This window comes from Pseudomonas sp. 14P_8.1_Bac3 (assembly GCF_025466085.1).
In the GTDB taxonomy this organism is placed as follows: domain Bacteria; phylum Pseudomonadota; class Gammaproteobacteria; order Pseudomonadales; family Pseudomonadaceae; genus Aquipseudomonas.
This window is the reverse complement of sequence record NZ_JANLOD010000008.1, coordinates 108,175-156,801: the sequence shown is the minus strand read 5'-3', so window position 1 is coordinate 156,801 and position 48,627 is coordinate 108,175. Positions and strand designations below refer to the sequence as shown.

Genomic DNA, 48,627 nt, shown 5'->3' with positions numbered 1-48,627 from the left:
ACGCCGCTGAGCTTCTTTATAACTCAACTCGCCTTTTTCGACCTGATCGACAACCGACAATTTAAAAGTCAGCGTGTAATCACGTTGACTGCGTTTCGCGCCCGTATCCATTGCACCCTCCTGATAAGAAGCCAGAAGGTGTAAACCTTATTCAGGACGAAACAGTGGACACAAAAAAGCCCCCGCTGCCGGCATGGCAACGGGGGCTTTTTTGGCTCGGGAGTTACATCTCGACCTGCGTTCCCAGTTCGATCACCCGGTTCAGCGGTAGATTGAAGAACCGCAGGTTGCCGTTGGCGTTCTGCAGCATGAAGGCGAACAGAGCCTCGCGCCACCGGGCCATGCCTTCGAGCTTGGAGGCGATCACCGTCTCGCGACTGAGGAAGTAGGTGGTGCGCATTGGGCTGAAGTCGAGGTCATCGAGGTGGCAGAGCTTCAATGCCTGCGGCACGTCCGGTTCGTCGACGAAGCCAAAGTGCAGGATCACCCGGAAGAAACCCTCGCCGTAGGAATCCACCTCGAAACGCCGGGTCGGAGGCACCCGCGGGATATCTTCGTACACGACGGTCAGCAGCACCACTTGCTCATGCAGCACCTGATTGTGCAGCAGGTTGTGCAACAGCGCGTGGGGTACGGCATCTGGACGGGCAGTGAGGAACACTGCGGTACCCTGGACACGGTGCGGCGGTTGCACGGCGATGCTGCTGATAAAGATCGGTAACGGCAAACCACCCTCGTCGAGACGGTCGACCAGCAATTGCTTGCCGCGCTTCCAGGTGGTCATCAGCACGAAAAGGGCGATACCGGCGATCACCGGGAAGGCGCCGCCCTGCACGATCTTCGGCACGTTGGCGGCGAAGTACACGCCATCGACCAGGACGAACCCCAGCAGGATCGGCACCGCCAGGACCGGCGGCCACTTCCACAGCAGCAGGATCACCGCCGACACCAGAATGCTGGTCATCAACATGGTCCCTGTCACTGCGACACCGTAGGCCGAGGCCAAGGCGCCAGACGACTCGAAACCCAGCACCAGCAGCACCACGCCGACCATCAGCGACCAGTTTACCGCGCCAATGTAGATCTGGCCTTGCTCGGCGCTGGAGGTGTGCTGGATGTGCATGCGCGGAATGTAGCCTAGCTGGATCGCCTGGCGGGTCAGGGAGAATGCGCCGGAGATCACCGCTTGCGAGGCGATCACCGTGGCCAGGGTCGACAGGCCGACCAACGGGATCAGTGCCCAGCTTGGCGCCAGCAGATAGAACGGGTTGCGCGCCGCTTCCGGGTCGCCGAGCAACAAGGCGCCCTGGCCGAAATAGTTGAGCACCAGCGCCGGCAGCACGAGGATGAACCAGGCGCGGGCAATCGGCTTGCGCCCGAAGTGGCCCATGTCGGCGTACAGCGCTTCGGCGCCGGTCAGTGCCAGCACCACCGCACCCAATATCGCCACGCCCATGCCCGGATGGACGATGAAGAAGCGCACGCCCCAGATCGGATTCATTGCGTGCAACACTTCCGGGTGTTGCAGGATGCCGTAGACGCCCAGGGCGCCCAGCACCAGAAACCAGGTGACCATGATCGGCCCGAACAGGATGCCGATCCGCGCGGTACCGTGACGCTGGATCAGAAACAACGCCACCAGCACCACCAGCGACAGCGGCACCACCCAATGGTCGATGCCATCGAACGCCAGTCCCAGACCCTCGATGGCCGAGAGCACGGAGATCGCCGGGGTGATCATGCTGTCGCCATAAAACAGCGCCGCGCCGATCAGCCCGCAGACCACCAGCAACGAACGCAATTTCGGATACCCCGCCGCCGCCCGGCGCGCCAGTGCGGTCAATGCCATGATCCCGCCCTCGCCCTGGTTGTCGGCGCGCAGGACAAACATCATGTACTTGATCGAGACGACCCAGATCAGCGACCAGAAAATCAGCGCCAGGATGCCCAGCACGCCGTCGTGGTTGACCGGTACGCCATAGCCGCCGGAAAACACTTCTTTGAGGGTGTACAGCGGGCTCGTGCCAATATCGCCATAAACCACCCCGACCGCCGCGACCAGCATGCCGATCGGCTTCGCCACCGAATGACCGGTGCTCGCTGCCTGACTACTTGCCTGACCCATCCACCACTCCTACTGCCCAGACCGGACTTCTTTAAAGAAGCACTATGCTTTGTGACGCAGCATGCGCTGTTTTACTTATGGTTACAGACGTTTTGTTGACTGTAAAAATTCGGTAACGCGTAACGGCGCGAAGCATAGCGCAGCGCTGGTCGTATTTCCCTCCATAAAGCTGGTCAACCGAACGCCTCATCGTTAGAATTGCGCACTTTTTGATCAGAGGCGCGGAAATGCGCCCGATAGTCGCCTTGCCCAATTCAGGCTAAAGGCGTCATAAATACCGAGGTTAGACATGTCCACCACTCCTGCGCCGGCCAATCCAAAGGTTGGCTTCGTATCCCTGGGTTGCCCAAAAGCACTGGTCGACTCCGAGCGCATCCTTACCCAGCTGCGCATGGAAGGTTATGACGTTGTGTCCACTTATCAGGACGCCGACGTCGTGGTGGTCAACACCTGTGGCTTCATCGACTCGGCCAAGGCGGAGTCCCTGGAAGTGATCGGCGAAGCCATCAAGGAAAACGGCAAGGTCATCGTCACCGGTTGCATGGGTGTCGAAGAAGGCAACATCCGCAACGTGCACCCGAGCGTGCTGGCCGTGACCGGTCCGCAGCAATACGAGCAAGTGGTCAACGCTGTGCACGATGTCGTGCCGCCGCGCCAGGATCACAACCCGCTGATCGACCTGGTACCGCCGCAAGGCATCAAACTGACCCCGCGCCATTACGCGTACCTGAAGATCTCCGAAGGCTGCAACCACAGCTGCAGCTTCTGCATCATCCCGTCGATGCGCGGCAAACTGGTCAGCCGTCCGGTCGGTGACGTGCTCGACGAAGCGCAACGCCTGGTCAAGGCCGGCGTCAAAGAGCTGTTGGTGATCTCGCAAGACACCAGCGCCTACGGCGTCGACGTCAAATACCGCACCGGGTTCTGGAACGGCGCGCCGGTGAAAACCCGCATGACCGAACTCTGCGAAGCCCTGAGCACCCTCGGCGTCTGGGTTCGCCTGCACTATGTTTACCCGTACCCGCACGTCGACGAGCTGATTCCGCTGATGGCCGCCGGGAAAATCCTGCCGTACCTGGACATCCCGTTCCAGCACGCCAGCCCGAAAGTCCTGAAGTCGATGAAACGCCCGGCGTTCGAAGACAAGACCCTGGCGCGGATCAAGAACTGGCGGGAGATCTGCCCGGACCTGATCATCCGTTCGACCTTCATCGTCGGCTTCCCCGGCGAAACCGAAGAAGACTTCCAGTACCTGCTGAACTGGCTGACCGAAGCCCAGCTCGACCGCGTCGGCTGCTTCCAGTATTCGCCGGTCGAAGGCGCCCCGGCCAATGATCTGGACCTGGACATCGTGCCGGACGACGTCAAGCAGGACCGTTGGGACCGCTTCATGGCGCACCAGCAAGCCATCAGCTCCGCGCGCCTGCAAATGCGCGTCGGCCGTGAAATCGAAGTGCTGGTCGATGAAGTCGACGAGCAAGGCGCGGTCGGCCGCTGCTTCTTCGATGCCCCGGAAATCGACGGTAACGTGTTCATCGACAACGGCAGCAACCTGAAGCCGGGCGACAAGGTCTGGTGCAAAGTGACCGACGCCGACGAATACGACTTGTGGGCTGAGCAGATCTAAACGCAAAAAATACGAAAAGCCCTGCTCTCTTGACGAGATGCGGGGCTTTTTTACGTCTATCGTTTTGTGGGAGAAAGGACGCGAAACATCCACTGCCAAAGGGGCATCCGGCCATGCGCCACCATTCGGTCATCCACACGCCGAAACAGAGCGACTATCAAGAACTGACGCAGGTCTGGGAAGCCTCGGTGCGCGCCACCCATGATTTTTTGCCGGACAGCTACATCGAACTGTTGAAGAACCTGGTGCTGACCCGTTACCTCGATGCGGTGATGCTGATCTGCACCAAGGACTCGCGCCAGCGCATCACCGGGTTCGCGGGCGTCGCCGCGGGCAAGATCGAAATGCTCTTCATCGACCCGGCGCACCGCGGCCAGGGCCTGGGCAAGCAGCTACTGCGCTATGCCATGGAACACCTGAACGCCGATGAACTGGACGTCAACGAACAGAACCCGCAGGCGCTGGGGTTCTACCTGCAGCAGGGCTTCGAGATCATCGGCCGCACCGAGCATGACGGCATGGGGCAGCCGTATCCGCTGCTGCATATGCGGTTGCGCCAAGCTCAACAACAGACGCGCAACGGCTAACCTTTGTAGGCGCCGGCTTGCTGGCGATAGCGTCACCTCGGTATCAATGACACACAGCATCGCCTGCAGCGCCAGCAAGCCGGCGCCTACAAAAAGCCCAACGGTGAAATGGAGCCGGGATTAACCGGCGCCCAGCAGGTACAATGCTCACCCCTTTTTTGTTACGGCCCTGTCATGACTGACCCGATTCGTCTCTCCAAACGCCTCATCGAACTCGTCGGCTGTTCCCGTCGGGAGGCTGAGCTGTTCATCGAGGGCGGCTGGGTCACCGTGGACGGCGAAGTCATCGACGAGCCGCAATTCAAGGTCGACACCCAGAAAGTCGAACTCGACCCGGAGGCCAAGGCCACTGCGCCAGAGCCCGTGACCATCCTGTTCAACGTCGCGGCAGGCATGGACGCTGAAACGGCCATGGCGACCATCAGCGCCGAGACCCTGAGCGAAGAACATCGCTTCAGCAAACGTCCGCTCAAGGGCCATTTCCTGCGCCTGACCGCCAGCACCGACTTGCAGGCCAACGCCAGCGGTCTGCTGGTGTTCACCCAGGACTGGAAGATCCTGCGCAAACTCACCGCCGACGCCGCGAAAATCGAGCAGGAGTATGTGGTCGAGGTCGAAGGCGACATGGTGGCTCACGGCCTCAATCGCCTGAACCACGGCCTGACCTACAAGGGCAAGGAACTGCCGCCGGTCAAAGCCAGCTGGCAAAACGAAAACCGCCTGCGCTTTGCGATGAAGAACCCACAACCGGGCGTGATCGCCCTGTTCTGCCAGGCCGTCGGCCTGAAGGTCGTCGCCATCCGCCGCATCCGCATCGGCGGCGTGTCCATCGGCAAAGTGCCGCTGGGCCAATGGCGCTACCTGTCCGGCAAAGAGAAGTTCTAAGACTTTTCACGCCGCCACACATTCCGGCGCCGCTGCCTATGCGGCGCCCACTGCCGATTATCAGGATTGCACACCATGATTCATAACGACGTACTGCGCAGCGTGCGCTACATGCTCGACATCAGCGACAGGAAAGTCATCGAGATCATCAAGCTCGGCGGCATGGACGTGAGCCTGGAAGACCTGCTGACCTACCTCGACAAGAAGGAAGAGGACGAGGAAGGTTTCGTGCGCTGCCCGGACGAAGTCATGGCGCATTTCCTCGACGGCCTGGTGATCTTCAAGCGCGGCAAGGACGAAAGCCGTCCGCCGCAGCCGATCGAAGTACCGGTGACCAACAACATCATCCTGAAGAAACTGCGCGTCGCGTTCGAACTGAAAGAAGACGACATGCACGCGATCCTCAAGGCCGCCGAGTTCCCGGTGTCCAAGCCAGAGCTGAGCGCGCTGTTCCGCAAGTTTGGCCACACCAACTACCGCCCGTGCGGCGACCAGTTGCTGCGCAACTTCCTCAAGGGCCTGACCCTGCGCGTTCGCCCGCCGCAAGCCTGACGCGCCTCGAACTGTGTGGGAGCCGGGGTGGGGGGGGGGGGGGGGGGGGGGGGGGGCGCGGCCCGCGCCCCCCCCCCCCCCCGCCCCCGCCCCCCCCCCCCCCGCCCCCCCCCCCCCCGCTCCCACAATGGATTCAGGTTGACCACACCCTCTGTGGCCAACCAGGAATCCTGATCAATCCTCGCGTTTGACGACCAGGGTCAGGATGTCGTAACTGGCGACCAATTCACCCAACTGGTTGGTCACTTCCACATCCCAAGCCACCACGCCTTGCGGGATCCCTTGCGGGCTCTTTTTCCCCTGGTCGATCTTGCGTTTGCAGGTCAGGCGCGCCTGAATGGTGTCGCCGATGCCCACCGGGTTGATGAAGCGCAGCGTGTCGAGGCCGTAGTTGGCCAGCACCGGACCGGGCGCCGGGGAGACGAACAGCCCGGCCGCCGCCGACAGTACGAAATAACCATGGGCAATGCGCTTGCCGAACTGCGACTCCTTGGCGGCGATGTCGTCGAAGTGCATGTAGAAGTGATCGCCGGACAGGCAACCGAAGTTCACCAGATCCGCCTCGGTGACGGTGCGGCGGTGGGTCAGCAGCGATTCGCCGATCTGCAGGTCCTGGAAGAAGCGGCGGAACGGGTGCACTTCGGTCTCGATGACGTTGGCGCCACGCACGTATTCGCCGGTGACCGCGGCGAGCATGGTTGGCGAGCCCTGGACCGCCGCGCGTTGCAGGTAATGCTTCACCGCACGCAGACCGCCGAGTTCTTCACCACCACCGGCACGCCCCGGGCCACCGTGTTTGAGTTGCGGCAGCGGCGAGCCGTGGCCGGTGGATTCGGCGGCGGATTCGCGATCCAGGACCAGCAAGCGACCATGCCAGGCCGCCGCGACCGGAATGGCCTTGGCGGCAATCTGCGGATCCTTGGTGATCAGGCTCGCCACCAGACTGCCCTTGCCGCGCGCCGCCAGCACCAGGGCTTCATCCAGGTCGTCATACGCCATCAGCGTACTGACCGGACCGAACGCCTCGATGTCGTGAGCGCCGCCCTCTGCGTGCGGATCGCGGGCCTGCAACAAGGTCGGCGCAAAGAACGCACCCTGGCTGACATTGTCGCCACGCGGTGCAAAACCGTCGCGGGCGCCGAACAGCAGGTCGCTGCTTTGCAACAGGCTTTCAAGGCGCTCGGCCACGTCTTTTTGCTGATCGTGGGAGGCCAGTGCACCCATGCGCACGCCTTCCACCGACGGGTCGCCGACCACGACTTTCTGCAGCCGGTCACGCAAACGGGTCGCGACCGCATCGATGTGTTTGGCCGGCACGATGGCGCGGCGAATGGCGGTACATTTCTGCCCGGCCTTGGTGGTCATTTCCCGGGCGACTTCTTTGATGAACAGCTCGAATTCTTCATCGTCCGGGGTGACGTCCGGGGCGAGGATCGCGCAGTTCAGCGAGTCGGCTTCGGCGTTGAACGGCACCGAGTGGCGGATCAGGTTCGGGTTGACCCGCAGCTTGGCCGCGGTGTCGGCAGAACCGGTGAAGGTCACCACGTCCTGGCCTTGCAGGCGGTCGAGCAGGTCCCCGGTGCTGCCGATGATCAATTGCAGGCTGCCCGGCGGCAGCAAGCCGGATTCGTCCATCAGGCGCACCACGGCCTCGGTCAGGTAGCTGGTGGCGCTGGCCGGTTTGACGATGCACGGCATGCCCGCCAGAAAGCTCGGCGCGAACTTCTCCAGCATGCCCCAGATCGGGAAGTTGAAGGCGTTGATGTGCACCGCCAGACCGCCGCGCGGCACCAGAATGTGCGTGCCGGCGAAGCTTCCCAGTTTGCTCAGCTGCATCGCCGGGCCTTCGTGGACGATGTTGCCCGACGGCAATTCCCGCGAACCGAGGCTAGCATAGGTGAACAGCGTGCTGTTGCCGCCTTCGATGTCGATCCAGCTGTCGGCGCGGGTGGCACCGCTGTGGTGGGAAATGGCGTAGAGCTGTTCCTTGCGCTCGCTCAGGTACAAGGCCAGGGCCTTGAGCCGCTGGGCCCGTTGCTGGAAGTCCAGCGCCATCAAGCCACTGATGCCCTGGCGGCGGCCGTGCTCGATGGCTTCGGCGAAGTCCGGACGCTCTTCGTGGGTGCGTGCGATCTCGTGGCCGTCGATGGCGCTGCGCAGCACCTGGGCACCGTGTTGGCCGATCCAGCGACCGGCGATGAAACTTTGCAGGGTAGGGGCGTGAGGCATCACGATTCCTCCAGGTTAAGAAAAAAGTGTGGCGCGGCCGTGACCGCGCCTCTCAGGGGTTACCAAAGCGCCACGGTGTAACCGACGATCAGCCGGTTCTCATCGAGGGCGGTGCTCAAGCCATTGCCGGAACGAAACGTCACGTTGCGCCAGCGCAGGCTGACGTCCTTGAACGGTCCGCTCTGGATGACATAGGCAATGTCGGTGTCGCGCTCCCATTCGCGGCCGTTGTCGACGGCGCCGGCCTTGACGTGGCGGCCGTCGGTGTAGCGGGTCATGAAGGTCAGGCCGGGGATGCCCTGCGCGGCGAAGTCGTAGTCGTAACGCAGCTGCCAGGAATCCTCGTCGGCGCGGGTGTAAGTGTTGTAGGTCACCAGGTTGACCACGTACGGATCGCCGCCGTTGAGGAACGGAAACGCGCTGTCGCCGGACAACTGCTGGTACGTCGCGCTGACTTTGTGAGCGCCGTGGGACACGGTGAACATGCTGTTGAAGTTGCGGTTGTCGATCCGCCCGGCGCGCTCGGCGCCGTCGCCGCGGCTGTCGAAATAACGCAGATCGCTGCGCAGGTTGAAGCCGTTGCCCAGCGGCTGGGTGTGCACCAGTCCGACGAACTGCTGGCGATAAATCTGCTCGAGCTTGCCGTAGTAGTAGCTCACGTTCAGTTGCGGACTGAACGCGTAGGTGCCGCCGCCGAAGTCGAAATGATCGCTGCTGGCGGCGCCGTAGCCGATGTCGTCGTTGCTGGACGAGTCGCGCAGGTTGGCCTTGGTCAGCCGCCCGGCATTGACCGTCAGGCCATTGATTTCCTGGCTGGTCAGCAAGCCACCCGCGAAGGTCGAGCCGAGCAGGCGGGTGTCGTTGTAGGTCGCCACCGGGAGCAGAGGTTGCAAGGTGCCAATCTTCAATACGCTCTTGGACACGCGCAATTTGCCGGTCAGCCCCAGCTCGCTGAAATCGTCCGCCGGTTCATGGCTGTTCGGGCCGAAGGGCAGCAGGCCGGTGCCGCGGCGATCGGCGCTGGAGTCGAGTTTCAACCCCAGTTCGCCTAACGCGTCGAGACCGAAGCCGAAGGTGCCGTCGGTGAAGCCGGACTCGATGCGCACGGTGAACGCTTGGGCCCATTCTTCGGCCTTGGATTGCGGTGCGTTGTCCTGACGGAAATCGCGATTGATGTAGTGATTACGCATGTCGATGCGGGCCTTGCTGTCGCCGATGAAGTCGGCCATGGCAGCGGGGGCGACCATGGGCAGACTCAATGCGGCGGCCAGTGAAAACAGTGATTCGTAGGGTGCGGTGCGTGCGGGCTTCATTATTTTTATTCCCTGCCTTTGATCAGTGTTTGCTGGCGCCAGAGGCACCAATGCCGGTCATCGAACGGATGAACTGCGCCAGGTAACGGCCGCGTTCAAGGGCCGCGCGTGGCGAGGTGTCGGTGACCGAAAACAGCCAGGCACTGAGGAACGCCAGGCTCATGGAAAACAGCGCCGGGTTGGAGTACGGGAACAGCGCCTTGTCGTGATGCAGCACGTTGACCCACACCGCCGGGCTCAGCACCAGCAGGACAATCGCCGAGACCAGGCCCGCCAGGCTGCCGGTGACCGCGCCGCGAGTGGTCAGGCCTTTCCAATACATCGAAAGGAACAGCACCGGGAAATTCACCGACGCCGCGATGGCCAGCACCAGGCCGGAGAGAAAGGCAATGTTCTGCGACTCGAACAGCAAGCCCAGGATGATCGCCAGTACGCCGATGCACAGCGTGGCGATGCGCGACACGCGGATTTCCTGCTGCTCGGTGGCCTGGCCCTTGCGCATCACGCAGGCATACAGGTCGTGGGACACCGCCGAGGCGCCGGACAGCGCCAGACCGGCGACCACCGCGAGGATGGTGGCGAAGGCCACTGCGGAAATGAAGCCGAGGAACAGGTTGCCGCCCACGGCTTGCGCCAGGTGCACGGCGATCATGTTGCCTCCGCCGATGATCGCGCCGCTGGCATCGCGGAACGTCGGGTCAGTGCCGACCATGACAATCGCGCCGAAGCCGACAATGATCAGCAGCAGGTAGAAATAGCCGATGAAACCGGTGGCGTAGAACACGCTTTTGCGCGCTTCCCTGGCATCGCTGACGGTGAAGAAACGCATCAGGATATGCGGCAGGCCGGCAGTGCCGAACATCATGCCCAGCCCCAGGGAGATCGCATCGATCGGGTTCGACAGCAAACCGCCGGGCGCCATGATCGCGTTGCCTTTGGCGTGTACCGCGGTGGCGCCGGCGAACATCGCCTCGGTGCTGAAACCGAAGTGCTTGAGCACCATGAACGCCATGAAGGAGGTGCCAAACAGCAGCATCACCGCTTTGATGATCTGCACCCAGGTGGTGGCGAGCATGCCGCCGAAGGTCACGTAGAACACCATCAACACGCCGACCAGCATCACCGCGTAGAGGTAGTCGATGCCGAACAGCAGCTCGATCAGTTTGCCGGCGCCGACCATCTGCGCCACCAGGTACATCAACGCCACGGTCAGGGTGCCGAAGGCCGAGGTCAGGCGCACAGGGGTCTGTTCGAGGCGATAGGAGACCACATCAGCGAACGTGTATTTGCCGAGGTTGCGCAAGCGTTCGGCGATCAGGAACAGGATGATCGGCCAGCCCGCCAACACGCCCAGGGCGTAGAGCAAACCGTCGTAGCCGTTGAGAAACATCATCGCGGAGATGCCGAGGAAGGACGCCGCGGAAATCATGTCACCGGCAATCGCCAGGCCATTCTGGAACCCGGTCATGCCACCGCCGGCGGTGTAGAAATCGCTGGCGGAACGGGTGCGCAACGCGGCCCAACGGGTGACGCCGAGGGTAAACAGGACGAACACCAGGAACATGCCGATGGCGTTCCAGTTCAGTGGCCGGGCCGCGCCGTCAGCCGCGACCGCGAAGTCGGTGACCACAGCCAGCGGCAGGAGGAATAACGCCAGGAAGCGGCTCATCGGGCGCACTCCTGCTTCAGTTTTTCGTTCAGTGGATCGATCACGTTGTTGGCGCGATAGACGTAGAAACCGGTCAGGCCGAAGGCCAGCAGCACAATCACCACGCCCACCAGCATGCCCACGGACGTCACGCCGCCGCTCAGGGATTGGCCGAGGGTGGCGGGGGAGAAGGCCACCAGCAAAACGAAGCCGAAATAGATCACCAGCATGATCAGCGACAGGGACCAGTACAGGTTCTGTTTGCGGCGGACCAGCTGGATGAAGTCGGGGTGTTGCCGGATGAGTTCTACGTCTGTGGGGGTCATGGCGCGCTCTCTTGTGTTGTTGTTTTTGTTGTGGGGTGAAACAAATCTGGCAAACGACACGGTCCTTGTGGGAGCGGGCTTGCCCGCGATGGGGGCATGATCCAGCATCGTTGTCGCCTGGTACTCGGTCATCGTCGGAATGCCGCCCAGACCAAGCCCGCTCCCACAGGGGCCGTGTAATGCCCGCGATTGCGTTGTCAGAGCTGATCGAAATCCAGCACGACCTTGTCGCTGATCGGAAACGCCTGGCACGACAGCACGTACCCGGCGGCCACTTCGTAGTCTTCCAGGGCGTGGTTGCTGTCCATCTCCACTTCGCCTTCGATGACCTTGCATTTGCAGGTCGAGCACACGCCGGCCTTGCACGAGTAGGGCAGTTCGGCGCCCTGGGCGTTGCCGGCGTCGAGGATGCTCTGGCTGTTGCGCGGCAGGTCGAAAGCCAGCGCGCGGCCGTCGCTGATCACGGTGATCTGGCTGACCGCGGCGTCCACCTGGCGTGCCGCTTCCCGGGCTTCGCGTTTCTGCTGGCTGCCAGCGGCGGCGAACAGCTCGAAGTGAATCCGCTGCGGCGCCATGCCCTTGGCTTTCAGGCTGTCGCGCACGGTTTCGGTCATTTCCTGTGGACCGCAGATGAACGCCGCGTCGAGGGCCTTGACGTCGAGCCAGCGGGAGAACAACTGCTCGCATTTCTCGGCGTTGATCCGGCCGTTGTACAGGTCGACATCCTGCTGCTCGCGACTGAACACGAAGATCAGGTTCAGGCGCTGCAAGTAGCGGTTTTTCAGATCTTCGAGCTGTTCACGAAACAGCGCGCCGGAGCTGGAACGGTTGCCATACAGCAGGGTGACGCGGCTGTGCGGTTCGGTTTGCAGGGTGGTCTTGATGATCGACAGGATCGGCGTGATGCCGCTGCCCGCCGCGACGGCCAGGTAGTTGCCATGGCGAGCCGGATCGAGTTCGACATGAAAGTGCCCGGCCGGTGGCATCACGTCCAGGCTGTGCCCGGCTTTCAACTGCTCGTTGGCAAACGCCGAGAAGCGCCCGCCGGCGACGCGCTTGATGGCGATGCGCAGCTCACCGTCGTTGACGCCGGTGCAGATCGAATACGAGCGACGGACTTCTTCGCCGTCCATCAGCGTGCGCATCACCAGGTGCTGGCCTTGGGTGAAGTGGAAACTGTCCTGCAGGTGCTGCGGAATGTCGAAGGCGATGGACACCGCGTCACGGGTCTCGGCGCGCACGTCCTTGATGGTCAGGCTGTGAAATTTACTCATTGTTGTTCTCCAGCTGGGACGGCCGATCGCCGCTCAGATGCACTTGAAATAGTCGAACGGTTCGCGGCAATCGACGCAGCGGTACAAGGCCTTGCACGCGGTGGAACCGAACTCGCTGAGCACTTCGGTGTGCGCACTGCCGCATTGCGGGCAGACGACCAGCGGGCTTTCACCGAGCAGGCTGCGTTTGCTGGTGCTGCCCTCGGGCGGCGCAATGCCGTAGGCGCGCAGGCGTTCGCGGCCGCTGTCGGTGATCCAGTCGGTGGTCCACGCCGGGGTCAACTTGCGTTCCAGTTGCGGTGCGCGGAAACCGGCGAGTTCCAGTGCGTCACGGATATCGCTTTCGATCACTTCGGTGGCGGGGCAGCCGGAGTAGGTCGGGGTGACCACCACGTGCAAGTGCCCGGCCTGCCAGTCGAGATCGCGGACGATGCCCAGGTCCACCACGCTGACCACCGGCACTTCCGGGTCCATGACCTGCGCGAGCGTTGCCCACGCAGCGGCCAGGTCGGAGGGTTGCGCCGGCCGGCCGCCGAGGTCGCTGGCGATCAGCTCACCAGGTTGCATCGGGGTACGCTCGGGGCAGGAATTGCATCTCGGCCAGCAGAATGCCCAGGTGTTCGGTGTGCAGGCCCTTGCGCGCATTCAGGTAGAAATAACTCGGCGCCGCCGGCACGGGCAGGGTGGCGCTGGCGAAGATGTCGTTGACCTTGGCCTGCCACGCAGCGGCAACTTGTGCGGTGTCCGGCGTGATACCGGCGTCGCACAGGCGTTGTTCACTGTCGTCGGCGCTGGTCAGTTCGACGGTGAAACGCCAGACCTCGGGGATCGCTGCAAGCATGCGGTTGTGGCTTTCGTCGGTGCCGTCGCCCAGGCGTTCGACCCATTCGCTGGAGCGGCGCAGGTGATAGGTGACTTCCTTGACCGCTTTGGCGGCGATCCCGGCGATGCGTTCGTCGCTGGACTGGCTCAGGCCGCTGAGCACCGGCAAGTGCCAGGCGTCATAGAGGAACTGCTTGAGCATGGTCACCGCGTAGTCACCGTTGGGTTGTTCCACCAGCAGCAGGTTGCGGTAAGCCCGCTCGTCGCGGCGGAATGCCAAGTGATCCGCGTCGCGGCCGTCATCCAGCAGCTCAGCGGCATATTCCAGCCAGTTGCGGGCCTGCCCGACAAGGTCGAGGCCGACGTTCATCAGCGCCAGTTCTTCTTCTAGCGCCGGGGCCTTGCCGCACCATTGGCACAGGCGCTGGCCCTGGATCAGCGCGCTGTCGCCGAGGCGCAACAGGTATTCGATCAGATCGGTGTTGGTATTCATGGTCGACCTCACATGTGCCCGACTTCGGCCGGCAGCTCGTAAAAGCTGGCGTGGCGATAGACCTTGTCGTCCGCCGGGTCGAACAGCGGGTCTTTTTCATCCGGCGACGAAGCAGTGATCAGCGCCGACGGCACGACCCACAGGCTCACGCCTTCGCTGCGACGGGTGTAAAGCTCGCGCGCGTTCTCGATGGCCATGGTGGTGTCGGCGGCGTGCACGCTGCCGACGTGCTTGTGGTTGAGGCCGTGTTTGCTGCGCACGAAGACTTCAAAAAGGGTCCATTCGGACATTTCAGTTACTCCACATTGGGCTTTTGTAGGAGCGAGCTTGCTTGCGAAGAACGCCCAAGCAACACGGACATTCAGGCGATACGCGTAATCGTTAACGACCATCGCGAGCATGCTCGCTCCTACAGGGGGCACGGTTTGCCTTAGGCGGCGTTCTTGTTATGTTTTTTACGGGCGTGGGCGACGGCGGCTTCGCGGACCCAGGCGCCGTCTTCAATCGCCTTGCGACGGGTGGCGACACGTTCCTGGTTGCACGGGCCGTTGCCCTTGAGCACTTCGTAGAATTCGCTCCACTGGATGTCGCCGAAATCGTAGTGGCCGCGTTCGGCGTTCCACTTCAGGTCCGGATCGGGGCAGGTGCAGCCGAGCAATTCCAGTTGCGGAATGGTCTGGTCGATGAAGCGCTGGCGCAGTTCGTCGTTGCTCTGGCGCTTGATTTTCCAGGCCATGGACTGGGCGCTGTTCGGCGAGTGTTCGTCGCTCGGGCCGAACATCATCAGCGACGGCCACCACAGGCGATTGATCGCGTCCTGGACCATGTCTTTTTGCGCCTGATTGCCGTGACGCATCATGGTCAGGAGGATTTCGTAACCCTGGCGCTGGTGGAAACTTTCTTCCTTGCAGATCCGCACCATGGCCCGGGAGTAGGGGCCGTACGAGGTGCGCTGCAAGACCACCTGGTTGACGATCGCGGCGCCATCCACCAGCCAGCCCACCGCGCCCATGTCGGCCCAGTTCAGCGTCGGGTAATTGAAAATGCTCGAGTACTTGGCCTTGCCGCTGTGCAGCTTGGCAATTTCTTCATCGCGGTCGGCACCGAGGGTTTCCATAGCGCTGTACAGGTATAGGCCATGGCCGGCTTCGTCCTGGATCTTGGCCATCAATTGCAGTTTGCGTTTGAGCGACGGCGCGCGGGTCACCCAGTTGCCTTCGGGCAGCATGCCGACGATTTCCGAGTGGGCGTGCTGGGAGATCTGCCGGATCAGCGTTTGACGATAGGCATCGGGCATCCAGTTTTTGGCTTCGATCTTGATTTCTGAATCGATTTTTTCCTGGAAGGCGCGTTCTTGTTCGGACATTTCCGAGAGGTCTTTGATGCGCTTAACGCCTGTTTCTACTAGCTGTGCGTACATGAGGGGTCTCCCGCCTTGAATCTTGTGTGGGGCATGGAGAACTTTATAAGCGATACAGAAATTAATATCAAACATAAAATATCGTGTCGTGTTGTTTTTTGTATCGCTTTGGCCCGGAATGGTCGGCGCATGCCCCTGTAGGCGCGAGCCCTGCTCGCGAAAAACGCCCTCACAACGCGTTTATTCAGGCAGGACGCGTCATCTTTGAACCCTCATCGCGAGCAGGTGGGATGTACCCAATCCAATTGTGGGAGCGGGCTTGCTCGCGAAGGCGGTGTGTCATTCAGCGCGAATGTCGACTGACACGGCCCCTTCGCGAGCAAGCCCACTCCCACAGGAGTCGCGACAGACATCCAAAAAAAAGCCCCGCATCAGCGGGGCTCAAAAGGGTGCAGCAGTCATGCTTTAGGGCGTTTGTCCAGCACGTGGCAGGCTTTGCCTTCGGATCGTTTGATCGAGTGGAACGGCTGCAGCACGATCCGCGAACTGATCCCGATATACGTCTTGATGTGCTTGCTCAGTTCCCCACACACCGCTTTCTGCTGATCATCCGTCAAATGCTGATGCTCAGCCTTCAACTCCACGTGCACATCCACGCTGTCCAGGTTGCCGTTGCGATACAGATGAATCTCATAACACTCTGAAAGCTGTTTGATTTTCAGCACCTGCTCCTCGATCTGCGTCGGAAACACGTTGACCCCGCGAATGATCAGCATGTCATCGCTACGCCCGGTGATCTTGTCGATCCGCCGCATCGGCCGCGCGGTCCCCGGCAGCAGGCGCGTCAGGTCGCGGGTGCGGTAGCGGATCATCGGCAGGGCTTCTTTGCTCAGGGAGGTGAACACCAGCTCGCCCATCTGCCCGTCCGGCAGCACTTCGCCGGTGATCGGGTCGATGATTTCCGGGTAGAAATGGTCTTCCCAGATCGTCGGCCCGTCCTTGGTTTCGGCGCATTCCATGGCGACACCCGGCCCCATGATTTCCGAGAGGCCGTAGATGTCCAGCGCGGTAATGCCCAGGCGGTTCTCGATGGCGCTGCGCAGTTCACCGGTCCACGGCTCGGCGCCGAAGATGCCCAGGCGCAGGGCCAGTTTGTGCGGGTCGATGCCCTGGCGCTCGATTTCATCGGCGATGTTGAGCATGTAGGACGGCGTGACCATGATGATGTCCGGCTGGAAATCCTTGATCAGTTGCACCTGCTTTTCCGTCTGCCCGCCGGACATCGGAATGACCGTGCACCCCAGGCGTTCGGCGCCGTAGTGCGCGCCGAGGCCTCCGGTGAACAGGCCATAACCATAGGAAATGTGCACTTTGTCGCCGCGTCGGCCACCCGCCGCGCGGATCGAGCGCGCGACCACGTTGGCCCAGGTGTCGATGTCGTTCTGCGTGTAACCCACGACCGTCGGCTTGCCGGTGGTGCCGCTGGATGCGTGCAGGCGCACCACGTCATGCATCGGCACGGCGAACATGCCGTAGGGGTAGTTGTCACGCAGGTCGGTCTTGGTGGTGAACGGAAACTTCGCCAGGTCTTCCAGGCAGGTGATGTCATCCGGGTGCACGCCCAGCGCATCGAAACGCTGACGGTACAGCGGCACGTTGTTGTAGGCGTGGCTGAGGCTCCAGCGCAGGCGATCGAGCTGGTGGTGACGCAATTCGTCGACGCTGGCGGTTTCCAGCGGGTCCAGCACAGGGTCAAGCACGGCGTTGGCAATTGGCATGTTCATAACTTCACTCGAATTATTTTTGTGTTGCAGCCCGGCCGCGGCAGGGCTTTGAGTGCATGCCCCAAGGATACCTCTCGGCTCCCCGGGAATCGCGATTCTTTAGTCGGACAAGCGCTCGATGATCAGCGCGATGCCCTGGCCGACACCGATGCACATGGTGCACAAGGCGTAGCGGGCCTGACGGTCTTCCAGTTCGTGCAGGGCCGTGGTCACCAGTCGTGCGCCGCTCATGCCCAGTGGATGACCGAGGGCAATCGCGCCGCCGTTCGGGTTGACCCGCGGATCGGTGTCGCTCAAGCCCAGTTCGCGCAACACCGCCAGGCCCTGGGCGGCGAAGGCTTCGTTGAGTTCGATCACGTCCATGTCGGCGAGGCTCAGGTTGGCCAGTTCCAGCACCTTGCGGGTGGCCGGCACCGGGCCGATGCCCATGATGCGGGGTTCGACGCCAGCGGTGGCCATGGCGATCACCCGTCCGCGTGCCCTCAGACCGTGGCGTTTGGCGACGTCCGGACTGGCCAGCAACAGCGCGCAGGCCCCGTCATTGACGCCCGACGCGTTGCCCGCGGTGACGCTGCCGCCTTCGCGGAATGGCGTGCCGAGTTTTTGCAATTGTTCCAGCGTGGTGTCGGCGCGCGGGTGTTCATCGTGCTCGACGACCTTGGCCGGGCCTTTGCGCTGGGGGATTTCCACCGCGACGATCTCTTTGGCCAGACGTCCGCTGGCCTGGGCCGCACTGGCGCGCTGCTGGCTGCGCAAGGCGAAGGCGTCCTGATCGGCGCGGGAAACGTTGAACTGCTCGGCGACGTTTTCGGCGGTCTCCGGCATGGAGTCGATGCCGTAGCCCTTCTTCATCAGCGGATTGACGAAGCGCCAGCCGATGGTGGTGTCGTAGACCTGCGCATCCCGGGAAAACGCCTGCTCGGCCTTGCCCATGACCAACGGCGCGCGGGACATCGATTCGACGCCGCCGACCAGCATCAGGCCGGCCTCGCCACAGCGAATCGCCCGCGCCGCCGTGCCGATCGCATCCAGCCCGGACCCGCACAGGCGGTTGAGCGTGGTGCCCGGTACGCTGACGGGCAAGCCGGCCAACAGCGCCGACATGCGCGCGACGTTGCGGTTGTCTTCGCCGGCCTGGTTGGCGCAGCCGTAGATCACGTCATCCACGCTGTTCCAGTCGACCTGCGGGTGACGGCGCAGCAGTTCGCGCAGCGGCACCGCGCCGAGGTCGTCGGCGCGCACGCTGCTCAAGGCACCGGCGTAGCGACCGATCGGCGTGCGCACCGCGTCGATGATCAAGGCATCATTCATGGGGAGTCTCCTGCGTCAGCACAGCGCCGCGCACTTTGTAGGATTTGCCGTGGAACAGCGCGATCAGCTGGCCCAGTTGGTTTTCAATGCGTACGTCGTAGTTGCCGGTGCGACCGGAGCGGCTTTGCTCGATACAGTCGGCGTTCAGGGTGTCGCCCAGGCGCGCCGGGGCGATGTAGTCGATGCTGCAACCGATCGCCACCGTGGCCTCGTTGTAGCTGTTGCAGGCGAAGGCAAAGGCCGAGTCGGCGAGGGCGAACAGGTAGCCACCGTGGCAGGTGCCGTGGCCCTGGATCATGTCGGCGCGCACGCTCATGCCGACGCGGGCGCAGCCGGGCGCTACGGAAAGCAGGCGCATGCCCATCGCCTGGGTCGCGGTGTCGCGCTTGAACATCGCTTGCGCGCAGTCGCTGGCCAGGTTCATCGCTTCATGGTTAGTCATGAAAAGTCCTCCCTTCGGCGACGCGCCGGCGCAACAGCAGCGACGGTCGATAACGTTCTTCGCCGTAGCCGGACTGGAGGTTTTCCAGCACGTTGAGAATGTTCGCAAGACCGACGGCATCAGCCCAGGCCAGCGGCCCTTGCGGGTAATTGACCCCGGCGCGCATCGCCAGGTCGATGTCCGCAGCCGAGGCCACGCCTTGCAGCACGGCGTCGGCGGCTTCGTTGGCGAGCATCGCCACGGTGCGCAGTACGGCGAGGGCCGGGCTGTCGCTGAGTTGGCTGACAGCGAACCCGGCCTGTTGCAGCAGCGCGACGGCCTGTTCGAGCGCGTCGGCGCGGGTGTCTGCCGAGCAACTGATCGCGATGCGACTGGCCTTGCCATAGTCGAACGCCAGGTCCAGCAGGATCAGGTTGCGCAGGCCTTCTTCCCTGGCGCGCTGACAGGCCATGCGTCCGTCGCTCAGGGCGATTACCGCGTCACCGACGCGTAGCAAGCCCTGGCCGTCGCGCTGAATGACCTCGACGTGGTGTTCGCGCAACCGCGGGATCAGCGCGTTGGCAATGCCGAGGTCGCCTTCGACAACACAGCTGTTGATGGTCTGCGCGCTGCCGGTCGAGCTTGGCTGCGGACGCACGGCCCCGTCGGCGTAGCGATAAAAACCGTGGCCGCTTTTACGTCCCAGGCGCCCGGCGTCCACCAGTTCTTTTTGAATCAGCGAGGGCAGGAAACGCGTGTCACCGTAATAGGCGTCGAACACCGAACAGGTCACGGCGTAGTTGACGTCGTGGCCAATCAAATCGGTCAGTTCAAACGCACCCATGGCAAAGCCACCGGCTTCGCGCATCAACGCATCCAGCGTCGGGCAATCCGCCGCGCCTTCCTGCAGCAGGCGCAGGTTCTCGGCGTAAAACGGCCGGGCCACGCGGTTGACGATGAAGCCCGGTGTCGAGCGGGTGTGCACCGGTTTTTTGCCCCAGGCCTGCGCCGTGTCATACAGGCATTGCGCCAAGGCCGGATCGCTGGCCAGGCCCGAGACGATTTCCACCAGCGCCATGACCGGCGCCGGGTTGAAGAAATGCAGGCCGAGCAAACGCTGTGGCTGATCAAGTTGCGCGGCGATGCTGGTGATCGACAGCGATGAGGTGTTGCTCGCCAGAATGCAGCGTTCACCGCAGATGCTTTCCAGCTGGCGGAAGAGCGCGCGTTTGACTTCCAGGTTCTCGACGATGGCTTCGATGATCAGTTCGCAGTCGGCCAGCGCTTCGATGGCTTCCACGGCGTGCAGACGAGCGATGGTCGCGGTGCGTGCCTCGCTCGACAGCTTGCCGTTCTCGACCCGTTTGCCCAATTGCCGGTCAATGCCATCGATGGCGTGCGCGGCAGCTCCGGGACGATTGTCCAGCAACAGCACCGGATGACCGGCCTGCGCCGCGACCTGGGCGATCCCGGCGCCCATGGCCCCGGCGCCGATCACCGCGATGCGCGCGTTGGTGTTCAGTGCGGTCATGACTCAGCGCCCCTTGAAAACTGGGCTGCGTTTTTCCATGAACGCACCGACGCCTTCACGGTAATCCTCGCTGCGCCCGGCCAGGCGTTGCAGGTCTTTTTCCAGCTCCAGTTGCTCGTCGAAGGTGTTGCTCAGGCTGGCGTTGAGGCTGCGTTTGATCAGCGCCAGGCCGTAGGTGGGTTGCGTCGCCAGGTGGCGGGCGAGGGTCAGCGCTTCGTTGCGCAGGTCGGCGTCGTCGACAACGCGGTAGATCAGTCCCCATTGCTCGGCCTGTTCGGCGGTCAGGCGATTGCCCAACAAGGCCAGGGCTTTGGCGCGGGCCATGCCGACCAGGCGCGGCAGGGTCCAGGTGCCACCGGAATCAGGGATCAGGCCGATTTTGCAGAAGGCCTGGATGAAGCTCGCCGAACGCGCCGCCAGCACCAGGTCGCAGGCCAGCGGAATGTTGGCGCCAGCCCCGGCCGCCACGCCATTGACTGCGCAGATCACCGGCAACGGCAGGTCGCGCAACTGGCGGATCAGCGGGTTGTAGAACTTCTCGATGGATTCACCCAGGTCCGGCGCAGCGCTGCCCGGCGCGACGTTGCGGTCGCTGAGATCCTGCCCGGCGCAGAAGCCGCGGCCTTCACCGGTCAGCAGCAACACGCGCACGTCGGGGTTTTGTCGCACCTGTTTCAGCGCTTCCTTCACTTCACCATGCATCTGCGCGTTGAAGCTGTTGAGCTGGTCCGGTCGATTGAGGCTGAGCAGGGCGACGCCGGCCTCGATGGAAAACAGGATGTGTTCGAAGTTCATGGTCATGGCGCTCTCTGAAAGGTCGTTCGAATTCATTGGGCTCGGCGGGTTACTCGCCGGTGAAGGTCGGCGTGCGCTTTTCCTGGAAGGCCCGGATGCCTTCATCGCGGTCGCGGGTGCCGGCCAGCACGGTGAAAGCGTGACGCTCGAAACGCAGGCCGCTGGCGAGGTCGGTGTCCATCGCCTTGAGCAGCGCCTCCTTGGCCAGACGCACCGCCAGCGGCGCCTTGGCGGCGATGGTGCGGGCGATCTGCAGGGCGCGGTCGACGGTGAATTCCGGCTGGGTCACTTCGCTGATCAGGCCGGCCCGCTGGGCCTGGCGCGCATCGATCGACTCGCCGGTCAGGACCATTTGCATGGCCATGGATTTGCCGACGGCGCGCAGCAGGCGCTGGGTGCCACCGGCGCCGGGCATGATCCCGAGGTTGATTTCCGGCTGGCCGAAACGGGCGTCTTCGCCGGCGATGATGATGTCGGCGTGCATCGCCAGTTCACAGCCACCGCCCAAGGCGAAGCCGTTGACGGCGGCGATCATTGGTTTGTTGAAGCGGGTGATGGTGTGCCACGACGCCTGGCGCGGGTCGTTAAGGATGCCGACCAGGTTGCGCTCGGCCATTTCCTTGATGTCGGCGCCGGCCGCGAAGGCCTTGCGGCTGCCGGTCAGGACCACGACGCGGGTGTCGGGATCGGCTTCGGCGCTGCTCAGTTCCTCGGCCAGTTCTCCGAGCAATTCGGTGGTCAGGGCATTCAACGCTTGCGGGCGCTGCAGGGTAATCAGGCGAACGCCCGGCGCGATGATATCGACGGCAAGGGTTAGAGGCATGGCGGATGCCCTCACGGTGCACGCTCGGCTGTGATGCCGGCTCATTATTGGATCGGCGCGGTGGGCCGGTTTTGCCCGAGTATACCTGCAACGTGATACGCAAATGCAATAATAAAATTGATTTAATGTGTCTTATTGGTCGAGCTGTGGTTTTTAGTCGTGGGACTTAATGAGCCTTCTGTTCTGCTGGAATAGCCAGTTTTATTGGCTTTAAGCCGGGTTTTCCAACGTCGCCGAACGGCTGGGGCAATGGGATTATCAAGTGATACGGTTTTTCTGCTTTGTACTGGTAAAAGCGATGTGATACAAAATGAGTCTGTATCCGCATCGCTTTGTGAATGCGCCAGAAAGGAAACCACCCATGACCTGCTACAGCCTCGATGGCTTGACCCCGGTGGTCGATCCCACCGCTTACGTTCACCCGTCGGCCGTGTTGATCGGTGATGTGATTGTCGGGCCGCATTGCTACGTCGGACCGCTGGCCAGCCTGCGTGGGGATTTCGGCCGGATCGTCCTGGAGGAGGGCGCCAATCTTCAGGACACCTGCGTGATGCACGGTTTTCCGGACAGCGACACCGTGGTCGAGCGCAACGGCCACATCGGTCATGGCGCGGTGCTGCACGGTTGCCGGGTCGGTGCCGACGCGCTGGTGGGGATGAATGCGGTGGTGATGGACAATGCACGGATCGGCGCGCGTTCTTTTGTTTCGGCGGCGGCCTTCGTCAAGGCCGGCTTCGAATGCCCCGAGCAGTCGCTGGTCATGGGCGCGCCGGCCAGCGTCAAGCGCACCCTCAGCGATCAGGAGGTGGCGTGGAAACAAGAGGGCACCCGCGCGTACCAGCAACTGGCCCAGCGTTGCCTGGAACAGATGCAGGTCTGTGAGCCGCTGACCGAACCGGAACCCGACCGCCCGCGCATCAGCGACAGCGGGTTGCGGCCCAAAGGCAGTGCTTCATGAGCACCGAGCCCCCCTGTGGGAGCGGGCTTGCTCGCGAATACGGTAGGGCATCCACCTTTTATGGCGGCGGACACACCGCCATCGCGAGCAGGCTCGCTCCCACAGGGGTCATGCTTTCGGTATATTCCTTTTCTTTTTTCAGCTCGGTACGCCCATGTCGTCCCTGACACCCCTGAACCAACTGATTACCCGCTTCCAGGAGCAGACGCCGATCCGCGCCAGCTCCCTGATCATCACGCTGTACGGGGACGCCATCGAACCCCACGGCGGCACGGTGTGGCTGGGCAGCCTGATTCAATTGCTCGAGCCCGTCGGCATCAATGAACGGCTGATCCGCACCTCGATTTTTCGCCTGACCAAGGAAGGTTGGCTGACCGCTGAAAAGGTCGGCCGTCGCAGTTACTACAGCCTGACCGGCACCGGTCGCCGGCGGTTCGACAAGGCCTTCAAGCGGGTCTACAGCTCCACCGTTCCGGCGTGGGACGGCTCGTGGTGCCTGGTGATGTTGACGCAGTTGACCCAGGACAAGCGCAAACAAGTGCGCGAAGAACTGGAATGGCAAGGTTTTGGTGCGATCTCGCCGGCCGTGCTGGCCTGCCCGCGCAGTGACCGCGCCGACGTCAATGCGACCCTGCTCGACCTCGGGGCCCAGGAAGACACCATCGTTTTTGAAACCACCGCGCAGGACGTACTGGCCTCCAAGGCCCTGCGCCTGCAGGTGCGCGAGAGCTGGAACATCGAGGAACTGGCGGCCCATTACAGCGAGTTCATCCAGCTGTTCCGGCCGCTCTGGCAAGCGCTTCGCGAGCAGGAAAACCTGCAACCGTCGGACTGCTTCCTGGCACGTGTCCTGCTTATTCATGAGTACCGCAAGCTGCTGCTGCGCGACCCGCAATTGCCCGACGAACTGTTGCCCGGCGATTGGGAGGGGCGTGCTGCCCGGCAGTTGTGCCGCAATATTTACCGGCTGATCTACGCCAAGGCCGAGGAATGGTTGAACAGCGCACTGGAGACCGCCGATGGTCCGTTGCCGGACGTGGGCGAAAGCTTCTATCGACGTTTTGGCGGGCTGAAGTAACCCGCGGGTGATCAGGAAGATTCACCGTTCAGGAGAACCTTTGGATTGGCGTAGATAATAAAAACAAGCCTGCGTGAGGCCCGACATGATTTCTTCAATTGCACAGCGCCGTGATGGTTTCGATCAGTGGATTCATCAGATCAACCAGATCTGTGGCGCCTTCAACGCGCAACCTCTGGGCGAGGGGTTTGCCGGTCAGATCCGCGAGCACCGGGACGGCGCCCTGAAGCTCAGTTTTGTCGATGCGCGCCAGGCTCGGCTGTACCGCACGCCCCAGGAAGTGGCGGCGGGCGAGGGTGGCAAGTACTTCGCGGTGTTTCAGCTCGACGGTACGGCTGGCATGGCCCAGGGTGACAACAAGGTGTTGTTGTCGGCGGGCGACATTACGCTGATCGATGCCTCGCGCCCCAGCGACTTCACCTACAGCGAAAATTCCCGGCAGTTGTCGCTGATCCTGCCGTCGCAACTGGTCGAGCAAACGTTGCGCTTCAATCAGGTCAAGTGCGGTCACCGCATCGCCGCGACATCACCCATCGCCATGCTCTCGCACCGGCTGATTCTGGATGCCACGCATCAGCAATGCCTGAGCCGGGCGGAAAGCGAAGCAACGCTGGAGGCGGTTGTCAGCCTGCTGCGTCCGGCGATCAGCCACAGCGAAGACTCCACGGATGTGCATGAGCGCACCTTCCGCAAGACGTTGGGCTTTATTGATGAGCACATCCGCTCGGAAGAGTTGTGCCCGGAATGGCTGGCGCGGGAGGTCGGCATGTCGACGCGCGGGCTGTACCGGATGTTCGCCAGGAAGGGCCTGGTGGTGGCGCGGTACATCAAGAATCGGCGGCTGGATTTGTGCGCCGAATCCCTGCGCCAGACGCGCACCGAGCTGAAGTTGTCGGCGCTGGGGTATTCGTGGGGGTTTTCGGATTCGAGCTACTTCTCCACCGCGTTCAAATCACGCTTCGGCATTTCGCCGGGCGAGTACCGCAAAAAGCACGCCTCAACACGTTGAAGAAACACTGAACCCCTGTGGGAGCGGGCTTGCTCGCGAACGCGGTGTTCCAGCAACAAAGATGTCGACTGACACACCGCGTTCGCGAGCAAGCCCGCTCCCACAGGGTTGTGTGTTGTGGCGTGAAACGTTAAAGGTTGAGCAACTGACTGAACGCCTCCAGCTCACCTTTCTCCACGTCGGAAACCAGCACGAAACGCATGTGGCTGGCTTGCCACGACACCACGTTAAACCCACGAATCGTCTGGCTTTGCCGTGCCTTGTCGGCCTCCGTTGTCGGCAGGATAAACACATTGATGATGTGCTTGGCCCGCCCATAGGTCAGCGCCGCCGTGGTCTGGTGTTGCAGATAATCCAGGCGCCCGCCCAGCAACGGAAACCCTTGCGCTGCGAAATCGAATACCGGCGGCGAGAAGTCGAGTTTGCCGGTGAACCAGGGCTTGACCGTATGCCGGTCGGACGACACCACATCGTTCAAATGTTCACCCATCAGCGAACGTACGTGGCTGGAGACTGCCTCCTCCATCAAGGGTTGTTCGCTGCCCGGCGTGGCCACATAGAGCACGAGTGCCAAGGCCAGCGCCGCTGCGGAAAACGCCGGTGCCAACCCGTTTCGCCAGCGCCCGAGGGCCCGCTTTGGCGGCGCAGCAGCGGCGAACACACTGGCGGTCAACGCAGCCGGCGCCGCGTAATACGTCGCCTGGCGCTTCACACTGACCGTCAGCAACTTCAGTTGATCATGCAACCGCGCACATTCGCCGCACGTGGCCAGATGCCCGGCCACAGTCGCTGTCGTTGGCGGGTCAAGCTCCTTGTCCAGGTAGCCATGCAGCAGTGTCTGGCAAACCGTGCAGTCGAGTTCATTCATGATCGTGCAACTTCAATAGTTCGAGCTTGAGCAGGGCGCGCGCCCGGGCCAGCCTCGACATGACGGTGCCAATGGGGATGTCGACCACCAGGGCGATGTCCTTGTAGGGCATGTCTTCGAGTTCCTTGAGAATAATCACCTCGCGAAACACCGGCGGCAGAGCGCACAACGCTTGCTGGATCAGTGCCGCGTTTTCCGTGTGAATGGCCAGCAGCTCCGGGGTCTGGCTGTGGCTCAGCGCTGCGTCTGCTGCCGAGAGTTCGTCATCGATCGCCACCCAATGGCGCCCGGCAGAGGCCTTGAGCCAGGTGTAGCTTTCGTTGCGCACGATGGTCAGGAACCAGGCCTTGGGGTTGCCGTCGGCGAAACGCTGCAAAAACCTGAACGCGCGCAGGGCACTTTCCTGCACGACATCGCGCGCGGCGCTGTCGTTGCCGGTGAGCCAGCGCGCGAGGTTGTAGGCCGCGTCCATGTGGGGCGCAATCAGCTCCTCAAATCGCTTCATAGTGGTTTCCGCACCGTCCCACCCCTATAACCGTGTTACGCGGTGTTTTATTCCCGGGGAAAAATTTATTTTTCGACACGGAATAAAGACTCGTCCGACAAGGTTGTACCTCGTGTCAGCTACATCACTGTAGTTCGCCAGCGAGGACATACCGATGGACATTCAATCAAAACATCAGCGGCGCACCGACGGCCCGCTCGATCCCGACCGTCGTACGCTGCTGAAGTGCTCGGCATGGGCCGGGGTGGGGGTGATCTGGGCCCTGAGCGGTGGCATTCCCCGGGCCTTTGCCCTGGACGACGCCGGCAACGTCGCCGACCCCAAGGCGCTGGACAGCACCTTCCACTTCGTGCAGATCAGCGATTCGCATATCGGCTTCAACAAGGAAGCCAATCCGGAGCCGGTCAAGACCTTGCAGGTGGCAATCGACAGGGTCGTCGCACTGCCGAAACGGCCGTCGCTGATCCTGCACACCGGCGACATCACCCACCTGTCCAAGCCCGAGGAGTTCGACACCGCCGCGCAACTGCTCAAGGGCCTGCCGTCTACCGTGCATTACGTGCCGGGTGAACACGATGTACTCGACGAGGGCGCTGGAAAACTCTACCTCGAACGCTACGGCAAGGGCACCAAAGGCAATGGCTGGTACAGCTTCGATGACCACGGCGTGCATTTCATTGCCTTGGTGAATGTCTTCGACTTCCAGGCCGGCCATGAAGCAACCCTCGGCGCCGATCAGTTGGCGTGGCTGGCGGATGACTTGCGCGCGGTCTCGACCAGCACACCTATCGTGCTGTTCACCCATATCCCGTTGTGGACGATTTACCAGCCGTGGGGCTGGGGCACCGAGGATGGCGACCAGGCGATCGCGATGCTGCGCAAATACGGTTCGGTGACGGTGTTGAACGGACACATTCACCAGGTTATCCAGAAGGTCGAAGGCAATATCACCTTCCACACGGCTCGGGGCACGGCTTATCCACAACCCGCACCGGGGACTGCGCCGGCACCGGGGCCGATGACCGTGGCGGCCGATCAGTTGCGCAATTATCTGGGGCTCACCGATGTGCGCGCGACCCAGGGTGATCATCCGCTGGCGTTGATTGATTCGACGCTGGTCTAGGGGAGGCGGCTTTGATGAACATGCGATTGTTAGCCGTGATGGGCCTGATGCTGTCGACGCCGGCGTGGGCGCAGGACGTGAAAATCGACATCAAGGAATTCATGTTCGGGCCCAAGGATTTGACCGTTGCCGTGGGCACCAGAGTGACGTGGGTGAACGACGATCAGATCCCCCACACGGTGGCGGAAACCCACAAAGCATTTCGCTCCGGAGCGCTGGATACGAATGACAGTTTTTCCTGGGTGTTCGACACACCGGGGGAGTACGAGTATTTCTGTGCACTGCATCCGCAGATGATCGGAAAGATTGTGGTGAGCCAATGAAACACCCCTCGTGAAAGCGGTGGGCCAGACGCTGCAGATCACCTGTAGGAGCGAGCCTGCTCGCGATGGCGGTAAGTCAGAAACATCGATGGCACTGACCCACCGCCATCGCCATCGCCGGCAGCCCGCTTCCACAGGGTTGCGCGGGTTTATTCAGGGTGATTCAGCGTCGGCGTCTCATCAAAGAAATTCCACGGTTTCAGCAACACATGCACCCACTCGGTCGGCATGATCGGCCATTCCTCGGCCCGGGCGATGTGGGTGGTGCCGGTGGTCAGCCAGACCACGTCGTCGCTGTTCTCGATCGACTGGTTGTCATGGGTGAACTGCCCCAGCCCCGAGTCCTTGTCCGAGCGGTTCGGGTATTTGCCTTCCGGGTACTTTTCCTCCGGGTTATAGCGCGTCACCCACAGTTGCTTGTCCATGAAGCTCAGGCGGTGATAGAGCCATTCGTCCTTGGCGAAATTGGCACCCTTGGCCACCGGGTGCGTGCCGCCGGCATACGGGATCAACTGATAGGAAACCGGATTGCCGACTTTGTTTTCCTTGCCGAAATTGGTCAGCAGGCGAACGGTCGACGGGTCGAATTTCTGCGCGGCCTGCTGCTCGGTGCCGACCACCCTGTTTTCGGTCTGCATGGTGCTGGTGCGAGGCCCGCCGCGGTCGTTCGGCAGCACCACCGGGTTCACTTCCACCAGTGAGTTGTTCTCGCCGTCCACGTCCAGGTCGAGGCGGAAGTTGTAGATGTGCTGGTGGGTCGTGCCGACGATGTTGTGGTCCAGCAACGTGCCGTAGCGCGTGTCTTCCTTGGCCGTGGCCTCGTGCATGGTTTTCGATTTCACCCCCTTGACCGCTTCGATGCCTGTGGCGCCGGCGTCGATGCCGAGGGTGCCGTTCTGCTGGAAGACCCAGTCGAAGATGTAGTCGTAGTTGCCGACGGTGCTGATCCAGCGCACCACCAGTTCACGCCGTTGGGTGCTGAGGTTGGGCTGGCCCATTTCCTGGTGTTTGTATTCCGGGCCGGCGTAGCGCTCGAACACCGCCATCGCCCGCGGAATCGAGGTCGGTGCGCCGGTGTAGGCGGCGAGGGTGGCGTCCAGCAGCACGGCGTTTTCCGGCGCGTCCTTGCCGCGGGCGATCGGCGAAGTCAGGGTGCCCATGCCGTAGTCGCCCGAGTCGAGGTAGGCCTTGAAATACCAGCCGCCGTCCGGATCGCCGTACGGAACGATCATGCCGCCCAGCGAGCCCTCGTACATGATTTTGCGTTTCTTGCCCTTATCGTCATAGGTGACGGTGGACAGGATCGGCCCTACCCGCGAGTCGAGGCGAAGGTGGAAATCCCAGTTCTGCCAATGAATGCTGTTGCCGGTGATGGTGTAGTTCTTGCCTTCCGGCTCGATGATTTCCAGCGGCTTGACCGACGTGCCTTTACGCCCGCGCCCGTCGTACGGCGTCGGCTTCATCGGCACCGGAATGAGCGCGTCGTCTTCGATCTTGATCAGTTTCTTCTGTTCCAGGTCGACAATTGCCACCAGGCCCTCGATCGGGTGCGCCCAGTAGTTGCCGTCGCCGGTGTTCAGGTAGCTGACGATCTTCAGCAGACGCTTGTCCTGCGCGAGACCGTCCTTGCCGTCGAAATAGCCCACCGTCAGCGGCGTGGCCACGACCTTTTTCACGTCGGTGATCCCGCGCTTGGCCAGGGCTTGGGCGTAGTCGGGGCTGGCTTCGATGGCCGACTGCACCGTGGCGAAATCATCCAGCAGGACCATGCCGTGGGCGCCTTCGACCGGTTTCCACGACTTGAGGGTCTTGCTGTCGAGGTCGACCAGGCTTTCGATCACATGCTTGCCGTCGAGCACGACGATATTCGCCTGGCGCGGCTGGGCAACGCTCTGCCCGGTGTAGACGAAATTCCACACCTGTTCTTTCGGGGGTTCGTTGACTGACACTTCGGTGAAGCGGAAACCGGGTTTGTAATGCTCGGACTGCTTGACGATGTTGACGGCCGTGTTGATTTCGTCGGCGCTCAGCGGATTGAGCGGGTTGGGGCGGGTCTCGACCACGAAGGTCTTGTCCAGGCCGGACTGGAACACCTGGTTGATGAAGTCCTTGGACATGTAGGCGGTCTTGCCCTTGAACACCACCGGAACGGTCAGTTCCATGCGCTTGCCGTTGAGCATCGCGACTTTGCTGCCGGGTTTGACCTTGAGGTACACGCCGTCCTTGGCAATCACGAACAGGTCGGCGTAGTCGTCCCATTTGACCGTGGCGCCGAATTCTTCAAGGCCCGCTTGCAGCGGCACCATTTCGGCGTGACCACCGTGGGCCTCGGCATTGCCCGCCCAGTAAGGCAGACCCAACGTGCTCAGGGTGATCGCCAGCGCGAGCCGGGCGAGGGGTTTTCTTTTCAGTGAGGCTAAGGAGCTGAACATTGTGAATTCCTGGACGAAAGCCGATGACTGGCATTACCGCACTTTGCTACAGCCGATGGATGGCTACTTTGGGATTGCTGCCAGAATCCTTTGGCTCTGTGCCTAAATCAACTGTTCCTGCTGATCTGCTGTGGGGTTTCAAAAAAATGGCGCCGTAACGAAGACGACGGACCACGCCGGCTCCAAGTTCGCCAATGATTTTATTTACTCAGCTCTGATCCCGTTGGAGGTTTTCATAAGATCGAGCCTGAGGCGAAGCACTGGAGGTATTACTACAAAGGGGAGCACCCATTCATCCGTTATCCGTTGCCCGGCGCACCGGTCCGCAGTGGCAGGTTTTTAGGGTTATTTGTCCTAGCATCCGTTGTACTTGAGCTACTAGCATGCTGATCGATTCTCGGCCTGCCGTTAGCACAAAACATCTACGTATGATCGGCAAGGGCCAGTAACCTGCTATTTGTGCAGCGCGGACTTGCGGTAACAGGATTTGCACTTTTATGCCTAATAGCTCAACAAAAAGGACGACGAGCGTCTTCCGCGCTATCCGTCTTCAGCCGCTTGAAAACCTATTGTCAGGGTTGATGGGACTCATCGTTGCCTGCGGGATTTTTCTCGGCAGTACTTATCTTGATTACGCGACGACACCGTTCTACATCGCCTTACTGCTCATGTCGGTCAATCTACTGTCTATCAACGGGGTGATCGCCGTACTGCTATTGAGCATGCTGGCACTCGCGGCGGTTTTCCTGAATCAGGGTGGGTTTGGTCATTGGGAATCAGCCGTGCAGTTCCTGCGCGACTTGTCCTTGCTTGCGGCGATCGTTGTATTAGCGCTACGCAGCAAGCGGATCGCCGACAACCTACGGCACAAGGAAGTTTACATGAGCGGTGCACAGCGCTTGAGTCAGACGGGTTGTTTTGGCTTTTGCGCAGATTTGGGAAAGATCGGCTGGTCGGAACAGTCGGCACAAATATTCGAGTATCCGCCGAGCACACCTCCCACGGCGTCCATGATTTTGGCGCGTACCCATCCCGAGGATGTGCCGGAAGTGCTGGCCGGTTTCGAAAAAGCAGCACGCCATGAAGCGATTATCGAGGTCAGCCATCGCCTGCTGATGCCCGATGGCCGGGTTAAACACTTACGCATGATCGCCACCCCGCTCTTCAATTGGGGCAGGCGCTTCGAATACCTGGGTGCACTGATGGACGTCACCGCCATCAAACAGGCCGAGGCAGCGTTAAACCAGGCGCAGGTTCAACTGGCTCACGTTACTCGCGTCACCTCCTTAGGTGAGCTCGCTGCGTCTATAGCCCACGAAGTGAATCAGCCGCTGGCGGCGATAACAAGTAGCGGCGAAGCCGGCCTCAATTGGCTAAGCCGGCCGGTGCCCGACCTGTTCGAGGCGCGCAAGGCATTCGAACGGATCATTGCAAGTTCCAACCGGGCCACCGAGACCACGCTCCGAGTTAGGTCCCTTTCACGCAAAACCGATCCACTGCGTCGCAACGAATCGTTTAACGACATCATCAACGAAACCCTCCTTTTGGTCAGGCACGAACTTGCCCACCATGGGATCCGACCTCAGATTGAACTGACGGCCTTCGAGGTTCCGATCAGTGCCGACCGCGTGCAATTGCAGCAAGTGATCATCAACCTGATTATCAACGCGTGCCAAGCCATGGACGATGTCAATGCATCCGACCGGAAGTTGCTGATTCGCAGTTGGGTTAATGATCACGAAGTGGGTCTGGAGGTGGCCGACAAGGGCAGGGGAATTCCTGTACATGTCCTGTCAAAACTGTTCACGCCGTTCTTTACAACCAAAGAAACAGGTCTGGGGATGGGCTTGTGCATATGCCGCTCGATCATTGACTCCCACCAAGGGCGGATCTGGGCCTCGAGCGAGGAGGGGCAGGGTAGTTCGTTCCAGTTTGCCCTACCGCTACTGATACCTTACGGACCGGGGTACGCATCGGCCATCTGACACCGGTGCCTTTCGGCAACTGACTACATGAAGATTGTGCAATCGTTGGTTTTCCAAGTGGAAACAACCGGAGTTTTACTCATCCGTTTCGATACAGCGTCCTTGCCATCGCTACAGCAGAGTAGTGCTAACACCTTGGTATAAGTCCCTAATACTTAGTCGTGCTCAAACTGACCCAATACAGTAGTGCTGGATACGAACTCGTGGAATAGCATGTGTTTTCGGGCACCGTTAACGTGTCAATGTCTTTGGTTTGATTTTAGTAGTTATCAGGTAATATCTCTCGATAGCAACAATCTGGAAGAGTCAATGTCCGTTATTAAACGCTGCGAGAAATATATGCTGTCGTACGCCGTCGCCTGGCCGGCTGCCATTGCTGTTGGCAGCATGATTACTATGACCAATGCGTACCTCGACCTGGATGTGGCATCGACATTGTTCTACATCACGTTAGTGTTGATGTCGTCGAACTTCCTCCCGCCCCCGGCCTTTCTCTCCGTCGCTGTCAGCAATGTGGTTATTTTGAGTAACGGTTTAATTACAGATGGAGGTTACCTTGACTACAAGCTTATCGCTGGGCTCGTGTGCAGTCTGATTGGCTTGCTGATCATTATCCTCTTGGTCTGGCGTAACAAAAAAGCGACCTCCTTGTGGCGGCGTAAAGAAGCATTGTTTTTGGCTGCGCAAAAGCTCAGTCATACCGGCAGCGTCGGCATAATCATTGGTCACGAAATAAGCCTGTCATGGTCAGAAGAGTCTTCGCGCATCTTCGAATACCCATCAGACGTTACGCCGACGCTTGATCTGGTCAGAGCGCGCACTTACCCAGATGATCTTTCCATTATCGATAGTGTTCTGGAGCAGGCGATAAGCCGCCAAGGCCTTATCGAAGTTGAACACCGACTGGTCATGCCGGACGGACGCGTCAAGCATGTGCAGATGGTCGCCAGCCCGATGTTGAAAGACGGCGGACATATTGAATACTTCGGCGCATTGATGGACGTGACCGCCTCCAGACAATCAGAGGAAGCGCTGTTTCACTCGCAGGCAAAGCTCGCACATATGACGCGACTGACTTCCATGGGGGAGTTGGCCGCGTCGATAGCCCATGAAATCAACCAACCTCTGGCGGCATTGATCACCAGTGGGGAGTGTTGTAAGCGTTGGATCAACCGTCCTGAACCTGATCTGGAAGAAGCAGGGAAATCGGTGGATCGCATTATTCAAAACTCAGTCAGGATTTCCGACGTCATCACCTGCATCAGGGCGCTATCGCGTCAGAGCGAGTTGCAGCGCACGGTGGAACTATTCGAAGCCATCGTGAGCGACTCACTGGCACTCATGCAACATGATATTTCTTACCATGAGGTTCGCTCGCACTGCCACCTGGGCGCCCCCAGCGTATTCATCAGCGGCGACCGGATTCAACTGCAGCAAGTCATCATCAACTTGATCATTAACGCCTGTCAGGCCATGGCCGGCGTACATGATCGGGCCAGAATACTGCGCATCCACACATCGGTTAACGACAGTGAAGTCGTGCTTGAAGTTGCTGATTCTGGCAGCGGCATTTCCAAAGACATTCTCCCCTCGTTATTCGACCCGTTCTTTACGACCAAACCCACCGGACTTGGAATCGGGCTTTCGATCTGTCGTTCAATCATTGAATTTCACGGCGGGCGCATCTGGGTCAACAGTAAGGTGGGGCGTGGTACCCAGTTTATGGTTGCGCTTCCGCTGGCGCCCCTGAAAGAAAATTAATGAGCCTCATTTATATCCGAGTTGCTATGAATCACCTGGAGATCAACCATTGGCCATAAAAGATACGCCCCCTCACCTTGAACAGATCAACCCTTTGCGAACGCAACCTCGCACAGTCATTTTCGTGGCTTATCCGCAAATGGGCCTTCTGGATCTGACGGGTGCCCAAACCGTGTTCTGGGCGGCGACTCGAATGCTCAGCCAGCTTGAGCTGCCTGGCTATAACCTGCACACAGTGAGCCTGATTGGAGGGGCGGTCCGTACCGGGGAGGGCCTTGTCGTACAAACCCAAGGTCTGGATGAAATAGCCCTTGATCCTATAGATACGTTGATTGTCCCGGGCTCTCCACACATTCGGCAGGCTTTAGTCGACAACATAGCGCTGATCGACTGGTTGCGAGCGTTTTCAACCACCGCAGATCGCACTACATCGATATGCAGTGGCGCGTTTTTCCTGGCCAGCGCCGGGTTACTTGATGGCCTGCGTGTAGCGACTCACTGGACGATGGCCGATTACTTCGAGCAACTGTTCCCGCATGTCCAACTTGATCGTGAGGCTATTTTCGTTCAGCAAAAATCAATATGGACTGCCGCTGGAGTCAGCGCAGGGATCGATCTGGCCCTCGCACTGGTTGAAGCCGATAATGGCCGGGAAGTAGCGATGCAGGTCGCCCGTCACTTGTTGCTGTACTACCGGCGCCCGGACAACCAGGAGCTATGGAGCCCACTGCTGAAATCGCAATATTCGTCCGGCGTATGAGCTGAAGTCCTTGCGCGGCTAACCGTTTATACCTAGGTATAGAGGCCCTGACCCCATGTGCTAGTTCGCTGTCTGAAGGTAGGAGTGTTATCGAAGTTGTCTGGGCGTAGGCTGGACACATCAGATGAATAAACTTATCGCGCCGAAGCGCCACCCTGAGACGGTTGTCATGAACGCATTGCACAAGATGTACATGGTCAGTCATCCACTACGTATTAGTAGTTACGGCGCGCACACCTCTTTATCCAGTGCCGAGCGCGTAGACATCATCGATACATTGACTCAAACGCTGGGTATTGCCTTGGGCATCCTTGCGCAACTTAAACGCGGCCAGCAGCACCTGCGCAATGTCAGCTTTCTGCCTTTGCACCATCTGTTTCGCAAGCTTGTGCAAACCAATATCGAGTATGCCGAATTTTTAGCGAGCAGTATTACTGACTTAGGTGGCTACACCGAGGTCGCTACCCTGTACAGTTTGAATGACCATTGCGAGTCAAACTGTTTCGCTGATTGCCTGCTGAACATTCATCAGCGGGCGCACCGACTGCAGGACTCTGTCACGTTGCTTAGCAACTACCACGAACACGCTGTGGCTAACAAAGACAGCGCGAGCAATCGCTATTTTGAAAAATGCATTCATCACAGCACTCGTTTCCTGGCGTTAATCAAAGGCGACCTTGGCGACCGTGATGCTGGGTAAATGCTGCCTGTTGTTTGAAACACGGAAATAATAACAAAGCTTGAGCAACTTCACTCAAGTGGCGAGGCGCTCCTGACGGCGCAAAACCATAAAGATACCCATTCTATATTATCGAGCGCGTATCTTGCAGGATTGGCAAGCACTACGGCCACCCGCAAAGATCAGGTCTCGCATGTCCAATTCAGCAATTATTTCAGTCGTCGATGATGATGAATTTGTTCTTACAGCATTGGACAGTTTGCTCCGCTCTTACGGCTATACAGTGCATACCTACACCGGCGCGTTGGCTTTTCTTGAGTCGTATGGTCCAGAACAGACTGACTGTCTTATTTCAGATATTCAGATGCCTGGAATGTGCGGGGTGAAAATGTATGAGGCGCTTGCAACTATGGGTATCCATATCCCTACAATTTTTATTACCGGGATGCTTGGGCCACCACCGCAATTTAGTGCCAACGTCAGAAAGCCCGAAGCTTATTTTTCCAAGCCGTTCAGCGCAGACGCATTATTGGCGTGCATAGAAAAGATTTTGAAACGTAGCCGTTGATGTTGACAAACAGATTTGCTCCTCAAGCGCAAAGATTGTCTTGTTCTGCGGCGAAAGTTTTAACTTCATTAATTATCGCTCATTCGATTTTTTCACGGTTTCCAACGAAATATGATCTTAAAGGAGCATGCCATGGCTAAACAAAAACTTACCTCGATCAACGGGGCGCCTGTCGTCGACAACTTCAATATACAGACCGCCGGCCATCGTGGCCCCGCGTTACTGCAGGATGTCTGGTTATTGGAGAAACTCGCGCATTTTGACCGTGAAGTGATTCCAGAGCGGCGCATGCATGCCAAAGGTTCCGGCGCCTATGGAACGTTCACTGTGACCCAGGATGTAACGCGTTATACCAAGGCTAAACTGTTCTCAGAAGTGGGAAAGCAAACACCGATCTTCACTCGATTTTCCACCGTGGCCGGCGAGCGTGGCGCAGCCGATGCCGAGCGAGACATTCGTGGTTTTGCCTTGAAGTTCTATACCGAACAAGGCAATTGGGACTTGGTGGGCAATAACACGCCGGTGTTTTTTTTCCGCGATCCGTTGCGCTTCCCGGACCTTAACCACGCGGTCAAGCGTGACCCTCGCACCGGTATGCGCAATGCGCAGAGCAACTGGGATTTCTGGACGTCCCTGCCTGAAGCTTTGCACCAAATAACTATCCTCATGAGCGAGCGCGGCATCCCGCGCAGCTACAGGCATATGCACGGTTTTGGCAGTCACACCTTCAGTCTGATCAACGCCGACAACGAGCGGTATTGGGTCAAGTTCACCTTCAAATCGCAGCAAGGCATCCAGAACTTGAGCGACGCCGAGGCGCAAACGCTTATAGGTCAAGACCGGGAAAGCCATCATCGAGATCTGTACGACAGCATCGAAGCGGGCGACTTTCCGCGCTGGACCTTTTACATACAAGTCATGTCCGAGGCCCAGGCTGGAGAACACGCTGTCAATCCGTTCGACCTGACCAAGGTCTGGCCGCATCAAGATTACCCACTGATGGAAGTGGGCCATTTTGAATTGAACCGCAACCCGGAAAACGTTTTTGCAGAAGTCGAACAGGCTGCGTTTTCACCGTCAAATGTGGTGCCGGGCATTGGTTTTTCACCTGACCGGATGTTGCAGGCGCGCCTCTTCGCCTATGGCGATGCCGCGCGTTATCGCCTCGGCGTCAATCATCACCAGATTCCCGTCAACGCCGCCCGTTGCCCAGTGCACGGTTTTCACCGCGATGGCGCCATGCGCGTGGATGGTAACTATGGAGGCCAACTGGCCTATGTTCCCAACAGCGAAGACACCTGGGCAGATCAACCGGAATGGCGCGAGCCGCCGCTGATGGTTTCCGGTGCGGCGGGTCATTGGGACCATCGTGTAGACGACGACCATTTTGAACAGCCAGGCAACTTGTTTCGTCTGATGTCGGCATCTCACAAACAGAGGCTGTTCGAAAACACCGCGCGTGCGCTTAGCGGTGTTTCTCAGGAGGTGATGCAGCGCCATATCGCGCATTGCACTCAAGCAGACCGTTCTTACGGGAAGGGGATAGCCGAGGCGCTGGCCCAGCTCGACCGTAAATAAGAATGATGGAGCGGGCTCGATTGCGATAGTTGGTTTCTTCCGTAGATGTCTGGCTATCGCGAGGTTCGCTCCATACCTTTCAAGCTGTTGTGGGGTATCAGGTAATGGATCATTCCGGCGGTTGTATTTTAGGCCGGGAGATAAAAAACGATGCACCGTTTATCAAGTTACGCGCCCAGATCTTTCCTTCATGAAAATCAATAATCGATCGACAGATCGACAACCCCATTTCCATTCCGCTTTCCCGGGTATTGAAGAACGGAGTGAACAACGATGGGAATACGTCAGGGTCTATCCCCGGCCCACCGTCCGAAATTTCAAGGGTCACCTCGTCCTCTGTGAGGGATGTTCTTACGCGTAGCAGACGGCGATGCTGTTCGACACCACTCATTGCCTGACAGGTATCGTTTATTTCGTAATGCACCACGTTGAGCGTTTCTTTGATGATGTCGTTGAGCCGTTCTGGTCGGCGCACTGGGTTGGTCTTGCGCGCCAGTGCCCTGACACGACTGATGACTTCGCTGGCCCGGCGTGCGCTATCGTTGATCTGGTTCAGTGCGCGCATGGCTTCGGGTATTTCCGGATGCGGTCGGTCCAACCAACGGCGGCAACCTTCGGCGCTGCTAGTGATAGCGGTCAGGGGTTGCGATCATGTGCACGTGTTTGATTCGACCGTCTGGCATCAGCAATCGATGGCGGATTTCGATCTGCGGCTCACGTCGAGCCGCTCGTGCGAAGACATCGTGGACCTGCACATGGTCCTCCACAGGAGTACGGGCCAGCACCATCGCCTTGGATACAGGCATACCCACCGGATATTCAAAAATACGCGCGCTTTCGCCCGACCACGACATGAGCTCGGTCATGGCGCTGAAATTAACGCTCCCTGTGTGGCTCAGACGCTGAGCTCCGGTCAGGTAAATCTGGTGCAGATGCAGGTTGTCCGCCGCTTGTTTGGCGCGAGTGGCAAGGAATCCAATGGCCGACAATGCCGTCAGACAGCGGACGAAACTGGTGAACGTGTCCCAGTCCTGATATCCCGCATCCACGAAGAACATCACCACAATGGTTGCCATGCACACCAGGTACACACCCACCACGATCCTGATAGTGAAGACATTGGCGGCCATTAACAGCAATGTCAGGTAGATAACCGTAGCGGCAATGTCTCGGTGATGGGCTGCCATGTTGATCACGATGATGCCAGCCGTGACGACTAAGCCGATGCCCCAGATTAGCCATGTCTCATAGCGGCTTTTACTGACACTGTTGAGGGGGGAGTGCTCATCTTCGCGGTATAGTCGGGTGTGACGAAATACGAAAGCAGGTTTATACCCGCGCGCTTGCCTTTACTTGGGGAATCGGTATTACTCATGCCGCTGCGCCATCCCTTGAATTTAAGATATCGAGGCAGGGTTGTTTTTGAAATTAAACAATGTTTGGCAATAAACCATTAACCCAGCTTTCATGCCTGTCGGATTTTGAACTTGGAACTTATCGGTCCATCACCTCGACGCTTCATCGGGATGATGGACCTCACACTGGATTTGCGTTTTCCCTTCGACTTGCGTCAGCCGGTCATCGGCAGGGACCGCAGAAGTAAGTACTGGCCGCCTGATTGATACCTGAATATCCCGTATCGGCGACCCGTACCTCCGGTGAAGTTCGGTAGCCCGAATCTGCCAGCCTGCTGGCGCCCACATGTTCGGCGCCGTCGGACACGACGCGACTGCCACCTATTCGATCGGCACCATCGGAGGCGACGCGGTTATCGCCTACTCGATCAGCACCATCGGAGGCAACACGCTCCGAGTCGGCGCCTCCAGCACCCTCCGCGATGTGATCTCGATGGGTGCGGAGGACACTTGTACTAACGTTTTGCGCGCTTCCCTCTACTGCCCAACTGGTGACAGCAAATGTGCCACCAACGGCTGAAACGGCCATGGAGAAAATCAAAGGTAATATTTTCATGTTTACACCTGCAAATAAGTTGGAGATTTAATCTGGGTGTTTACTTTGCAGTGACAGTATTGATGTGTGTATGAACGCGATCAAACCTAACATCGGTATATCTATTAGTCAGTTTGTATGATGGGATGATACGGTGGTATGTTTTATGACCGATGCGCTTATTGAAGGCAAAAAAATGCCTGGCCCAAGATATTGGCCAGGCGAAAGTACCTACAACTTTTACGGGAAGACTACACGGTATTACGCGACCGGAATTAACGGGTCTGCTGCTGACAATGCTGTTGTACGCTCTGCTACGGGCGGATAAATCCAGATAGAGTTGATATTGTGTTTCAGTTCTTTGGCTTCCTCTTTTACCAACTTTAATTGGCGATCCCAACCCTCTGTATAAACCGCACCCCACTCACCCAAATCAAGGCAGGTCACGTATTTGGGTTGACTATAAGCGGTGGTAGGAACCCCCAGCAAAGCCGCGGCGGCGTTATTACCGGCATGTCGACCCAGCGAAATAGCGTGCTGGCAGGACATTGCGGCGATGTGCCCCTGGTCATCCGTGGCTGCATGGGCGACGTCGCCAGCGGCATAGATATCGTTTTGTCCAACGACCTTGAGATCTGCATTCACATGCAGACGCCCCAGCGGATCCCGCTCGCCTGCAATCTGCTCTGTAAGAGGGCTTGCACGGAACCCAACAGTCCAGATGACTGTCTTCGATTCGATGCGACGACCATCTGCAAGGGTAACCCCGTTCGGATCGATGGCGGTTATAGAGGAGTCCAGGCACCATTCGATACCCAGGTCTGCGGAGGCCTGGGCGATCGAGGGGCTTATACCTTCGCCCAGAGCGGCACCGATTTTCGTACCGCGATCAACCACTATCACGTTGATCTTCGCTTCGGCGCCGAGCACTGCACGCAGGCGCGTCGGCATTTCGGTAGCGGTTTCAATTCCAGTAAATCCACCGCCGCACACCACTACCGTGTTGCGAGCATCCGTGTCAGGCAAACTGCCCAAGGCTTTGATGTGCCCCTCAAGGTGCGCGGCAGTCTCGATTTCATCCACGTCGAAGGTGTGTTCAATACCCTCTAGATTGGTCCGGTTCAGTCGGCTACCCGTAGCAAGTACCAGCTTGTCGTAGTTGATCCAGGTATGAATGCCGGGCGCTGTGCTGTACTGAACGCGTTTGTTGGCTGCATCAATCCCGTCAACCGTTCCCTGGATGAACTTGATGTCGACGGCGTCGAACAGTTCACCCAGAGGCGCCTTCATCTCATGGACGTTCGGTTCATAGAATCGTGGACGAATACGGAGTTCTGCCTGGGGGGCAATTAGCGTGATCTGCACATCTGTGCAGCTATGCTGGTCCAGTATTCGTGCAGCACTCAGTGCGCTCCATACACCACCAAATCCAGCACCCAGTACGAGAATATGTCGTTTCATGTTAAACCCCGGAGTCGTATGTTAAGAGGGCGGATCGTTCTTACACAGAGCTCCACTGTAATCAGCCTGGTCCTTGCAGTCATTGCCACATTAGTTGGTCTCGCTAATCATTAAGTTTCAGCCTGCTATACCTTCGTATAATGGCAGGCGGATTGGCGTAAGGGGAGGGTGTCAGCCTTTAGGGCGGAGTACTTTCTAATGCGCCTTATTATTTGATTTAAGCGCTATGTCCAGGCAGTTGATAAGGCTTTGCCCGTCGAATGGTTTGGACAAGTAACAGCAAGCCCCAAGCTTGGAGGCCGCAACGCGTGGCGCATCGTCGGCAGAGGCGGTAATGAAAATCACCGGAATAACATGCCCTTGCGCCAGGAGATGTTGGTACATCTGCAACCCGTTCACGCCAGGCATTTGAATATCGGACACTATGCAAGCCGTCGAAATGACCCTGCCCGAGGTTAGAAATGTTTCGGCGCTGTCATATAGATGCACAGAATAGCCATATGAACGCAGCAGGCTGTCGAGGGATGAGCGAACGTTGTCGTCGTCATCGATAATGGCTATTGCTTGGCGGGTAACCAATTTGCTCGCCTTCCAATGATAATAGTGGTCAAGTCTGCTGACTGTCCCTTCCCATACCATACCCCCTGTCCGCTTTACCTTAATTAATACATGGGTATATATATTTTATTTTTTTTGGCCTAATTTCAGGGTTTCCGCCATGCGTACCAATTCGGCAAACGTCTTGGCATGCATTTTCTTCATGACATTCGAGCGATGAATTTTCACAGTGATTTCACTCAAGCACACCTCGCTGGCAATTTGTTTATTCATCAAGCCTGAGGCGGCCATCGCCATGATTTCCTGTTCGCGAGCGCTCAATGTTCGGTAGCGATTACTCAGTTCGGTCATGCTCTTGTTCGCTTCGCGTTGCTCCGCATCCTTGCGAAGTGCCAAACCTACGGCATCCAGCAAATCCTGTTCACGGAACGGTTTTGCCAGGAAGTCCACCGCGCCGGCCTTCATTGCCTTGACCGACATTGCTATGTCGCCATGCCCAGTCATGAAAACAATGGGGAGCGTCTCTTGAGATTTGACAAGTTGGTTCTGGAAATCCAGCCCGCTGATACCTTGCAATCTGACATCGAGCACCAGACAGCTGTTGATTTCAGGTCTTTTGTAGCTCAGGAACTCAGCCACCGACGCAAACATCTCTACGCGCCAGCCGATAGAGCGCAACAAGCTGCTCAAGGATTCTCTTAAAAGCCGATCGTCATCGACGATGTAAACGCAGGGAGTATCATTTATCACTGTGCTGGTCATCTGGCTGGTCATCGCAAAGTGTCCACTGGTCTGGCGCCGTCATTGGGTTAACTCCTCATGGAGTGAAAGTTACACCCTGTACCCGCGCTAAATCACGCTGAAGGTGTATGCCGTCTAGGCTCGGGCTCGCGTTGGGTATAGCGTCCCAAGGTAATTCTAGAAGAGCCTGCGCAAAGTGGACATGACGGAAATCCCAGAATTTCTGCCAAGCCGTGTGCGATGCGATTCGCACCCCATCAGGCTGCGACAATCGACAACAGCCGGCGGCTGCTATCACTCAAATATTCGCTGAAGCGCGAGCGCAACCAGCGTTCAGCCGGGTCATTGTCGGCAACAGCGCGCCAGACCATCGATAATTCCAAAGCACTTATTTCAAACGGCAGTGGCTCTGCCCTGATTCCTGCGCACGTGGCCATCGCATTCGCCACATAATCCGGCACGACCGCCAGCAGGTCGCTATCTGCCAGCAGCACCGCCAGCGCGCTGAAATGCGGAACATCTAGCACGGCAAGCCGGGTGCGGGATATCTGCTTCAATACTCGATCAACATCGGCAATCAAACTACCCATGGACGATATTGTTGCGTGAGGGCGTCTGCAGAACTCATCGAGACTCAGGGCTTCGTTTCCCAAGTCGGCTCGTAGTGCCATGAACCTGATCAGGCGAAGAAATTTACGTTTGGAGGTCGCGGGCAGTTCACTGGTATGACTGATGCCCACTGATATTTCGCCACTGACCAGTAAGCTCGACATATGGCTACAGTTCGTTCGATGAACCACCAGTTTTACCCCTGGCGCCTCAGCCCTCAGATGACGAAGGAACATCGGCAGCAAACCATATTCGACGTCGTCAGAAAGCCCGATGTGAAAGGTGCTGTTGCTGTCGGCAGGATCAAAATCGGCGACTTGGTCCAGTGTGGACGCGATGGTGTCGAGCATCGGTGTGAGCAGTTCGTGAAGATCTGCGGCACGCGCCGTCGGCTCCATGTAGCGACCATTACGAATGAACAACTGGTCGTTAAACATCACTCGTAAACGCGCTAATGCGCTGCTGACTGCAGGCTGCCCGATGAAAAATTTTTCGCCAACGCGGCTGACATTGCGCTCGTGCATCATGGCTTCGAAAAGGACAAGCAGGCTCATATCAGTTCGGCGCAGATCATTTCGACTAAGCATATCGACCTCTTGGGCTATGGCCTTGGGAGTGAGATGGATAGCCGCCTGAACGCTCGAAATCTATGAGTACCCTCAAAGGTCCTGTATCGCGGCATGGTGCTACTTTAACGATAGCCACGGGCACTGTCGTTTATGCACAAGTCCATCGGTTTAGCGCACTAGTGTGCCTGCGTCATACCGAGGTATATCTGCAGTCGAACGCCCGGGCTTGGGTGATACGTCGTTGATAGTGCCGCTCACCGAACCATCATGATGCTCGCGCTATCAGAGCAGGCCCGGCAGAGAGTGATGGTTCAGGCTGGTACTTACCGTAAAGGGATGCTCGGGTATACAGGCGTTATACCTTTGGGGGGTTAAATGCAACTTAGGCTGTAAGGGTTCATCCTGAGAGATTAAAAGGATGTTCTACAGAATGAGTGCCCCCTGCTTTTGCGCGGCTTAACGTAGCAGGTGTTAAACCACCCATGAGGTCGCGATGAAAATCAAACTGATTCCATTTGCCCTGTGCTTGAGCGTATCACTGGCCAGCCACGCTGCTGATTTTGCGCTGACCAGTCGAGATATCGCTAACGATCGGCCACTTACGAAACGTGAAGTCTTCAACGGATTCGGCTGTGAAGGCGCGAACATATCGCCCGAGTTGTCCTGGAGCAATGCGCCGGCGGGTACAAAGAGTTTTGCCGTGACTGTCTATGATCCGGATGCCTCGACAGGCAGTGGCTGGTGGCACTGGACGGTATTCAACATTCCGCCCTCGATTAAGCGTTTGCCCAGTGGTGGAGACCACCTGCCCGTCGGTGCGATCCAAGGGCGGACTGATTATGGCCGATCGGAGTATGGCGGCGTTTGTCCGCCCCTCGGTGACAAGCCGCATCACTACCAATTCACCGTTTGGGCGTTGAAAGTGGAAAAACTAGCGCTTGATGCCCAAGCCAGCGGTGCGCTTGTGGGTTATATGCTCAATGCTAATGTCTTAGCCAAAGCGACCCTCACCGCTAACTACAGCCGATAGTCTCGGAAAGCATCTCTTCAGTCGCACACCCGGATCATCGCTCGTCCACGTTTACTCACGCTCACTGCCTCTGCAGAGTCGCCTCCGAGCCTCCTGCTGGGGGGATGCTACAGTCAACCGTCTCCAGTGGTTCAAACGCCATCTGGCATAAAAACAGGGGATTCTGTCATGGCCTGGCGGCTTATCGCGGCGCTAATCTGTTCGAGCAGCCGGATAGACAGCGAGGCAGCTGCTATGGCGTGAAGACAGCCTGCGGTCAGTAAAATCATGGTCCTGACGTCGATGGAAAAGAGTCTGCAGATACTTTGGGAAGACGGTGAGCGTGTATTTTGCCGTGAGCGTTGCACCCGCGACGGTCGAACTTCCACCCGCTTGATTGTGCTGACCGCGGTTGAGCAGCCCCTTCGAGGAACGCTTGATCGGCTTACACATGAATATGAATTGAGGCATGAACTACTTGATGACTGGGCTGTAAGGCCTCGGGAACTGAGGTCCGAAGCCGGCCGAATTCAGTTGGTACTCGACGATCCCGGTGGAGAACCCCTCGCACGGTTGATCGATATTCCAATGGAGCCTGGACTTTTTTTGCGCTTGGCGGCGGGCATCGCCGGAGCGCTACGTAAGCTTCACCAACACGGACTGGTCCACAAGGACCTGAAGCCCACACATATCCTCGTGAATGGTGCCGATGGGCAAGCGCGCTTTACCGGGTTTGGTCTCGCTTCTCAGGTGCAGCGCCATCGACAACTTCCCGAGCCACCCGACACCATCGCTGGCAGCTTGGCTTATATGGCCCCTGAGCAAACCGGTCGAATGAATAGGTCTATCGATTCGCGCAGTGACCTGTATTCGCTGGGCGTGACGTTCTATCAAATGCTTACCGGCTCCTTGCCATTTACCGCATCTGATCCAATTGAATGGATTCATTGTCATCTGGCCAAAAAACCTCTGCCCCCGAGCGAGCGATTAACAACCATCCCGCAAGCGCTCTGCCAAGTCGTAATGAAGCTACTGGCGAAGAATGCCGAGGAGCGTTATCAGACGGCTGCAGGCGTGGAGCATGATTTGCAACACTGTTTGCAGGAGTGGCAGCGCCGACAACGGATAAGCGCCTTTGTCCTGGATGAGCACAGTGTTCTCGACAGGCTGGTGTTCTCGGAAAAACTCTATGGACGAGTGCGTGAAGTGGGCGTTCTGGCCGCTTCATTTGAACGATGCCATAAACAGGGTGCGACTGAGCTTGTGCTTGTCTCTGGGTATTCCGGGATCGGTAAGTCATCGGTGGTCAATGAACTACACAAGGTATTGGTGCCCGCACGCGGACTGCTTGCCACTGGCAAGTTCGACCAATACAAGCGCGATATACCGTACTCAACATTGGTCCAGGCATTTCAGGGCGTGGTGCGAGCATTGCTCGGCTCGACCAATCTGGAGTTAGCCAAGTGGCGTGAGGCATTGCTGGAAGCGCTAGGTCCTAACGCTCAGTTGATCACCGATCTGATTCCCGAACTCAAACACATCATTGGCGAACCGCAGCCCGTTCCTCCCTTCGAACCTCAGCAGGCTCAACGTCGATTCTTGCGAGTTCTGCGTCGCTTTATAGGCGTATTTGCCAAAGCGGAGCACACGCTTGCATTGTTCCTCGACGATTTGCAGTGGGTGGATGCTGCGACGCTCGAACTCATTCAAAGCCTCTTGAGCAGTTCGGAGCTAGGGCACCTGATGTTGATCGGCGCTTATCGCGGTAACGAGGTAGATGACTCGCATCCACTGGCGCGCAAGCTCGATGTGATCAAAGGCTCGGGTTCCAAAATTGAAGAAATCATTCTGGCCCCCCTTGCTCAAGAGCACGTCGAGCTACTGATTGCTGACGCCTTGCATTGCGAACCCGCGAATGTCGTTTCGTTGGCAAAACTGGTTCAAGACAAAACCGCAGGCAACCCGTTTTTCGCCATTCAATTTTTACATGCACTCTTCAGTGAGCAACTACTGAGCTTCGATCACGATTCCCGGCAGTGGCGCTGGGACACTCGGCGAATCCATGCCAAAGGCTATACCGACAACGTCGTAGACTTGATGGTTGACCGACTGGTGCGCCTGTCCAGCGAAACTCAGGAGGCATTGCAGCAACTCGCTTGTCTCGGTAAGGGCGCATCTGTTGCGACGCTCGCGACCGTCCTGGGCGTTCCGCAGGCTCGCGTTCACGCGGTGTTCCGGGTCGCGGTTCGTCATGAGATGGTCGAATGTTTCGGCGATGTCTACGCGTTCATTCACGACAGGATTCATGAAGCTGCTTATTCACTGATGTCTGAGTCTTCCCGTGCGAGCCTTCATCTACGAATCGGTCGCCTTTTTACTGAGCAGATGTTGTCAGGTCAGCATGAGGAAAAAATCTTCGAGGTCGTTGGTCAACTCAATCGCGGTGCTGCACTCATTACTGCTCCGGACGAGCTGGAGCAACTGGCTCAATTGAATCTGGCCGCCGGCCTGCGGGCGAAGGCATCTACCGCCTATGGTGCGGCGCTTACCTATTTTGCTGCCGGCATCAAGTTATTGATCGGCGGCTGGCAAAGCCAGCATGCACTCAAATATGCCTTGGAATTCCATTGTGCTGAGTGTGAGTTTTTGACCGGGCAAATAGCTGCGGCCGACCACCGACTGTCTCTCCTATCGCGTCAAACTGAAGCTACGGTCGAAAGGGCTGAGATTGCCTGTTTGCATACTGATGTTTGCCTGCTTCTCAATAGAAATGACCGAGCGGTTAGCGTGTGTCTCAACTATCTCCAGCATGTCGGTATCGAATGGTCCGCGCATCCGGCCGATAACGAGGTCCAGGCCGAATACGACCAGATCAAGGAGTTGCTTGGAAAACGGAGCATTCCAGAACTTATCGACTTGGCGCCAATGAAAGACGAGGTTGCTCTTGCAACCATAAGAGCGTTGATAACGCTCTTTTCGTCGGCTTTGCATACCGATCAAAACCTGGCCTGCCTGACAGTTTGCAAAGCGGTCAATATCAGCCTTGTCTACGGTAACAGCGAGGCGTCATGCGTGGCTTACGCGAATATCCCCAGGATCGCTGGCCGACGATTCGGTGATTACGACACGGGATTTCAGTTTGGGCGACTGGGTTGCGATCTCGTTGAACAAAATGGTTTAGGCCGCTACGAGGCGCGCACCTTCCTTGCCTTCGCGCTTTTTGTTGCGCGGTGGGCGAGTCGGGTACGCGATTGTACTCCGCTGTTACATCGGGCGTTTGATGCCGCGAACCGAGTCGGTGACCTGCCATTTGCAGCATTCTCAATCAACATCCAGATCTCAAATCAGCTATTTGCCGGTGACCCTCTTTGCGAGCTGCAGAGCGAGGCCGAACGCAGCCTCAAATACGCCAGGAAAGTGCGATTTGGTCTTGTTGTCGACTTCATAGAGCATCAACTCGCACTCATCCGGATGTTTCGTGGGCTGACGCCGGTGTTTGGTTGCCTGGATGACGAGGCTTTTAGTGAGGTCCACGCCGAAGATCGTCTTAATCGCAGCTCCCAGGTGCTTGCCGGATGGTATTGGGTTCGGAAATTACAAGCCTGTTTTTTTGCGGGGGAGTACGAGGCCGCTGTGCATGCAGCGTTAAAGGCCGAATCGCTGATTGCCATTTCACATTCCTTCCTTGAAGAAGTTGAATACCATTTCTATGGCGCGCTGGCTGTCGCTGGCCTCTGCGAAAAGGTGTCAACCGAGCGTCGGCAGCGCCTCTTGGGAATGTTGGCTACCTTTCACGCAGAACTGCAGATCTGGTCCGGGCTATGCCCCGAAAACTTCGAGTGTCATTCGCAGCTGGTTAACGCTGAGATCGCCCGCATCGAAGGCCGCCCGCTCGATGCCGAGGCTCGCTATGAGCAGGCTATTGATGCCGCTCGGCGAAGCGGATTTGTTCACATTGAGGCACTGGCCAATGAGCTCGCATCGCATTTTTATGCGGGGCGCGGGCTTCTGAAAATCGCCCGCGTCTATCTGCAAGACGCCCGGTTCGGTTATCTGCGTTGGGGAGCCGATGGCAAGGTAAAGCAACTTGAAAACGCCTTCCCATTCCTCAGGAGCGAGCAGCCTGCATCAGACCCGACAACCACTATTGCAGCCCCCGTTGAAAACCTTGACCTTGCAACTGTGCTGAAAGTCTCC

The 48,627-nt window shown here is 58.9% G+C and carries 43 protein-coding genes (1 of these 43 only partly in view); 18 read left to right on the top strand and 25 right to left on the bottom strand.

Annotated elements, in window-relative coordinates:
- Positions 1–223: 223 nt before the first annotated feature.
- A complete protein-coding gene (locus NTD84_RS03725; RefSeq protein ID WP_262163655.1) occupies positions 224–2,125 on the bottom strand; it encodes a potassium transporter Kup in 1,902 nt (633 codons plus the stop codon).
- A 289-nt stretch (positions 2,126–2,414) separates the two neighbouring features.
- On the opposite strand from NTD84_RS03725, the gene rimO reads away from it, so the two are divergent.
- The 4 genes from rimO (at position 2,415) to NTD84_RS03705 (ending at position 5,776) form a co-directional block, all read left to right on the top strand.
- On the top strand, positions 2,415–3,752 hold the full coding sequence (rimO, locus tag NTD84_RS03720; protein ID WP_008030039.1) for a 30S ribosomal protein S12 methylthiotransferase RimO: 1,338 nt from the start codon (positions 2,415–2,417) through the stop codon (positions 3,750–3,752).
- 113 nt (positions 3,753–3,865) lie between these two features.
- Positions 3,866–4,339: a GNAT family N-acetyltransferase gene (locus NTD84_RS03715; RefSeq protein WP_262163652.1), complete on the top strand. Its 474-nt coding sequence runs from the start codon at positions 3,866–3,868 to the stop codon at positions 4,337–4,339.
- A gap of 174 nt (positions 4,340–4,513) precedes the next feature.
- Entirely contained in the window at positions 4,514–5,224 is a 711-nt protein-coding gene (locus NTD84_RS03710; protein WP_262163651.1) for an rRNA pseudouridine synthase, read from the top strand.
- A 75-nt stretch (positions 5,225–5,299) separates the two neighbouring features.
- Positions 5,300–5,776, top strand: coding sequence for a DUF1456 family protein (locus NTD84_RS03705; RefSeq protein ID WP_262163650.1), 477 nt, complete (start codon positions 5,300–5,302; stop codon positions 5,774–5,776).
- A 174-nt stretch (positions 5,777–5,950) separates the two neighbouring features.
- Here the strand turns inward: NTD84_RS03705 and paaZ are convergent, their stop codons facing one another.
- The 15 genes from paaZ to paaF form a co-directional block, all read right to left on the bottom strand.
- Positions 5,951–8,005, bottom strand: coding sequence for a phenylacetic acid degradation bifunctional protein PaaZ (gene paaZ, locus NTD84_RS03700; RefSeq protein WP_262163649.1), 2,055 nt, complete (start codon positions 8,003–8,005; stop codon positions 5,951–5,953).
- 59 nt (positions 8,006–8,064) lie between these two features.
- Positions 8,065–9,318 carry an OprD family porin gene (locus NTD84_RS03695; RefSeq protein WP_262163648.1) on the bottom strand — a complete coding sequence of 418 codons (1,254 nt, stop codon included), beginning with the start codon at positions 9,316–9,318 and terminating at the stop codon, positions 8,065–8,067.
- Positions 9,319–9,340: 22 nt separating this feature from the next.
- Entirely contained in the window at positions 9,341–10,987 is a 1,647-nt protein-coding gene (locus tag NTD84_RS03690) for a cation acetate symporter (RefSeq protein ID WP_262163647.1), read from the bottom strand.
- Positions 10,984–11,292 carry a DUF485 domain-containing protein gene (locus NTD84_RS03685; protein WP_262163646.1) on the bottom strand — a complete coding sequence of 103 codons (309 nt, stop codon included), beginning with the start codon at positions 11,290–11,292 and terminating at the stop codon, positions 10,984–10,986. Before NTD84_RS03685 ends, NTD84_RS03690 begins: the two co-directional genes overlap by 4 nt.
- Before the next feature lie 197 nt (positions 11,293–11,489).
- The gene (paaE, locus tag NTD84_RS03680) at positions 11,490–12,566 is read right to left on the bottom strand and encodes a 1,2-phenylacetyl-CoA epoxidase subunit PaaE (RefSeq protein ID WP_262163645.1); all 1,077 of its coding nucleotides are present in this window, start codon (positions 12,564–12,566) and stop codon (positions 11,490–11,492) included.
- A 33-nt stretch (positions 12,567–12,599) separates the two neighbouring features.
- On the bottom strand, positions 12,600–13,133 hold the full coding sequence (gene paaD, locus NTD84_RS03675) for a 1,2-phenylacetyl-CoA epoxidase subunit PaaD (RefSeq protein ID WP_262163643.1): 534 nt from the start codon (positions 13,131–13,133) through the stop codon (positions 12,600–12,602).
- Entirely contained in the window at positions 13,120–13,881 is a 762-nt protein-coding gene (gene paaC, locus NTD84_RS03670; RefSeq protein WP_262163642.1) for a 1,2-phenylacetyl-CoA epoxidase subunit PaaC, read from the bottom strand. Before paaC ends, paaD begins: the two co-directional genes overlap by 14 nt.
- Before the next feature lie 8 nt (positions 13,882–13,889).
- Positions 13,890–14,171 carry a 1,2-phenylacetyl-CoA epoxidase subunit PaaB gene (paaB, locus tag NTD84_RS03665; protein ID WP_003208899.1) on the bottom strand — a complete coding sequence of 94 codons (282 nt, stop codon included), beginning with the start codon at positions 14,169–14,171 and terminating at the stop codon, positions 13,890–13,892.
- Between the two features lie 140 nt (positions 14,172–14,311).
- Positions 14,312–15,301 carry a 1,2-phenylacetyl-CoA epoxidase subunit PaaA gene (paaA, locus tag NTD84_RS03660; protein WP_262163640.1) on the bottom strand — a complete coding sequence of 330 codons (990 nt, stop codon included), beginning with the start codon at positions 15,299–15,301 and terminating at the stop codon, positions 14,312–14,314.
- A gap of 398 nt (positions 15,302–15,699) precedes the next feature.
- Complete coding sequence (gene paaK, locus NTD84_RS03655; RefSeq protein WP_262163639.1) at positions 15,700–17,025, bottom strand: phenylacetate--CoA ligase PaaK; 1,326 nt, start codon at positions 17,023–17,025, stop codon at positions 15,700–15,702.
- 99 nt (positions 17,026–17,124) lie between these two features.
- Positions 17,125–18,336 carry a 3-oxoadipyl-CoA thiolase gene (pcaF, locus tag NTD84_RS03650; RefSeq protein WP_262163638.1) on the bottom strand — a complete coding sequence of 404 codons (1,212 nt, stop codon included), beginning with the start codon at positions 18,334–18,336 and terminating at the stop codon, positions 17,125–17,127.
- A complete protein-coding gene (gene paaI / locus NTD84_RS03645; RefSeq protein WP_262163637.1) occupies positions 18,329–18,778 on the bottom strand; it encodes a hydroxyphenylacetyl-CoA thioesterase PaaI in 450 nt (149 codons plus the stop codon). Before paaI ends, pcaF begins: the two co-directional genes overlap by 8 nt.
- Entirely contained in the window at positions 18,771–20,288 is a 1,518-nt protein-coding gene (paaH, locus tag NTD84_RS03640) for a 3-hydroxyacyl-CoA dehydrogenase PaaH (RefSeq protein ID WP_262163636.1), read from the bottom strand. The genes paaI and paaH overlap by 8 nt, the downstream gene beginning before the upstream one ends.
- A gap of 3 nt (positions 20,289–20,291) precedes the next feature.
- Complete coding sequence (paaG, locus tag NTD84_RS03635; protein WP_262163661.1) at positions 20,292–21,083, bottom strand: 2-(1,2-epoxy-1,2-dihydrophenyl)acetyl-CoA isomerase PaaG; 792 nt, start codon at positions 21,081–21,083, stop codon at positions 20,292–20,294.
- A gap of 49 nt (positions 21,084–21,132) precedes the next feature.
- Positions 21,133–21,906: a 2,3-dehydroadipyl-CoA hydratase PaaF gene (paaF, locus tag NTD84_RS03630; RefSeq protein WP_262163635.1), complete on the bottom strand. Its 774-nt coding sequence runs from the start codon at positions 21,904–21,906 to the stop codon at positions 21,133–21,135.
- 361 nt (positions 21,907–22,267) lie between these two features.
- Here paaF and paaY point away from each other — a divergent pair, with 361 nt between their 5' ends.
- The 3 genes from paaY to feaR all read left to right on the top strand — a co-directional run bounded on the left by paaY (position 22,268) and on the right by feaR (position 24,951).
- Complete coding sequence (gene paaY / locus NTD84_RS03625) at positions 22,268–22,864, top strand: phenylacetic acid degradation protein PaaY (RefSeq protein WP_262163634.1); 597 nt, start codon at positions 22,268–22,270, stop codon at positions 22,862–22,864.
- 154 nt (positions 22,865–23,018) lie between these two features.
- Positions 23,019–23,942, top strand: a complete 924-nt coding sequence (gene paaX, locus NTD84_RS03620; RefSeq protein WP_262163633.1) for a phenylacetic acid degradation operon negative regulatory protein PaaX — start codon at positions 23,019–23,021, stop codon at positions 23,940–23,942.
- 85 nt (positions 23,943–24,027) lie between these two features.
- Entirely contained in the window at positions 24,028–24,951 is a 924-nt protein-coding gene (gene feaR / locus NTD84_RS03615; RefSeq protein WP_262163632.1) for a transcriptional regulator FeaR, read from the top strand.
- A 130-nt stretch (positions 24,952–25,081) separates the two neighbouring features.
- Here feaR and NTD84_RS03610 read toward each other — a convergent pair whose 3' ends face one another.
- Positions 25,082–25,819, bottom strand: coding sequence for an anti-sigma factor family protein (locus NTD84_RS03610; protein WP_262163631.1), 738 nt, complete (start codon positions 25,817–25,819; stop codon positions 25,082–25,084).
- A complete protein-coding gene (locus NTD84_RS03605; RefSeq protein WP_262163630.1) occupies positions 25,812–26,324 on the bottom strand; it encodes a sigma-70 family RNA polymerase sigma factor in 513 nt (170 codons plus the stop codon). The genes NTD84_RS03610 and NTD84_RS03605 overlap by 8 nt, the downstream gene beginning before the upstream one ends.
- A gap of 154 nt (positions 26,325–26,478) precedes the next feature.
- Between NTD84_RS03605 and NTD84_RS03600 the strand changes: the two genes are divergently transcribed.
- Together NTD84_RS03600 and NTD84_RS03595 are read left to right on the top strand one after the other, a co-directional pair.
- Positions 26,479–27,447 (top strand): metallophosphoesterase family protein, encoded by a 969-nt coding sequence (locus NTD84_RS03600; RefSeq protein WP_262163629.1) that lies wholly within the window; start codon positions 26,479–26,481, stop codon positions 27,445–27,447.
- A 14-nt stretch (positions 27,448–27,461) separates the two neighbouring features.
- Positions 27,462–27,770, top strand: coding sequence for a cupredoxin family copper-binding protein (locus tag NTD84_RS03595; RefSeq protein ID WP_262163628.1), 309 nt, complete (start codon positions 27,462–27,464; stop codon positions 27,768–27,770).
- A 149-nt stretch (positions 27,771–27,919) separates the two neighbouring features.
- Here the strand turns inward: NTD84_RS03595 and tynA are convergent, their stop codons facing one another.
- Positions 27,920–30,202, bottom strand: coding sequence for a primary-amine oxidase (gene tynA / locus NTD84_RS03590; RefSeq protein WP_262163627.1), 2,283 nt, complete (start codon positions 30,200–30,202; stop codon positions 27,920–27,922).
- 497 nt (positions 30,203–30,699) lie between these two features.
- Between tynA and NTD84_RS03585 the strand changes: the two genes are divergently transcribed.
- The 6 genes from NTD84_RS03585 (at position 30,700) to NTD84_RS03560 (ending at position 37,533) form a co-directional block, all read left to right on the top strand.
- Positions 30,700–32,187 carry a sensor histidine kinase gene (locus NTD84_RS03585; protein WP_262163626.1) on the top strand — a complete coding sequence of 496 codons (1,488 nt, stop codon included), beginning with the start codon at positions 30,700–30,702 and terminating at the stop codon, positions 32,185–32,187.
- Between the two features lie 309 nt (positions 32,188–32,496).
- Entirely contained in the window at positions 32,497–33,948 is a 1,452-nt protein-coding gene (locus tag NTD84_RS03580; protein ID WP_262163624.1) for a sensor histidine kinase, read from the top strand.
- Between the two features lie 49 nt (positions 33,949–33,997).
- Positions 33,998–34,708 (top strand): AraC family transcriptional regulator, encoded by a 711-nt coding sequence (locus tag NTD84_RS03575; protein WP_262163623.1) that lies wholly within the window; start codon positions 33,998–34,000, stop codon positions 34,706–34,708.
- A 124-nt stretch (positions 34,709–34,832) separates the two neighbouring features.
- Complete coding sequence (locus NTD84_RS03570; RefSeq protein ID WP_262163622.1) at positions 34,833–35,408, top strand: ferritin-like domain-containing protein; 576 nt, start codon at positions 34,833–34,835, stop codon at positions 35,406–35,408.
- 172 nt (positions 35,409–35,580) lie between these two features.
- Positions 35,581–35,955 (top strand): response regulator transcription factor, encoded by a 375-nt coding sequence (locus NTD84_RS03565; RefSeq protein ID WP_262163621.1) that lies wholly within the window; start codon positions 35,581–35,583, stop codon positions 35,953–35,955.
- Positions 35,956–36,087: 132 nt separating this feature from the next.
- The gene (locus NTD84_RS03560; RefSeq protein ID WP_262163620.1) at positions 36,088–37,533 is read left to right on the top strand and encodes a catalase; all 1,446 of its coding nucleotides are present in this window, start codon (positions 36,088–36,090) and stop codon (positions 37,531–37,533) included.
- A gap of 109 nt (positions 37,534–37,642) precedes the next feature.
- Here NTD84_RS03560 and NTD84_RS03555 read toward each other — a convergent pair whose 3' ends face one another.
- Positions 37,643–38,131, bottom strand: a complete 489-nt coding sequence (locus tag NTD84_RS03555) for a sensor histidine kinase (RefSeq protein WP_410017324.1) — start codon at positions 38,129–38,131, stop codon at positions 37,643–37,645.
- 25 nt (positions 38,132–38,156) lie between these two features.
- Complete coding sequence (locus NTD84_RS03550; RefSeq protein WP_262163616.1) at positions 38,157–38,720, bottom strand: PAS domain-containing protein; 564 nt, start codon at positions 38,718–38,720, stop codon at positions 38,157–38,159.
- 514 nt (positions 38,721–39,234) lie between these two features.
- Here NTD84_RS03550 and NTD84_RS03545 point away from each other — a divergent pair.
- Positions 39,235–39,468 (top strand): hypothetical protein, encoded by a 234-nt coding sequence (locus NTD84_RS03545; RefSeq protein WP_262163614.1) that lies wholly within the window; start codon positions 39,235–39,237, stop codon positions 39,466–39,468.
- 276 nt (positions 39,469–39,744) lie between these two features.
- On the opposite strand, the gene NTD84_RS03540 is transcribed toward NTD84_RS03545, so the two are convergent.
- The 4 genes from NTD84_RS03540 to NTD84_RS03525 form a co-directional block, all read right to left on the bottom strand.
- A complete protein-coding gene (locus NTD84_RS03540) occupies positions 39,745–40,944 on the bottom strand; it encodes an NAD(P)/FAD-dependent oxidoreductase (RefSeq protein WP_262163613.1) in 1,200 nt (399 codons plus the stop codon).
- Positions 40,945–41,139: 195 nt separating this feature from the next.
- Positions 41,140–41,523 (bottom strand): response regulator transcription factor, encoded by a 384-nt coding sequence (locus tag NTD84_RS03535; protein ID WP_262163612.1) that lies wholly within the window; start codon positions 41,521–41,523, stop codon positions 41,140–41,142.
- A 105-nt stretch (positions 41,524–41,628) separates the two neighbouring features.
- Entirely contained in the window at positions 41,629–42,276 is a 648-nt protein-coding gene (locus NTD84_RS03530) for a response regulator transcription factor (protein WP_262163610.1), read from the bottom strand.
- Positions 42,277–42,500: 224 nt separating this feature from the next.
- Positions 42,501–43,439: a LysR substrate-binding domain-containing protein gene (locus tag NTD84_RS03525; protein ID WP_262163608.1), complete on the bottom strand. Its 939-nt coding sequence runs from the start codon at positions 43,437–43,439 to the stop codon at positions 42,501–42,503.
- Positions 43,440–43,914: 475 nt separating this feature from the next.
- Here NTD84_RS03525 and NTD84_RS03520 point away from each other — a divergent pair, with 475 nt between their 5' ends.
- Positions 43,915–44,451 (top strand): YbhB/YbcL family Raf kinase inhibitor-like protein, encoded by a 537-nt coding sequence (locus tag NTD84_RS03520; RefSeq protein ID WP_262163606.1) that lies wholly within the window; start codon positions 43,915–43,917, stop codon positions 44,449–44,451.
- Between the two features lie 294 nt (positions 44,452–44,745).
- Positions 44,746–48,627, top strand: the 5' portion of a protein-coding gene (locus tag NTD84_RS03515) for a trifunctional serine/threonine-protein kinase/ATP-binding protein/sensor histidine kinase (protein WP_262163659.1). It continues 1,668 nt past the right edge of the window; the window shows 3,882 of its 5,550 coding nt (coding positions 1–3,882); it begins with the start codon at positions 44,746–44,748; its stop codon lies off the right edge, out of view.

What these genes read in the sequence shown, in the direction of transcription:
- NTD84_RS03725 (WP_262163655.1), bottom strand. Translation starts at nt 2,125, where the DNA reads ATGGGTCAGGCAAGTAGTCAGGCAGCGAGCACCGGTCATTCGGTGGCG.
- rimO (WP_008030039.1), top strand. Translation starts at nt 2,415, where the DNA reads ATGTCCACCACTCCTGCGCCGGCCAATCCAAAGGTTGGCTTCGTATCC.
- NTD84_RS03715 (WP_262163652.1), top strand. Translation starts at nt 3,866, where the DNA reads ATGCGCCACCATTCGGTCATCCACACGCCGAAACAGAGCGACTATCAA.
- NTD84_RS03710 (WP_262163651.1), top strand. Translation starts at nt 4,514, where the DNA reads ATGACTGACCCGATTCGTCTCTCCAAACGCCTCATCGAACTCGTCGGC.
- NTD84_RS03705 (WP_262163650.1), top strand. Translation starts at nt 5,300, where the DNA reads ATGATTCATAACGACGTACTGCGCAGCGTGCGCTACATGCTCGACATC.
- paaZ (WP_262163649.1), bottom strand. Translation starts at nt 8,005, where the DNA reads ATGCCTCACGCCCCTACCCTGCAAAGTTTCATCGCCGGTCGCTGGATC.
- NTD84_RS03695 (WP_262163648.1), bottom strand. Translation starts at nt 9,318, where the DNA reads ATGAAGCCCGCACGCACCGCACCCTACGAATCACTGTTTTCACTGGCC.
- NTD84_RS03690 (WP_262163647.1), bottom strand. Translation starts at nt 10,987, where the DNA reads ATGAGCCGCTTCCTGGCGTTATTCCTCCTGCCGCTGGCTGTGGTCACC.
- NTD84_RS03685 (WP_262163646.1), bottom strand. Translation starts at nt 11,292, where the DNA reads ATGACCCCCACAGACGTAGAACTCATCCGGCAACACCCCGACTTCATC.
- paaE (WP_262163645.1), bottom strand. Translation starts at nt 12,566, where the DNA reads ATGAGTAAATTTCACAGCCTGACCATCAAGGACGTGCGCGCCGAGACC.
- paaD (WP_262163643.1), bottom strand. Translation starts at nt 13,133, where the DNA reads ATGCAACCTGGTGAGCTGATCGCCAGCGACCTCGGCGGCCGGCCGGCG.
- paaC (WP_262163642.1), bottom strand. Translation starts at nt 13,881, where the DNA reads ATGAATACCAACACCGATCTGATCGAATACCTGTTGCGCCTCGGCGAC.
- paaB (WP_003208899.1), bottom strand. Translation starts at nt 14,171, where the DNA reads ATGTCCGAATGGACCCTTTTTGAAGTCTTCGTGCGCAGCAAACACGGC.
- paaA (WP_262163640.1), bottom strand. Translation starts at nt 15,301, where the DNA reads ATGTACGCACAGCTAGTAGAAACAGGCGTTAAGCGCATCAAAGACCTC.
- paaK (WP_262163639.1), bottom strand. Translation starts at nt 17,025, where the DNA reads ATGAACATGCCAATTGCCAACGCCGTGCTTGACCCTGTGCTGGACCCG.
- pcaF (WP_262163638.1), bottom strand. Translation starts at nt 18,336, where the DNA reads ATGAATGATGCCTTGATCATCGACGCGGTGCGCACGCCGATCGGTCGC.
- paaI (WP_262163637.1), bottom strand. Translation starts at nt 18,778, where the DNA reads ATGACTAACCATGAAGCGATGAACCTGGCCAGCGACTGCGCGCAAGCG.
- paaH (WP_262163636.1), bottom strand. Translation starts at nt 20,288, where the DNA reads ATGACCGCACTGAACACCAACGCGCGCATCGCGGTGATCGGCGCCGGG.
- paaG (WP_262163661.1), bottom strand. Translation starts at nt 21,083, where the DNA reads ATGAACTTCGAACACATCCTGTTTTCCATCGAGGCCGGCGTCGCCCTG.
- paaF (WP_262163635.1), bottom strand. Translation starts at nt 21,906, where the DNA reads ATGCCTCTAACCCTTGCCGTCGATATCATCGCGCCGGGCGTTCGCCTG.
- paaY (WP_262163634.1), top strand. Translation starts at nt 22,268, where the DNA reads ATGACCTGCTACAGCCTCGATGGCTTGACCCCGGTGGTCGATCCCACC.
- paaX (WP_262163633.1), top strand. Translation starts at nt 23,019, where the DNA reads ATGTCGTCCCTGACACCCCTGAACCAACTGATTACCCGCTTCCAGGAG.
- feaR (WP_262163632.1), top strand. Translation starts at nt 24,028, where the DNA reads ATGATTTCTTCAATTGCACAGCGCCGTGATGGTTTCGATCAGTGGATT.
- NTD84_RS03610 (WP_262163631.1), bottom strand. Translation starts at nt 25,819, where the DNA reads ATGAATGAACTCGACTGCACGGTTTGCCAGACACTGCTGCATGGCTAC.
- NTD84_RS03605 (WP_262163630.1), bottom strand. Translation starts at nt 26,324, where the DNA reads ATGAAGCGATTTGAGGAGCTGATTGCGCCCCACATGGACGCGGCCTAC.
- NTD84_RS03600 (WP_262163629.1), top strand. Translation starts at nt 26,479, where the DNA reads ATGGACATTCAATCAAAACATCAGCGGCGCACCGACGGCCCGCTCGAT.
- NTD84_RS03595 (WP_262163628.1), top strand. Translation starts at nt 27,462, where the DNA reads ATGAACATGCGATTGTTAGCCGTGATGGGCCTGATGCTGTCGACGCCG.
- tynA (WP_262163627.1), bottom strand. Translation starts at nt 30,202, where the DNA reads ATGTTCAGCTCCTTAGCCTCACTGAAAAGAAAACCCCTCGCCCGGCTC.
- NTD84_RS03585 (WP_262163626.1), top strand. Translation starts at nt 30,700, where the DNA reads ATGCCTAATAGCTCAACAAAAAGGACGACGAGCGTCTTCCGCGCTATC.
- NTD84_RS03580 (WP_262163624.1), top strand. Translation starts at nt 32,497, where the DNA reads ATGTCCGTTATTAAACGCTGCGAGAAATATATGCTGTCGTACGCCGTC.
- NTD84_RS03570 (WP_262163622.1), top strand. Translation starts at nt 34,833, where the DNA reads ATGAATAAACTTATCGCGCCGAAGCGCCACCCTGAGACGGTTGTCATG.
- NTD84_RS03565 (WP_262163621.1), top strand. Translation starts at nt 35,581, where the DNA reads ATGTCCAATTCAGCAATTATTTCAGTCGTCGATGATGATGAATTTGTT.
- NTD84_RS03560 (WP_262163620.1), top strand. Translation starts at nt 36,088, where the DNA reads ATGGCTAAACAAAAACTTACCTCGATCAACGGGGCGCCTGTCGTCGAC.
- NTD84_RS03550 (WP_262163616.1), bottom strand. Translation starts at nt 38,720, where the DNA reads ATGGCAGCCCATCACCGAGACATTGCCGCTACGGTTATCTACCTGACA.
- NTD84_RS03545 (WP_262163614.1), top strand. Translation starts at nt 39,235, where the DNA reads ATGTTCGGCGCCGTCGGACACGACGCGACTGCCACCTATTCGATCGGC.
- NTD84_RS03540 (WP_262163613.1), bottom strand. Translation starts at nt 40,944, where the DNA reads ATGAAACGACATATTCTCGTACTGGGTGCTGGATTTGGTGGTGTATGG.
- NTD84_RS03530 (WP_262163610.1), bottom strand. Translation starts at nt 42,276, where the DNA reads ATGACCAGCCAGATGACCAGCACAGTGATAAATGATACTCCCTGCGTT.
- NTD84_RS03525 (WP_262163608.1), bottom strand. Translation starts at nt 43,439, where the DNA reads ATGCTTAGTCGAAATGATCTGCGCCGAACTGATATGAGCCTGCTTGTC.
- NTD84_RS03520 (WP_262163606.1), top strand. Translation starts at nt 43,915, where the DNA reads ATGAAAATCAAACTGATTCCATTTGCCCTGTGCTTGAGCGTATCACTG.